This is a genomic window from Streptomyces sp. NPDC005728, from assembly GCF_040630895.1.
GTDB lineage: Bacteria > Actinomycetota > Actinomycetes > Streptomycetales > Streptomycetaceae > Streptomyces.
Genome location: NZ_JBEXYL010000005.1, coordinates 1 through 56,709, shown reverse-complemented (window position 1 = coordinate 56,709; position 56,709 = coordinate 1). Strand labels below are relative to the sequence as shown.

The window sequence follows — 56,709 nt, the reverse complement described above, 5'->3', positions numbered from 1 at the left end:
TCTCCGCGAACTCCTCGTCGGTCACGTCGCTGAAGTCCCGCCAGACGCGGTTCGCGGCGAACGGCGGTACGGCGACGTGGCCGAGCAGCACGGGGATGAAGCGCAGTCCGCGCTCGGCCGACGCGGTGGCCAGCGCCGCGTACTCGTCCATGGCGCGGCCGCAGCGCACGGAGGCCGGGCTGATCACGGCGATTCCGTTCAGGGAGGCGAGCAGTTCGGCGTCCAGGCGGTGGACGAACACCTCGCTCGGCTCGATGCTCCACTCGGCGAAGAAGGGTTTCAGTCCCTGCCCGACCAGCTCTTCGGCCAACCGTTCGGTCCAGGCGACATCGTCGGCCGCGTAGGAGAGGAACACGTCGTTCGACCGGTCGTTCAACGGCCTGGACCTCCTGGGCGTGGCCGCATGGGGCCGTACGGCTGCCGGGCCGAGCCGTCGGTTGTCGGAGGACCAGGCTAGGGGCGGAACTTCCCCTTCACACTGACTGTTGATTAAGTCGTACTAATCCGGTTCTGCGGATCGTCTGCGCCGGCGTCCGGGGCGTCCGGGGTGGTGTCCGCGGAAGCGGCTCGACCATCGGTGCGGTGAGCGCCCCCAACTCCGACCTGCCCCTCTCCTCCCAGTCCGGGCTCACCGTCCGCTCCGTCTCGGCCAGCAGGGCGAGGGCGCGCGGGCGCAGCTCGGGGTCCTTCGTCAGTCCGGCGGCCAGCGGCCGGCGCAGCGGCCCGGGGATCCCCGCCAGCGGCACCGGCGCCGTGGTGTGCCGGGCCATCAGGCTGAACAACTGCGGCAAGGGGTAAGGCGGTCGGCCGGTCAGGCAGAGGTACAGCAGGCACGCGGCGGCATAGACGTCGGCCTGGTGCGTCGGGATCCCGGTGCCCTTCCAGAGCTCCGGCGCGCGCAGTTCCGGGGCGCCGGTGGTCAGCGCCGCCAGCCCGAAGCCGGTGACCGTCACCGCCCCGTCGGCCCCCACCATCACCTTGCCTGCCCGCAGGTCGCCGTGCGCCGTCTCGTGTGCATGCGCTGCGGCCAGCGCCCGCAGGACGCAGCGGAAGACCACCGTCGCGGCGGGTCCGGACAGGGCTCCGTGCCGCTCCAGCAGGCGCGCCAGGGTGACGCCTTCGACCGCGTCGCTGACGAGCGCTCCGCCGACGGCCACGACCGACCGCCCGTACGCCGCCCGGAACCACGGCGCCTCGACGAACCGGTACGGCACGGCCGCCTCGGGCACCCGAAGCCCGGCCAGCCGCCCGACGTCCGCCCGGAACGCGGCCTGCCGCGGCCGGTGGATCAGCGGCCGGGCGGGCACGTACCGCACCACGGCCAGCCGCGCGGGCCGGTGGTCGGCACCGGCCACACCGGCGCCGACCACACCTGCGCCGGCCGGGAGCCCGGCCGCCGTGCCGTCGTCCCGCACGGGTTCGGGCGGCGGCCACGCCAGTGCGATCCGCCCGCACCGCCCCTGATGCAGCTCGCGCACCTCCGTCCACCGCGGCAGCCGCCACGGCCGGGTGACCCCCATCTCAGGCCCCCGCCGTGCCCGGTGGCCTGCGGATGACCCGGACCAGGCGGGCGACCTCGCGGTCGTAGTGGGGGGTGCCGGGCCGGGTGAGGTCGACCGGCTGGTGGATCGCGGCGAGCGGCGGGAGCGGGTCGTCCGTGGTCCGCCCCGGCACGAATCGCAGGTCACCCTGGTACTTGCGGTGGAGCAGCGCGGCGTACTCGTCCCGGACGCGGAGGTCGCTCATCGTGCCGGAGCCGAACATCAGCACGCCCCACCTGGCCTCGGAGAGCGCCCGTTCGGACTCCAGCAGCGGGATCAGGCCCGGCTCGACCCAGCGCACCAGGAACACGTCCAGCTCCGCCGCGCACAGCTGCCCGGCCAGCAGGGTGGCCGCGTCGGCGTCCCCGGCCGTGTACGACACGAAGACGTCGTACGGCCCCTGCCCCTCGGGCGGTTCAGGCGGCTCAAGCGGCTCGGACACTCTGCCTCCCCCACCGTCGTCGCCGGAGCCGGGGACCGGACCGGCACCCGTCCGCCGCTGACGGTACTCGTGAAATGCGAAGTACGTGCCCGCCACGGTGGCGATCAGACCGGCGATCGCGATCACCAGGTTGACCTCGTCGACCCCCGTCATGACCAGGAGTGTAGGGGCGATACCCCCCGGAGGGACGCGGTTTGCCCTCAGTGCACGCGGTTGGGCCAGTCGCCGCCCGCGATCAGGGTGCCGCGGGCGCGGAGCCGGGCGGCGACGGGGGGTGCGGCCACGTACACCCAGGCCCGCACGGTGGTGCCGTCGTCGCGTACGACGTCCCGGTCGACCCGCTCGTACAGGCTGCGCGGGTCGCCCGGGACATACTCCTCCAGCCGGTCCAGTTCGACGAGCAGCCGTGCGTACGCCTCGGGCAGCGCGGTGACGAGGGTGCCGCGGACGACTCCACCGTGTTCCTCGACGGCGTACGGATACCCGGGGCCGTCGTACAGCACCGCGTCCGCGAGTCGGCCGGGTTCCTCGGACCGCGTGCGGCCGCGCAGGAACAGGCCGTGGTTGGCCTCGCCGGGGCGAAGAGTGCCGTAGGCGAAGAACGGCAGCAGGTCTCGGGGGTCCGAAGCGATCACAGAAACGATTCTGTACCCCCTTCGTCTCCGCACACATCTCCATGAAGGCCCTATGGACATGACATGTCATGGCCTCTTAAATCTCAGTCGACATCAGCGCCACCCCCACGCCTCGAAGGCGCCTCCCCAAGGAGACAGATGAGCCGGATACGTCAGCACGTCCGAGGAACCCGTCGTCTCACCACCGCCGGCGTCGCCGTCACCAGCGCGACCCTGCTGGCCGTCGCGCTCTCCCCCGCCGCCCAGGCCGACGGCCGGCCGACCCGGGCCACCGCCGTCGCGAACGCGGCCTCGGCCCTCGTGGCACAGGCCGCGAGTCTGGGCCTGACCGCGGCCGAGGACACCAGCGTCCGGGACGTGGTCGTCGACAGAAACGGAACCCAGCACGTCCGCTACGACCGCACCTACCACCAACTCCCGGTGCTCGGCGGCGACTTCGTGGTCCACCTCGCTCCGAACGGCGCGTACCGCAGCGCCGACCGGGCGACCAGGAGCCGTATCGCGCTGTCCTCGATCGTCCCCAAGGTGTCGGGCCCCAAGGCCGCCGACCTCGCGGTGAACGCGCTGCGTGCCGCCAACCTCGGTGACGCGCTGAAGAATCTGAAGGCCAAGCCCGAACTGGTCGTCGACGCCCTGCACGGCGCCCCGAAGCTCGCCTGGCGGACCAACGCCGTCGGCCAGGACTCGCTCGGCAACCCGGTCGCCCGGACCGTGCTGACCGACGCCCGCACCGGCGCCCAGATCGACGCCTGGGACAGCATCGAGACGGCCACCGGTGACGGCAAGTCGCTGTACAGCGGGACGGTTCCGCTGGAGACCACCCAGTCGGGCTCGTCGTACCAGCTGAAGGACCCGACCCGCGGCAACACCTTCACCGGTGACGCGGAGAACAAGACCGACCTGTGCTTCTTCGGCATCTGCTTCAGCCGGGCCCCCGCGACCCTGTTCACGGACGCCGACAACCACTGGGGCACGGGCGCCACCTCCGACCGCTCCTCGGCCGCCGTCGACGCCCAGTACGGCACCAACGAGACCTGGGACTACTACAAGAACGTCCAGGGCCGCAACGGCATCGCGGGCGACGGCAAGGGCTCGTACAACCGCGTCCACTACGGCAGCAACTACAACAACGCCTTCTGGGACGACAGCTGCTTCTGCATGACGTACGGCGACGGCGACGGCACCACCTTCGGGCCGCTGGTCGCGCTGGACGTGGCCGGGCACGAGATGTCCCACGGCGTGACCTCGAAGACCGCCGCGCTGACCTACTCGGGCGAGTCCGGCGGGCTCAACGAGGCCACCTCGGACATCCTCGGCACGATGGTGGAGTGGTACGCCAACAACCCGTCCGATCCCGGTGACTACCTCATCGGCGAGAAGATCGTGAAGTCCGGCTTCGGCAAGCCCGCCCTGCGCTTCATGGACAAGCCGTCCAAGGACGGGAACTCCGCCGACTACTGGAGTTCGTCGGTCGGGAACCTCGACGTCCACTACTCCTCCGGCGTCGCCAACCACTTCGCGTACCTGCTCGCCGAGGGCAGCGGCGCGAAGACCATCAACGGGGTCAGCTACGACTCGCCGACGTACAACGGCTCGGCGGTCACCGGCATCGGCCGGGACAAGGTCGGCAAGATCTGGTACCGGGCGCTGACGGTGTACATGACCTCCTCCACCAACTACAAGGCCGCCCGGACAGCCACCCTGAACGCGGCCAAGGACCTCTACGGCGCGGGCAGCACGGAGTACAACGCGGTGGCCGCGGCGTGGAGCGCGGTCAACGTGACCTGATCGTCCACAAGGCCGGAAGGCCGGTGCCCGTCGGGGCACCGGCCTTCCGTGTGCGCTGCGGTCAGGCGGCCGGCTCCGGCTCCCGGACCGGGGACTCGGCGGGCTGCTCCGGCTTGTCGTCCCGCATCACCAGCGTGGCCAGGACCGCCGCCGCCAGGACACCGAGGGCGCTGAGCGCGAAGGTGGTGGACATCGAGGAGGTGAAGGCCTCGCGGGCGGTGCGCAGCAGGCCCGGACGGGCCGTGGCGACGGCTCCGGCGATGGACTGACGGGCCGGGGCGGGGGCGTCCGCGGGCATCCGGTCGGTGTAGCCGCTGGAGAGCAGCGAGCCGAGGATCGCGATGCCGAGGGCGGTGCCGGCCTGCTGGACGGTGTCGTTCAGGGCCGAGCCGACGCCCGCCTTGTCCGCCGGGATGGTGCCCATCAGCGCGCCGACCGCCGCCGGCATGGCCGCACCGGCACCGAGGCCGAGGAGTCCGAGGGCGATCGCCGGGACGGTGAAGCCGGAGCCGGCGTCGACCGTGGTGAGCAGGGCGAAGCAGGCGACCATCACCAGCATCCCGGACAGGATCACGAACCGGTTGCCGATCTTCGCGGCCACCTTCACGCCCGCCGTGTTGCCGATGATCGCGGTCACGGCCAGCGGCAGGAAGGCCAGTCCCGCCCTGATGGGCGAGTAGCCGAGGACGAACTGCAGGTACTGGGTAAGGACCAGCAGCAGGCCGCCGTTGCCGATCTGGACCAGGGCCAGGGAGAGCGAACCGCCGCTGAAGTTGCGGTGCTTGAAGAGGACCAGCGGGACCATCGGGGACTCGGTCACGTTCTCCCAGACCACGAAGGCGGCGAGCGCGACGACCGCGACGGTCAGGCTGACCAGGGAACGGCCGCCGAAGGCACCGTGCTGCGGGATCTCGATGATCCACCAGACCAGAGCGGTCATCCCGGCCGCGGACAGCACCGCGCCCAACGGGTCGGCCTTCTGCCACGGCGCCTTCGACTCCGGCATCAGGGTCACACCGGCGAGGACGGCCAGCGCGACCACGGGGACGTTGAGGAAGAAGATCGAGTGCCAGGAGAAGTGGTCGACCAGCACACCGCCCAGCACCGGGCTGCCGACCAGGCCGAGCATCGACACCGAGCCCCACGCCGCCATCGCCCTGCCGCGCTCCTCCTCGTCGAAGACGGTGATGAGGATGGAGAGGGTGGAGGGCATGATCAGCGCCCCGCCGACGCCCATCGCCACGCGCACGGCGATCACCTGGCCCGGATCGGCCGCGAAGGTGCCGGCCAGTGAGGCGGCGCCGAACAGCAGCAGGCCGATCAGCATCACCTTCCGGCGGCCGAAGCGGTCACCGAGGCTGCCGGAGGTGAGCAGCAGACCCGCGAAGACCAGGACGTAGGAGTCGAGGATCCACTGGACGTCCTGGGCGCTCGCGCCGAGGTCCTCGGTCATCACCGGCACCGCCACGGTGAGCGCCATGCTGTCGATCACCAGGACCAGCGTGCTCAGGCACAGCACGACGAGGATCCACCAGCGGCGGGGGTTGCGGCTTTCCATGGGGTTCCCTCTCCTCTTGCGTACACCGTTCCGGTGATGCGTACAGCGTTCCAAGCGATGCGCACACTGTACGCACATCGGAACAGTGTGCGCAAGCATTGAACTCTGTACGCTGGGTGCGAACGCCGTACGCACCCAGAGGAGCCCGCCATGGCCGCCGCCAGGAGCAAGCCGAATCCGATCCCCTCCGTATGGGCCCGGGAGCGGCGCGAACCCGAACAGCCCTCGCTCAGCCGGGCGGCGATCGTGCGCGAGGCGGTCGCGATGCTGGACGCGGACGGCGTCGAGGCGCTCAGCATGCGCAAGCTCGGCGCCCGCCTGAACGCCGGCGCGACCTCCCTGTACCGGCACGTGGCCACCAAGGACGAGCTGATGGAGCTGGCCGTGGACGAGGTCGCGGCCGAGGTCCGGGTACCGGCCACCGCGGACCCCGACTGGCGGGCCGCCGTCACCGAGGCCGCGCAGTCCTTCCGCACGACCGCCCTTCGGCACCCCTGGGTGTCCTCGGTGATGGGCCAGGCGGGCCTCGCCTACCTGGGCCCCAACCTGATGTCGTTCTCCGAGCGGCTCGCGTCGCTGTTCACCGCGGCCGGCTTCCCGGAGCCCGACCAGGCGATCAGCACCCTGCTGGCCTACGTGCTCGGCATGAGCACCACCGAGGCCGCCTGGCTCACCACGGTCGCCCGGTCCGGGCAGACGGAGGCCGAGTTCGTCGCCCGGCTGATGCCCGCCGCCCAGCAGGCCGCGGCCGACCACGCCCACCTCGCCGCCTCCTACGCCCCGTCCGCACCCCGGGACCCCGCCCAGGAGCGGGACGCCAAGTTCGCCTACGGACTGGACGTCGTCCTGGACGGCCTGTCCCTGCGACTGCCGCGTTAGCCCCGGAGGTTGCCGCACCACTCCCTCGCCCGTGCTCCGGCGACGGCTGCCGAGAACTGACGGGCCGTCGGGCCGCACGGGCCGACCTCGGCCGGTCACCCGTTCATCGGCCGCCCTGGTGCCATTCGTGTTCTTTTCGTACGTACCCTCGTGCACGCCCATGACCTGCCGGAACTCGGCCTCGCTAGGCCGTGTGGGGGCCGCGGGCGCCACCCGTTCACCACATTCCTGACGAAGTTTCAGGAAGCGGACCGGGCGGAGTGCCACTTACCTCGGAAGAGCAGGGGCGCGCCCCCTGTACGAGTCGGATGTACGAGTGGGACGAGTTCAGGGGAGCACCATGCGACGCACCGCCCGCCTGCTGACCGGTACCGCCCTCGCCGCGGCCGCGGCGGGCCTCGCCACGGCACCGGCCTACGGCGGCGAGACGGTGCGGACGGCGGGGCGCCCCCTCGGCTCCGCCGCCGGCAGTCTGCAGATGTTCCCGTCCACCACCGTGCCCGGCAGCCAGGTCACGGTGAACACGGCGGCGTGCGGGAACAGGGGCATGGCGGTCGGTGACGCGGGCGCGGTCGGCGCCGGGACCTTCACGCTGGCGCCCAGTGCGCACGAGGGCGAGGCGATCGGCCAGTTCCGGGTACCGCCGAGCGCGCAGCCGGGGACGTACGAGATCGTCGCGAAGTGCGCGGACGGCACCCTGCAGGTCACGGGCGACCTGGTGGTGGCGTTGGGCGCGGCGGCGCACGAGCAGGTGCAGCCGCGAGGAAGCGTGAAGACGGGGGTCGGCGGCGCACTCGGCTCCGACCCCGTGCAGACCACGGCGGGTGTGGCGGCTCTGGCCGTCGCCGCCGCGGGCGGTACCTGGCTCCTGCATCGCCGGGCGAGAGGCGACGGGATCTGACGGACACCCTCCGCTGTCCGTCCGCCGGTACCGCATGCCCCGCCCCCTCCGGGCCCGAAGCCCCTCGCGGCCCGGAGGGGGACGGGGGTCTGCTGCGGAGGTCCGCCTCCGGGAGGAGGGTTCGTATGCGCAGGATCGGGGACACCGCCATAGCCGCGGTCACCGTCGTCGCCCTCGGCTCGGGGGTGTGGCTGCTCGGCGGCGGGACCGGACCGCAGGCGCCGCCACAGCCGACGGCCGCCGAGGGCCGGCCCGACCCGGGCGAGGAGCGGCTCACGGCTCCCGCCCTTGAGCCGTCCCCGCCCACCCGCATCCGCATCCCCGCGATCCGGGTGAACGCCCCGCTGATGGGTCTCGCCCTCACCCGCGCCGGAAGCCTGGACGTGCCGCCCGCCGGCCAGAAGAACCTCGCCGGCTGGTACGAGGCCGGCACCACGCCCGGCGAGACGGGCACCGCGATCGTCGCGGGCCATGTCGACAACACCGAGGGCCCCGCCGTCTTCTACAACCTCGGCGCCCTCAAACGGGGCGCCGTCATCGAGGTGGACCGCAAGGACGGCGGCGTGGCCGTGTTCACCGTGGACGCGGTCGAGGTGTACGCGGCCCGGAACTTCCCCGACGAGAAGGTGTACGGCGCGGCCCGGCGGCCCGAGCTGCGCGTCATCACCTGCGGCGGCGGGTATTCGAGAGCCACCGGCTACCAGGGCAACGTGGTCGTCTTCGCCCATCTGACGGGCAGCCGCTGAGACGAGGCGAAGTCGCATCTCACAGTGGGTCCCGGCGCACACCCGGGACCCTCACACCCGATGACGGCTCCCGCTGAGGGCAGCGTTCCTCATGGGAAACAGGAGTGATGCGGCCGGGTAACGTCGGGGACGCACGCTGCGATACATGACCTCGAATACGCGTGTGGTGGTGATCGGCGCCGGCCTCGCGGGCGTACGGCTCGCCCGGCGGCTCGGCGAGCTGGGCACGCCCGCGCTGCTCGTCGGCGAGGAGGAGCACCGCCCGTACAACCGGGTCCTGCTCGCCGAGGTGCTGGCCGGACGGTACGCCCCGGAGGTGATCGCCCTCCCGGCACCCGGCGGCCTGGTGCGCGCCCGGGTCACGGGCATCGACCGGACGGCACGGCGGCTGGACTGCGCCGACGGTTCGTCGATCGCATACGACACCCTGGTGCTGGCCACCGGCTCCAACCCGGTGCTGCCGCCGCTGCGCGGCCTGTTCACCCCCGACCACCAACTTCCCGAGGGCGTCCACGCGTTCCGCACGATGGACGACTGCCTGGGCCTGTCCAAGGCGGTACGGCCGGGTGTACGGGCGGTCGTGATCGGCGGGGGGCTGCTCGGGGTCTCCGCGGCCCGCGCACTGGCCGTGCGCGGCGCGCAGGTGGTGCTCGCCCAGCAGGCCGAGCGGGTCATGGAACGCCAGCTCGACCCGAACGCCTCCCGGCTGGTGCTGCGGCACCTGAAGGACCTGGGGGTCGAGGTGCACACCGAGTGCCGGGTGCGGGACGTGCGCTCGGTCGGCGGCGCGGTCCGCTCGGTGGAAATGGCCGACGGCTACGCGCTCGACGCCGACCTCGTGGTCCTCGCCTGCGGGGTGCGACCGCGCACGGGTCTGGCCGAGCAGGCGGGACTCGCCGTCCACAAGGGCGTCCTCGTCGACGACGAGCTGCGCACCTCGGACCCGCACATCCACGCCATCGGCGACTGCGCCCAGCACGGCGGCACGGTCTACGGCCTCGCCGCCCCGGCCCTCGAACAGGCCGACACCCTCGCCGAGCTGCTCGCGGGCGACACGGCCGCCCGCTACGCCGGCACGCGTTCGCTGACCCGGCTGACGCTCACGGGTCCCGACTCCCCCTTCGACCTCGCCGCGTTCGGCGAGACCGAGGCCCGCCCCGGCGACGACGTCGTGCAGCTCACCGACGCCACCCGGGGCACCTACCGCAAGGTCGTCGTCCGCGACGACCGCCTGGTCGGCGGGGTCCTCGTCGGCGAACTCGGCACCGTCGGCGCGCTCGCCCGCGCCTGGGAGGGAGCAGAGCCGCTCCCCGACGACGGCCCCCTGCTCCACCTGCTCACCAACGATGGAGGCTCCTGAATGACCGCCACCCCGGGGGCCACCCCCACGATCGTGCTCGTCGGCCACGGCATGGTCGGCCAGCGCTTCCTCGAAGCACTCGCCGAGCGCGGGCTGACCGCCACGCACCGCGTGGTCGTGCTGTGCGAGGAGCCGCGTCCGGCGTACGACCGCGTCCAGCTGACCTCGTACTTCTCGGGGAGGACGCCCGAGGACCTCTCCATGACGGACATGGAGTTCATCAAGGACCACGGCATCGAGCTGTACATCGGCGACCCGGCGGAGAGCGTCGACCGCTCCGCCAGGACGGTGACGGCCCGCTCCGGACTGACCTTCGCGTACGACACCCTCGTACTCGCCACCGGGTCCTACCCCTTCGTGCCGCCCGTCCCCAACAAGGACGCCGAGGGCTGCTTCGTCTACCGCACGATCGAGGACCTGCTGGCGATCGAGGAGTACGCGAACAACGGGGCCCAGGTGGGCGCCGTGGTCGGCGGCGGTCTGCTCGGGCTCGAGGCGGCCGGCGCGCTGAAGGGTCTCGGACTCACCTCCCACGTCGTGGAGTTCGCGCCCCGGCTGATGCCCGTCCAGGTCGACGAGGGCGGCGGCGCCGCACTCCTGCGCACGATCGAGGGCATGGGCCTGACGGTCCACACCGGCGTGGGCACACAGGAGATCGTGACGGACTCCGCGGGTGCCGTCACCGGCATGAAGCTGTCCGACGGCTCCGAACTGGCCGTGGACATGGTGGTGTTCAGCGCCGGTGTCCGCCCGCGCGACCAGCTGGCCCGTGACGCGGGTCTGGCGGTCGGCGAGCGCGGCGGCATCACCGTCGACGAGCAGTGCCGTACGGTCACCGACCCGCACGTGTTCGCGATCGGCGAGTGCGCACTGGCCGCGGACGGCCGGGTCTACGGCCTGGTCGCGCCCGGCTACGAGCAGGCGGCGACCGCGGCGGCCACGATCGCCGACGACGAGGCGTCCTTCACCGGCGCGGACCTGTCCACCAAGCTGAAGCTGCTCGGGGTGGACGTGGCGTCGTTCGGCGACGCGCACGGCACCGCCGAGGACTGCCTGGACGTCGTCTACTCCGACTCCCGCGCGGGCCTGTACAAGAAGCTGGTCATCGGCCGGGACGGCACGCTGCTCGGCGGCGTCCTGGTCGGCGACGCGGAGGCGTACGGCACCCTGCGCGCGCTCACCGGCTCGGTGCCGCCCGTCGCGCCGGAGTCGCTGGTCCTGCCCGCCGGTGCCGGCTCGGGGGCCCAGCTCGGCCCGTCCGCCCTGCCGGACGAGGCGATCATCTGCTCCTGCCACAACGTCAGCAAGGGCATGATCCGCGGCGCGGTCACCGAGCACTCCTGCACGACCGTGCCCGAGGTGAAGAAGTGCACCAAGGCCGGTACCGGCTGCGGCAGTTGCGTGAAGGTGCTCGGCCAGCTGGTCACCGCCGAGCTGGAGGCGTCCGGCGTCGAGGTCGACAAGGGCCTGTGCGACTGCTTCGGGCAGACCCGCGAGGAGCTGTACGAGATCGTCCTCGCCCTGCGCATCACCTCGTACCGGGAGCTGCTGGACCGCCACGGCCGCGAGGGCGCCCGGGGCGGCGACGGCTGCGAGGTGTGCAAGCCGGCCGTGGCCTCGATCCTCGCCTCGCTCGCCCCGACGATCGGCGCGAGCGGCTACGTCCTGGACGGCGAGCAGGCGGCCCTCCAGGACACCAACGACCACTTCCTCGCCAACCTGCAGAAGAACGGCTCGTACTCGGTCGTGCCGCGCATCCCCGGCGGGGAGATCGCACCCGAGAAGCTGATCGTGATCGGTGAGATCGCCCGGGACTTCGGCCTCTACACGAAGATCACCGGCGGCCAGCGGATCGACATGTTCGGCGCCCGGGTGGAACAGCTCCCGCTGATCTGGGCACGGCTGGTGGATGCCGGCTTCGAGTCCGGGCACGCGTACGGCAAGTCGCTGCGCACGGTGAAGTCCTGTGTGGGCCAGACCTGGTGCCGCTACGGCGTCCAGGACTCGGTCCGCATGGCGATCGACCTGGAGCTGCGCTACCGCGGGCTCAGGTCCCCGCACAAGCTCAAGTCCGCCGTCTCCGGCTGCGCCCGCGAGTGCGCGGAGGCCCAGTCGAAGGACTTCGGCGTCATCGCCACCTCCAACGGCTGGAACCTGTACGTCGGCGGCAACGGCGGCGCGACCCCGCGCCACGCGGACCTCCTCGCCCAGGACCTCTCCGACGCCGAACTGGTCCGCCTGATCGACCGCTTCCTGATGTTCTACATCCGCACCGCGGACCGGCTGGAGCGCACCTCGACCTGGCTGGAGCGGATCCCGGGCGGCCTGGACCACGTACGGGACGTGGTGGTGGACGACTCGCTCGGCATCTGCGCGGAGCTGGAGGAACTGATGACGGCGCACGTCGCGTACTACCGGGACGAGTGGGCCGAGACCATCAACGACCCCGAGAAGCTGGCCCGGTTCGTGTCCTTCGTGAACGCGCCGGACACCCCGGACCCGGTCGTCGCCTTCGTCCCCGAGCGCGACCAGATGAAGCCCGACCTGCCGCTGCTCGCCATCGGCCGCCGTCCCCTGGAAGACGCACTGGAAGGAAGCGCCCAGCGATGACCCTGGCACCCGAGACGACCGACCTCAAGGTCCAGCTCCAGCTGGAGGAGGGCTGGTTCACGGTCTGCGACCTGCACCAGCTGGCCCCCGGCCGCGGCGTCGCCGCCCTGCTGCCGGACGGCCGCCAGGTGGCGCTGTTCCGGGACCGGGAGGACCGGCTCTACGGCGTCGACAACCGCGACCCGTTCACCGGCGCGGCGGTCCTCTCCCGCGGCCTGACCGGCACCCACCAGGGCCGCCCGTTCGTGGCGTCCCCGCTGCTCAAGCAGCGCTTCGACCTGGAGACCGGGCAGTGCCTGGAGGACGAGGCGGTACGGGTGGACACGTACGAGGTGCGGGCGCTGTAGCGCGCGAAGAGCAACAGATCTTGACCGATCGTTCCAGTGGATTCTAGGCTGCTCCCGTGGCCAGGACCAAGGAATTCGACCCGGACGCCGCGCTGCAGTCAGCCCTGGAGCTGTTCTGGCGGCGCGGCTACGAGGCGACGTCGATGGCCGACCTGGTCGAGCACCTGGGCATCGGCAGGGCGAGCCTGTACGCGACCTTCGGGAACAAGCACGACCTGTACCTGAAGGCGTTCGACCGGTACGAGCAGGCGGGGCTCACGCGGATCGTGCGCGAGCTGTCCCAGCCGGGCCCCGCACTGCCGGCCGTACGAGCGGTCGTACGCCGTTACGCGGACGAGGCGACCCAGGAGGAGCTGCGCCGCAGCGGCTGCCTGGTCACCAACACGGCGGCCGAGCTGGCCCCGCACGATCCGGCCTCCGCCCGGCGCGTCGAGCGCAACTGGGACCACCTGGAGACCGTCCTGCACACCACTCTGGTCCGCGCCCAGGCCCAGGGCGAGCTGCCGCCCGACCGCGATCCGCTCGCCCTGGCCCGCACCCTGCTGGTGCTGATGCAGGGCCTGCGGGTCGTCGGCAAGGCGTCGGCGGACCCGGCCCGCGTCCGGGACGCGGCGGAGCAGGCCCTGGCCCTGCTGGACTGAATCCACGCCCTCCCCTCGGAGGGCGCCTTTTCCCACCCTCATACTGAACCGATCGGTCAAGAAACAAAGGGAGATCATGACCACGCCGAGCACGAGCAACCGCTTCACCGGCCGGACGGCACTCGTCACCGGCGCCGGCTCCGGCATCGGACGCGCCGTGGCACTCGCCCTCGCCGCCGAGGGCGCCCAGGTGGTCGTGGCCGGGCGCCGGGCGGAGCCCCTGGACCAGACCGTCCGGCTGATCGAGGAGCAGGGCGGCAAGGCGCTCGCGGTGACCGCCGACGTCTCCCGTGCCGCCGACGCAGAGGCACTGGTCCGGGCCGCCGTCGAACTCCCCCGCCCTCGGCTTCGCTCGGGCGGGGGGACCCCCATCGGCTCGCTCGACGTGGCCGTCAACAACGCCGGCGTGTTCCGGGGCGGGCAGCCCCTCGCCGACCTGCCGGAAGAGGACTGGCACACCCAGCTCGCCATCAACGTCACCGGCGTCCACCTGGCCCTCCAGGCCCAGGTCCGCCGGATGCGCACCCAGCCGTCGGGCGGCGCGATCGTCAACGTGTCCTCCACGTTCGGCCGGCACGCCACCTCCGCCGGAGCCGCCGCCTACTCCGCGACCAAGGCCGCCGTCACCGCCCTCAGCCGGGGCGCCGCCCTGGACCACATCGGCGACGGCGTCCGTATCAACGTGGTCAGCCCCGGCGCCACCGCCACCTCCATGTCACTCCGCCCCGGCGAGACGGAGCAGGACCGGACCGGACGGGCAGCGGCCACGCTCCCGCTCGGCCGGATCTCCGCCACCGAGGAGATCGCCGCCGCGATCCTCTACCTGGCCTCGGACGACGCGGCCTCGGTCGTCGGCACCGACCTGGTGGTCGACAGCGGCGGCTCGCTGTGAACGGCCGCGCCTCTCGTACGCGGCGGTGCGTCACCCCTTCAGAGCGCTGGGGGCCACGCCGCTGAGCCGCGCGGAGACGTCCCAGAGCCGCTCCGCGGCCCGGTCGTCGAGGGTCCACGGCGCCCGCCAGGACCGTGCGGGCGCACCCCGCCACATCGCGAACGAGGGCCCGGTGAAGGAGTCCGGCCGTACGTCGGGGGCGGTCGCCGCGTACAGAGCGGGCAGGGCGCCCGCCTCCGCCGACTGGGCGAAGACCCGGTTGCCGATCTCCATGGCTCGCTCGGCACCTCTGCGCCCCTCGGCGCGCGGCCCGGCGGTCTGGAGGTTGGTGGCGGCGTACCCCGGGTGGGCGGCGGCCGCGACGAGGTCGGCACCCTGGGCGGCCAGCCTGCGCGCCAGCTCGTGGGTGAAGAGCAGGTTGGCGGTCTTGGACCGGGCATAGGCGATCCAACGCCGGTACGTGCGCTCGCTGTTGAGGTCGCGGAGGTCGATGTTGGCCAGGGCGTGCATCATGCTGGAGACGGTCACGACGCGGGCGCCCGGGGTGGCGAGCAGGGCGGGAAGCAGCAGCCCGGTCAGTGCGAAGTGCCCCAGATGATTGACCCCGAACTGCGTCTCGAACCCGTCCGCGGTCGTCCCGTACGGCGGCGCCATCACGCCCGCGTTGTTGACCAGCAGGTCGATGCGCTCGTACGGCAACCGGGCCGCGAAGTCCCGCACGGACGCCAGATCCCCGAGGTCCAGCCGCTCGACCTCCACCTCGGCCCCCGGCACCTCCGTCACGAGCCGGTCCCCGGCGTCATCCCCCCGCGCCTCGCTCCGGCACGCGAGCACGACCCGCGCCCCCTTGCGCGCAAGCTCCCGCGCGGTGACGTAACCGAGCCCGCTGTTGGCGCCGGTGACGACGGCCGTGCGGCCGCTCTGGTCGGGGATGTCGCTCACGTTCCAGCCAGACATGACCGAACTCCTTCCGACCTCGACTGTGCCGCCCTCAGATTAGACGGCCGACGGATGGCATCATCGAGTCCATGACCACACACCGAAAGGCCGATGCCGCGTAACCGGCCCGGCGTACTGCGCCGCACGCGACGAACCCCGGGCCCCCGCTTCTGGGAGGAGCCCCCTCCGGCCCGCATACGCGGCCTGTCCGCCCGTACCAGCCTCGCCGTCCACCGCGCGGAGCGCCTCTCCCCCGGCTTCTGGTACCCGCGCGGCACGACCGACACCGCCCTGCGGCGCTACCGGGCGTTCCTCCACCCGCCGGGAAACCGCCCCCGCTACCCCCGCGCGTCCTACTGCGCCGCATGCCCCGGCTGCAGCCTCGACGACGTACGCGAGGCCCGGGACGCCTTGGCGGACATCCTGCCCCGGCTCCCTCCCCGCGCGCGGGCCGAACTACGGCGCGCGGTCGCACCGCTGGACCGCCGTTATCTGCGCCTCACCCTTCCCGACCCGCTCGCCGCGCGGGCAGCGCCCTGGTGGCACCGGCGTCTCGCGAAGGGCGTGGAGGGGTGGTGAACCTGCAGGGCGAGGCGCCTGAGGCCGGGCAGGAAATTTCCCGGCGGACGGCACAACTTTTCCCGCTGAGGGTGCATCCAACAGAGCGACCTACATCCACCCATTCGCCCGATGGAGGCGGATGCGCCATGTCTCTGCACACTCGGCTCTTCTCCCGGCGCGGCCTGGCCGCCGGCCTGACCGCCGTCGCGGCAACCCTCGCGACAGCGGGCGTCGCATGGAGCGCGACGACGTCGACGTCAGCGGCGACGGCAACGACGGCTCGGGCTCCGGCCGGTCCTCGCACCTGCGCCTTGAACGACCTTTATCTCTCCATGGGCCGCAAGGAGGGCGCGGCCGGATCGCTCTACTGGTCCGTCCAGTTCACCAACACCAGCACCACCCGGTGCGCCCTGCGCGGCTATCCGGGCGTCAGCGCCCTGGACACCGCGCACCGGCAGATCGGACCGGCCGCCGGCCGTTCCGGCCGGTCGTACTCCACCGTCACGCTCCCCCCCGGGCACTCCGCGTCCGCGGTCGTCCGCACCACCAACGGCCCGATCGGCGGCCCCTGCCTGCGCACCGGCTCCTATCTGAGGATCTACCCGCCGGCCTCGCACAGCGCCACCCTCGTCCCCGCACGCTGGACGACGTGTTCCCACACCTTCCAGGTGGGCCCGATCAACACGGAGGGCACCTTCTGACCCATCCCCTCGGAGCACGCCGGAGGGGCGACACCCCCGCACAGGGTGTCGCCCCTCCTCTTTCGTGCGCCGGAGCCGTCGTCGATCGGTCTGAGGGTCGGGGACCGACGACGGCTCCGGGGCCGGGGGAAGGTCAGCGGTGGTCGCTGCCCTCCGAGTTGGTGGCCGCGCGGCCCGCTTCCAGGCGGGCGACCGGGATGCGGAACGGGGAGCAGGAGACGTAGTCCAGGCCGACCTCGTGGAAGAAGTGGACCGACTCGGGGTCGCCGCCGTGCTCGCCGCAGACGCCCAGCTTGAGGTCGGGGCGGGTGGCACGGCCGGCCTGTGCGGCCAGCTTCACCAGGGAACCGACGCCGTCCTTGTCGATCGTCTCGAACGGGCTGACGCCGAAGATGCCCTTCTCCAGGTAGGCCGTGAAGAACGAGGCCTCCACGTCGTCGCGGCTGAAGCCCCAGACCGTCTGCGTCAGGTCGTTCGTGCCGAAGGAGAAGAACTCCGCCGCCTCCGCGATCTGGCCGGCCGTGAGGGCCGCTCGCGGCAGCTCGATCATCGTGCCGATCGCCAGCTTGAGCTTCGTACCCGTCGCCGCCTCGATCTCCGCGATGACCTGGTCGGCCTCCTCGCGGACGATCTCCAGCTCCTGGACCGTTCCCACGAGCGGGATCATGATCTCGGCGCGCGGGTCGGCCTTGCCGTTCTTGCGCTCGGCCGCGGCCTCGGCGATGGCGCGGACCTGCATGGTGAACAGGCCGGGGATGACCAGGCCGAGGCGGACGCCGCGCAGGCCCAGCATCGGGTTCTGCTCGTGCAGGCGGTGCACCGCCTGGAGCAGGCGCAGCTCGTTCTCGTGCGGCTCCTGGCGGGACTCGGCGAGCGCCACGCGCACGGACAGTTCCGTGATGTCGGGCAGGAACTCGTGCAGCGGCGGGTCGAGGAGGCGGATCGTGACCGGAAGGCCGTCCATCGCCTCGAAGAGTTCGACGAAGTCCTTCTTCTGCAGCGGCAGGAGCTGCCGCAGGGACTCCTCGCGCTCCTCCTCGGTGTCGGCGAGGATCAGGCGCTCCACCAGCTCGCGGCGGTCACCGAGGAACATGTGCTCGGTGCGGCACAGGCCGATGCCCTGGGCGCCGAAGCGGCGCGCGCGCAGCGCGTCCTCGGCGTTGTCCGCGTTGGCGCGCACCCGCAGGCGGCGCTTGCGGTCGGCGAAGGCCATCATGCGGTGGACCGCCTCGACCAGCTCGTCGGCGTCGTCGGCACCCGGGTGCATCCGGCCCTCGAAGTACTCCACCACGGGGGACGGGACCACCGGGACCTCGCCCAGGTACACCTTGCCGCTGGAGCCGTCGATGGAGATGACGTCGCCCTCTTCCACGACGTGGCCGCCCGGCACCGTCATCCGGCGGCGCTTGGTGTCGACCTCCAGCTCCTCGGCGCCGCAGACACAGGTCTTGCCCATGCCGCGCGCGACCACGGCCGCGTGGGAGGTCTTGCCGCCACGCGAGGTCAGGATGCCCTCGGCCGCGATCATGCCGTCCAGGTCGTCGGGGTTGGTCTCCCGGCGGACCAGGATGACCTTCTCGCCCGAGCGGGACCACTTCACGGCGGTGTACGAGTCGAAGACCGCCTTGCCGACCGCGGCACCCGGCGAGGCCGCGATGCCCCGGCCGACCTGCTCGGTCTTTGCGTCCTCGTCGAAGCGCGGGAACATCAGCTGCGCCAGCTGGGCGCCGGTGACGCGCTGGAGGGCTTCCGTCTCGTCGATCAGGCCTTGGTCGACGAGCTGGGTGGCGATGCGGAAGGCCGCGCCCGCCGTGCGCTTGCCGACGCGCGTCTGGAGCATCCAGAGCTGGCCGCGCTCGATGGTGAACTCGATGTCGCAGAGATCCTTGTAGTGGTTCTCCAGGGTCTCCATGATCTGCATCAGCTGGTCGTACGACTTCTTGTCGATCGACTCCAGCTCCGCGAGCGGGACCGTGTTGCGGATGCCCGCGACCACGTCCTCGCCCTGCGCGTTCTGCAGGTAGTCGCCGTAGACGCCTTGGTGGCCCGAGGCGGGGTCACGCGTGAACGCCACGCCCGTGCCCGAGTCCGGCCCCAGGTTGCCGAACACCATCGAGCAGATGTTCACCGCGGTGCCCAGATCGCCGGGGATGCGCTCCTGGCGGCGGTAGAGCTTGGCGCGGTCGGTGTTCCAGGAGTCGAAGACCGCCTTGATGGCGAGGTCCATCTGCTCGCGCGGGTCCTGCGGGAAGTCCCGGCCGGCCTCCGTCTTGACGATCCTCTTGAACTTGGTGACCAGCTTCTTCAGGTCGGCCGCTTCGAGGTCCGTGTCGACGGTGACCTTCTTGGCCTCCTTGGCCGCGTCGAGGGCCTCCTCGAACAGCTCGCCGTCGACACCGAGAACGGTCTTGCCGAACATCTGGATGAGGCGGCGGTAGGAGTCCCAGGCGAACCGGTCGTCGCCGGCCTGCTTGGCCAGGCCCTGCACCGACTTGTCGGAGAGGCCGATGTTCAGGACCGTGTCCATCATGCCGGGCATGGAGAACTTGGCACCGGAGCGGACCGACACGAGGAGAGGGTTGTCGGCCTGGCCGAGCTTCTTGCCCATCTTCTGCTCGAGGGCGTCGAGGTGCGCACTCACCTCGTCACGCAGTGCCACCGGCTCTTCGCCACTGTCGAGGTAGACCTTGCAGGCCTCGGTGGTGATGGTGAAGCCGGGAGGGACCGGAAGGCCCAGGTTGGTCATCTCGGCGAGGTTGGCACCCTTGCCGCCGAGGAGGTCCTTGAGGTCCTTGTTGCCCTCGGTGAAGTCGTAGACGAACTTCGCTACGTGGGGTTCTTTGTTTTCCGACACGGGTCTCGACTCCTTGAGGCCGCGGTGGCTGCCCTGACGGCGAGGAACATACCCAGATCGAAGGCGTCTGGGTACGTCCACTTGTGCGTCATGGGCCTGTAACCAGTCGTCCGCCAGCGGATCGAAAGTCAAAGCTTGACAAGAGAAGAGAGGGAGATGTTTTCACTTCTTGAAGACAACAGGCCCCCCAGGCATGCTTTCCCGCTCAGGTGAGCAGCCCCCCAGCACGTTTGAGTTCGATCGATGAACGATCAAGGGGTGGCACCGAGTGCCACCCCTTGGAGAAGTGCAGCCGCTCATGAATCGCTCATCTGAGCGCAGCCCTTATCAAGGGTGGCGAGAATCACGCTGCCACAGCGAGCCGGATTTCACCATGCGGACCAGGGCGCGAGACGGAAACGCGCCCGTCACACGCCCAACGCGCTGAGCCGCTCCTCCACCCGCTCCGGCGCGTACAGGTGCTCCACGACCAGCGCACCGGCCCCCACCAGCCCGGCCCGCTCGCCCAGCCGTGACGTCACGACGTCCAGATGGGCCGTGGAGCGGGGCAGCGCCCGCTGGTAGAGCAGTTCCCGGACGCCGGTGAGGAAGGGTGTTCCGGCCAGATCTCCGGCGATCATCAGGACACCCGGGTTGAGCAGGGTCACGACCGTCGCCAGCACGTCCCCGACCCGGCGCCCGGCCTCCCGGGCCAGCGCGGCCGCCTCCGGGTGCCCGGAGGCCAGCAGGTCCCGCACATCCGAGCCGGAGGAGGCCGGCACCCCGGACTCCGCCAGCCGCCGGGCCACGGCGCCACCGCTGGCGACGGCGGCGAGACAGCCGTACGACCCGCACCGGCACAGCGCCTCGGCGCCCACCCTGATGTGCCCGATGTCGCCCGCGCCGCCGTCGACGCCCCGGAAGATCGAGCCGTCGACCACGACCCCGGCGCCGATGCCCGTGGACACCTTGACCAGCACGAACGCCGAGCACTCGGGGTGTCCGGTGCGCTGTTCTCCGTAGGCCATGAGGTTGGCATCGTTGTCCACCAGGACCGGGACCGGGCCGGCGCCGGTGTGCTCGGTGAAGGCGCGGGAGAGGCGGCCCCTTATGTCGTAGCCGTCCCAGCCGGGCATGATCGGCGGCTGCACCACCCGGCCGGTCTCGCTGTCCACCGGTCCGGGCACCGCGAGCCCGATGCCGCACACCTCCTCCGCCCGATGTCCGGCCTTGGTCAGCAGCTCGGCGAACCAGCGGCCGAGTTCGCCCAGTACGGCCTCGGGGCCGTCCTCGACGACCAGGGTGCCGGAGTGTTCGGCCAGGATCTCGCCGGTCAGGGTGAGGACGGCCGCCCGGGCGTGCCGGGTGTCCAGGTCGGCGGCGAGGACGACCGCGTGGGAGTCGTCGAACTCCAGGGTGATGGAGGGGCGGCCGCCGAGCGGCGAGTCGACCGGGCCACCGGCGCCCTCGCGCAGCCAGCCGGCCCGGAACAGCCGGTCGAGGCGCTGGCCGACGGTGGCCCGGGACAGCCCGGTGGCCTGCTGGAGCGCGCCACGCGTCACGGCTCGCCCGCTGCGGACCAGTTCGAGCAGATCGCCGGCGCTGGCCTGACTGCCGCCCTTGGTGGCCTTGCCGGTCCTGCCGGGCCGTCCGGTCATGCGCACCCCCTTGTGTTTCTCAAGCCTGCATTACATATTGAGTTTTGCGTGTTAAATAGACGTAACCCTACGGTAGCTACTGCCAAACCCGGTCGGCCGGACGTCTTCGGGGAGCCCCGAGTGGATCGCACTGCCCAGCTCACTGCCCGTGTCCCGAAGCGCGAGATCGCATACGATCCGCCGGCCTCGGACACATCCCTGCACGTCAGGGCAGCTCGGGTGCTGGAGGCGAACTGGACCGGCGCGTCGACGGTTCCCTCCCGGAGCCTGTATCCGCACCAGTGGTCGTGGGACTCGGCATTCATCGCGATCGGGCTGCGGCACCTCTCGCCACTGCGGGCCCAGACGGAGCTGGAGACGCTGCTGGCGGCCCAGTGGGGCGACGGGCGCGTCCCGCACATCGTGTTCAACCCCTCCGTACCGCTCGACGCCTACTTCCCGAGCCCCGACTTCTGGCGCTCCTCGACCGCGGGGCGCACCGCGGGCGCCCCGCGCACCGTACAGACGTCCGGCATCGTGCAGCCACCGGTGCACGCGCTGGCGGCCTGGCTGGTGCACCGCGCCGACCCGGGCCTGTCGCGGGCGCGCGGCTTCCTCGCCGGCATGTACCCGCGGCTGGCCGCCTGGCACCGGTACCTGCTGCACCGGCGGGACCTGGGCGGGGGTGGCCTGGTGTCCGTCGTGCACCCCTGGGAACAGGGTATGGACAACAGCCCCTGCTGGGACGCCCCGCTCTCCCGCATCACGCCGGCCCCGGCCCGCTCCTTCCGCCGCGCCGACCTCGACCACGGGGCTGCCGAGGACCGGCCGACGGATCTGGACTACGGGCGGTACGTGCGGCTGGCCACGGACTACCGGGATGCCGGTTACCAGGACGGGGCGGGCGGGTTCGCCGTCGAGGACCCGGCGTTCAACGCCCTGCTGATCGCCTCCGAGCACGCGCTGGCCCGGATCGCCGAGGAGCTGGGCGCGCCCGGCACCGCCCGCCGTGCGCGCGCCGAACGGCTGACGGCGGCCCTGGTCGACCGGCTGTGGGACCCGGCGGGCGGGATGTTCCGCTGCCGGGACCTGCGGGGCGGGGAGCTGGTTCCCGGGCGCAGTGTCTCCGGCCTGATCCCGCTGCTGCTGCCGGAGCTGCCCCGGGAGGTCGCCGCCGCGCTCGTCCGCACGCTGCGCGGCCCGCACTTCGGGCTGGGCGACAGCACGGCGCTGGTGCCGAGCTACGACCTGCTCGGCGAGGCCTTCGACCCGCACAGGTACTGGCGGGGACCGGCGTGGTTCAACACGAACTGGCTGCTGGAGCGGGGGCTGCGAGCGCACGGCGACCACGAGCGGGCGGACGCGTTGCGGGAGGCGGTGCTGAGCCTCGCCGCGGCCACCGGCTTCGCCGAGTACGTCGACCCGTACACCGGCGAGGCCTGCGGCGCGACCGGCTTCGGCTGGACCGCCGCGCTCGCGCTCGACCTGTTCCACCAGCCCGGGGGACATCGCGTGTCCCGCACGGGCACCGGCACGTTCGACAGGAGTGACAAGGGAGGGGACCGGGCATGACCGACCGGCATCATCTGCTCGTGCACGGGGCGACGTTCGCCGCCGTGAGCGACCGGGGCGACATCAGCGGGGTGCGGGGCTCCGGCTCCCCGGACGGGTTATTCGTACGGGACGCCCGGCATCTCAGCCGCTGGCAGCTCACCGTCGACGGGGCGGTGCCCGAAGTGCTCACGCCGGTCACGGACGGCGACGCGGCCCGCTGTGTACTGGTGCCGCGCGGCGGCCGGCAGGAGCCGCCCGCGCACACCCTCTTCCGTGAACAGGCCGTCGGCGACAGCTCGTTCGTCGAGTCGCTGCGGGTGACCAGCAACCGCCCGGCACCCACCACCGTCCGCCTCGCCATCACCGCCGACGCCGACTTCACCGACCAGTTCGAGCTGCGCTCCGACCACCGCACCTACGTCAAGGCCGGCGCCGTACGCTCCCGCCACGTCCTGGACGACGGCATCGAGTTCACCTACCGCCGGGCCGAGTGGCGGTCCTGTACGACGATCACGGCCGACCCCGCTCCGGACACCGTCGAGGAGACCGGCACGGGCGCGCGGCGCCTGGTGTGGACCCTGGACCTGGAACCCCACGGCACGACCGAGCTGGTGCTGCGGGTGATGGCCCGCCCGCACGGCGACAGGCGGGCCCTGCGCGTGCCGCGCTCGCCGGCCGCGGTGAACGAGCAGCTCCTGGAGCTCGAGGGCAGGTTCCTGGAGGGCGTGGCCTTCCCGACCGGCTGGCCGGAGCTGGCGGCGGCCTGCGCCCGCGGCCTGTCCGACCTGGCCGCGCTCCAGGTCGCGGCGACCGGGCCGGACGGCGAGGAGCTGCGCGTCCCGGCGGCGGGCGCCCCCTGGTTCCTCACCCTGCTCGGCCGGGACGCCCTGCTCACCGCCCTGTTCGCGCTGCCGTACCGGCCCCAGCTGGCCGCGGCCACGCTCCCCGCGCTGGCCGCGACCCAGGCGAACGGGACGGGTGTGTCCTCGGTCGCGCAGCCCGGCAAGGTCGTGCACGAGGTGCGGCACGGCGAGCTGGCGCACTTCGGGCAGGTGCCGTTCGGGCGGTACTACGGCTCGGTCGACGCGACCCCGCTGTTCCTGATCCTGCTCGGCGCCTACGTGGAGCGGACCGGGGACGCCGTCCTGGCCCGCCGACTGGAACCGCACGCCCGCGCGGCGATCGGCTGGATGCTGGACCACGGCGGGCTGACCTCGCGCGGCTATCTCGTCTACCGCGCCGACGAGGGCGGACTGGCCAACCAGAACTGGAAGGACTCCCCCGGCGCGATCTGCTGGTCCGACGGCACCCGGCCCACCGGGGCGGTGATGGCGGCGGGCGCGCAGGGCTACGCGTACGACGCGCTGCGCCGCACGGCGTGGGTGGCGCGCACGGTGTGGGCCGACGAGACGTACGCCTCCCTGCTGGAACAGGCGGCGGCCGACCTCCGGGACCGCTTCCAGCGGGACTTCTGGATGCGGGAACAGTCCTTCCCGGCACTCGCGCTGGACGGGGAGGGCCGCCAGGTCGACGCGCTGGCGTCCGACGCCGGGCACCTGCTGTGGTCCGGTCTCCTGGACAAGGAGTACGGCGAGGTGGTGGGCCGGCGCCTCGTGGAACCGGACTTCTTCTCCGGCTGGGGCGTGCGCACCCTCGCCTCCGGGCAGCCGGCGTATCACCCGCTCTCCTACCACCGGGGCTCGGTGTGGCCGCACGACAACGCGCTGATCACGCTGGGCCTGGCCCGCTACGGCCTGCACGACGAGGCCCGTACGGTGGCGCACGCCCTGGTCGACGCGGCGACGGCCGCCGGTCACCGGCTTCCGGAGGTGCTGGCGGGCTACGGCCGTGACACCCACCCCGAGCCGGTCCCCTATCCGCACGCCTGCATCCGCGAATCCCGCTCGGCAGCGGCGCCGCTCGCGCTGCTCACCGCGGTGGGCGGGGCCTAGGAGGGGACCTTGACCGGGCGTTTGCCCGGTGTTTGCCGAGGTCAGTGAACGGCGGACGCGGGCGAGCCGTACGAGATGACGGCGGGCCGGGCGGGTCCAGGAGCGGGCCCGCCCTTGCCTCCCCAGCGTGGCCCGCCGCCTCGTCACGGGTCTCGCACGGAAGGACCTCCGGGTTGCCTCAGCACACGAGCACGCGCCAGTCACCGGGTACGGCCGGGGGGACCGAGGACGTCCTGGAAGAAGTCGAGGCGGCGGTCTCCGAGAAGAGCACCGGCTCTGCGGAACACGCCACGACGGCGGAGGCTCCGGAGCCGGCCACCACCGGGGAGGCTCCCGAACCGGCCACCACCGCGGACGTCCAGGAGCCGGACGCCGAAGAGGCGGCCGCGGCCGACACCGACGAAACCCCCGCACTCTCCGCCTCCCGCCCCACCCGCCTTTCCTGGAGCGCCTGGTCCGCCCGGATGCTCCGATGGCGGGAAGCGCACCCGACCGCCGCCCAGGCCCTCTCCGTCACCCTCACCGTGCTCGCCGCCGTGCTGGTCGTCGTCGCGCTCGTGCTGCCGAACACCGTCGTCGGACTCGGGCCCGCGAAGTTCACGCGGATTCCGGCGGAGGCGGTCATCGGGGCCGCGGTGATGCTGGCGCTGCCGCGCCGGCCGCGGGTGGTGCTGGCCGCGGTGTGCGGGGTCGCGCTGGCCGCGCTGACCGTGCTGAACCTGCTCGACATGGGGTTCAACCAGTACCTCGGCCGCGGCTTCAACCCCGTCCTCGACTGGAGCCTGCTGAGTGACGCGCAGTCGTACCTGGTGGACTCGCTGGGCCGTACGACCACGCTCCTCGCCACGGCCGGGGTGATCGCCCTGGTCCTGCTGCTGTTCGTGCTGCTCGCGCTGTCGACGGTCCGGCTGAGCAACCTGCTCGCCCGGCACACCGGCACCGCGACCCGCGGCACTCTGATCGCCGGCGTCGTCTGGATCACCTGTTCCTCCCTCGGTCTGCAGATATCCGGCGTGCCGATCGCCTCCGACCGCGCCACCAGCGCGCTGCAGTGGCAGGCCCGGCAGATGCGGAACACCCTGCGGGACGAGGCCGCGTTCAAGAAGGTGGCCAAGGTGGACGCCTTCGGCAACACGCCCGGCTCCCAGCTCGTGCCCGACCTGCGCGGCAAGGACATGATCTTCACGTTCATCGAGAGCTACGGCCGTAGTGCCGTGGAGGACCCGATCATGGCGCCCGGCGTCGACAAGACCCTGGACGAGCGCACCCAGGCGCTGGAGAAGGCCGGCTACCACGCCAGGAGCGGCTGGCTGACCTCGGCGACCTACGGCGGCAGCAGCTGGCTCGGCCACTCCACCACCATGTCGGGGCTGTGGGTCAACAACCAGCAGCGCTACCGCACCGTCATGGCGAGCGACCACCTCAGCCTCACCAAGGCGTTCAAGAAGACCGGGGCCTGGGACACGGTCGGCGTGATGCCGGGTGTGCAGAAGGGGTGGCCGGAGCAGAGCTTCTACGGCCTGGACCAGGTCTACAACGCCTTCGAACTCGGCTACAAGGGACCGAAGTTCAGCTGGTCGACCATGCCGGACCAGTACGCGCTGGAGCAGTTCCAGCAGCGGGTGCACGGCAGGAAGCACGACAAGCCGATGATGTCGGAGATCATCCTGACCTCCAGCCACCAGCCCTGGGCGCCGATCCCGAAGATGGTCGGCTGGGACCAGCTGGGTGACGGCTCGATCTTCAAGGGCATCCAGGCGGAGGGCAACAAGCCGGCTGACGTCATCGCCGACACCACCAAGTCCCGCCAGGAGTACGGCAAGTCGATCCAGTACTCGGTGACCGCGCTGACCGAGTGGCTGGAGCGCTACGGCACCGACGACACGGTGCTCGTCTTCCTCGGCGACCACCAGCCGATCGCCCGCGTCAGTGGCAATCACGCCAGCCGTGACGTACCGATCTCGATCGTCGCCAAGGACCCGAAGGTCCTCGACCGGATCGCCGGCTGGGGGTGGACGGACGGCCTGCGTCCCGCGCACAACGCGCCGGTGTGGAAGATGAGCGCGTTCCGGGACCGCTTCCTGACGGCGTACGGGTCCACCCCGCACCCGAAGAAGGGCTGATCAGCCGCCGGAGGTGTCCAGCTCCGCGTCCTCGCCGATGCCCGCGCAGTCGTAGGGGTCCTTCAGCCAGCCGTCCGGCAGCACCACCCGGTTGTTGCCGGACGTACGGCCGCGCGGACCGTCGGCGCCGGCCGGCCAGGCCTGGTCGAGGTCCAGCTCGTCGAGACCGGCGCGGAGTTCCTCGAGCGAGGACGTGATCGCGAGCCGCTTGCGCATCTCGGAGCCGACCGCGAAGCCCTTGAGGTACCAGGCGACGTGCTTGCGGAAGTCGATGACGCCCCGCGACTCGTCGCCGATCCACTCGCCGAGGAGGGTGGCGTGGCGGACCATGACGTCGGCGGCCTCGCGGAGGGTGGGCCTCCGGAAGTCCTCACGGCCTTCGAAGGCCGCCACCAGGTCCGCGAACAGCCACGGACGGCCCAGGCAGCCGCGGCCCACGACCACCCCGTCGCATCCGGTCTCCCGCACCATCCGCAGCGCGTCCTCGGCCGACCAGATGTCGCCGTTGCCGAGCACCGGGATCTCCGGGACGTGCTCCTTCAGACGGGCGATGGCTTCCCAGTCGGCGGTGCCGCCGTAGTGCTGGGCGGCCGTGCGACCGTGCAGCGCGATCGCCGTGACGCCCTCCTCGACGGCGATGCGGCCGGCGTCGAGGTAGGTGATGTGGTCGTCGTCGATGCCCTTGCGCATCTTCATGGTCACCGGGAGGTCGCCGGCGCCGGAGACCGCCTCGCGCAGGATGGCCCGCAGCAGGTTGCGCTTGTAGGGCAGGGCGGAGCCGCCGCCCTTCCTCGTCACCTTGGGGACGGGACAGCCGAAGTTCAGGTCGATGTGGTCGGCGAGGCCCTCCTCCGCGATCATGCGGACGGCCTTGCCGACGGTCGCCGGGTCGACGCCGTACAGCTGGATCGAGCGCGGCGTCTCGGTCGCGTCGAAGTGGATCAGCTGCATGGTCTTCTCGTTGCGCTCGACCAGCGCCCGGGTCGTGATCATCTCGCTCACGAACAGGCCCTTGCCGCCGCTGAACTCCCGGCACAGGGTGCGGAAGGGCGCGTTGGTGATCCCCGCCATGGGTGCGAGCACGACGGGCGGCACCACGGCGTGCGGGCCGATGGAGAGCGGGTGGGTCATCGCGGGACTCCGGGACGGATGTACGGCACAGGGCAAGCACCCATTGTCCCTCACTCCCGCGACAGCTCGGCGCAGTACCGTCACCATGAACATGTAACGCTCATTAGTTAGACGCACTATTGAAATCGACGTACGATGAGACCCATGCCCGAGCTGAGCCACCCCCGACGCCTGCTCGTGCTGGCGATCTGCTGCATGAGCCTGCTCATCGTGAGCCTCGACAACACCGTCCTGAACGTGGCGCTGCCCTCGATGCAGCGCGACCTGCACGCCACCACCTCCGGCCTGCAGTGGACGATCGACGCCTACACGCTGGTGCTGGCCTCGCTGCTGATGCTCGCGGGCTCCACGGCCGACCGTCTGGGACGCCGGAAGGTCTTCATAGCGGGCCTGGTCGTCTTCTCGATCGGCTCGCTGCTGTGCTCGCTCGCGCCGAACCTGGAGCTGCTGGTCGTCTTCCGCATGGTCCAGGCGGTAGGCGGCTCGATGCTCAACCCGGTCGCCATGTCGATCATCACCAACACCTTCACCGACGTGCGCGAGCGCGCCCGCGCGATCGGCGTGTGGGGCGCGGTGGTCGGCATCTCCATGGCGGCCGGACCGCTGGTCGGCGGCCTGCTGGTGGAGTCGGTCGGCTGGCGCTCGATCTTCTGGATCAACCTCCCGGTCGGCCTCGCGGCCGTGCTGCTCACCCTGCGCTTCGTCCCCGAGTCCCGCGCGCCGCGGGCCCGCCGCCCCGACCCGGTCGGCCAGGTGCTGGTGATCGCCCTGTTCGGCTCGCTGACGTACGCGATCATCGAGGCGCCGGACTCGGGCCCCGGCACGGTGCTGCCCTTCGCCGTGGTGGCCTGCGCCGCCCTGCTGGGGCTGGTCCGCTACGAGCTTCGGCGCGACGACCCCCTGATCGACCTGCGCTTCTTCCGTTCCGCGCCACTCAGCGGCGCGACCCTGATAGCGATCAGCGCGTTCGGGGCGCTGGGCGGCTTCCTGTTCCTGTCCACGCTGTACCTGCAGAACGTGCGCGGCCTCGACGCGCTGCACGCGGGCCTGTGGATGTTGCCGCTGGCCGCGCCGACGTTCCTGTGCGCGCCGCTGTCCGGACGGCTGGTGGGCAGCCGGGGGCCGCGGCTCCCCCTGCTGGTGGCCGGCACCGCGATGACCGCGAGCGGGGCCCTGTTCGCCGCCTTCGAGGCAGAGACCTCGAACGCCATGCTGTTCGCCGGGTACGTGCTGTTCGGCATCGGCTTCGGCTTCGTCAACGCGCCGATCACGAACACGGCGGTGTCGGGGATGCCGCGGGCTCAGGCCGGGGTCGCGGCCGCGGTCGCCTCCACGAGCAGGCAGCTGGGGCAGACCCTCGGCGTCGCGGTGGTCGGTGCCGTCCTGACGTCCGGCATCGGTTCGTCCTCGTACCGGGACGCCTTCGTGTCGGCGGCCGGCCCCGGCTGGTGGATCCTCACCGCCTGCGGCCTGGCCGTCCTCACTCTGGGCCTGCTCACGAGCGGCCGCTGGGCGCGCCGTACGGCCGAACGCGCGGCGGAGCGGCTGGAGACGGCGGAGGTGCGTCAGACAGTCGGGGTCGCCGGGCGGGGGCAGCCGCAGACATGATGCCCCCGGCACGGTCGCGTGCCGAGGGCATCGGGTGCAGGGCCGTGGTCCCCGGGCTCAGCCTGCGTGAACCAGGGTCTCCTCGCTGCCGAGGTGGGCGGCGCGCGTGTCCATGTACATGGTGGTCTCGCCGTCGGACCAGCGGATGACGAGGTCGTCGGTGCGGCCGTTTCCGGTGAAGTCGCCGGTCGTCATGACCGTGTCGTGCTTCCAGAGCCCGTTGGGGTTCAGGATGCGCTGCTCGGTGCCGAGGCCGGACGTGGTGGTGCCGACGTAGTTGTCGAGCTCGCCGTCGGTCCAGCGCACCATGAGGTCCCACTTCGCGTTGCCGGAGTACTCGCCGGCGGTGAGGAGTGTGGCGTCCTTCCAGGTGCCGTTGGGCTTCTTGAGCTGGTGCTCCTGGCCGAACGTACCGGCGCTGACCCCGGTGTAGAGGGTCAGTTCACCGTCGCTCCAGCGCACGATCAGGTCGGTGACGTACGTCGAGGCGTTGAACCGGCCCGCGGCGATCTGGACCGCGTCCTTCCAGGTCTCGTTGGGCTTGATCATCTGGGTGCCGGCCCCGTTGAGGCCCTTGCTGCCGACGTCCCCGTACAGCGTCACCTCGCCGTCCACCCAGCGGACCATCAGATCGAACTGGTTCGAGCCGGTGAAGTCGCCGGCGGTGATGGTCTTGGCGTCCTTCCAGGTGGAGTTCTTGGGGAGCAGTTGCCGCTCGCTGGTGAAGTGGCCGCTTCCGTCGCTGTTGTACTGCGTGACCTCGCCGTCGGACCACACCACGACCATGTCGCTGTGGCCCTTGCCGTTGAAGTCACCCGACGCCATCAGGTTGACGTGCTTCCAGGTCGGGCCCGATCCCATGGTGTAGGGCAACTGCGGCTGCGCGTAGGCGCCGTAATCGGGAATGTCGATGCCCTTCTGGGCATCGGCGTAGAGCCGGAAGAAGCGGTCACCGTGCAGCGGGCTGTACGTGATCTCGTTGTACCGCGGATCCGACCCGGACACATCCGGTCCGCCCTGGTTGAAGCCGCCCACATTGCCGATGATCGTGCCGGTGTCGCCGGAGGCGTCCATCTTGGAGAAGAACGGGCCGCCGGAGACCCCGCCCCACATGCCGGCGCAGAAGATCTGCATCTGGTAGTAGCCCGACAGCGCGGTGGTGTAGATGTTGGGGCAGCGGACCGGGGTGTCCTGCGGGTTGTGCGCGATCCCGGGGTGGCCGATGACGGTCACCTTGTTGGCATAGCCGGGCGTGCGGGCCAGGGTGTTGGCGCCCACGAGGTCCTGGACGTTCTTACCGCCGTTCGGCTTCAGCCTCGCGAAGGCGTAGTCCAGGTCGGAGGACTTCTCCTTCTCCCACGTCGCCCTCTTGTCACGGAACCACTTGTCGACCGCCCAGACCCCGTTCGGCTGCTGCGCAGCGGTCTTGGTGTGGTCGTACATGGGCACGAACATGGACTTCGAGCCGATGCAGTGCGCCGCGGTGAGGATCAGGTTGTGCCCCCCGCTGCGCACCACACTTGCCGTGCAGCGGTGGCCCTTTATGCCCTTGTTCGTGCTGAAGATCGTGCCGACGGACTTGATGCCCTTGAAGTGCTGGGAGGTGATGCCGCTCGCCGAGTGCTGCTGCCCCAGCGACGTCAGGCCCTTCGGCGGGACCGTACCGCCCGCGGGGTCGGTGGCCGCGGCCACGCGCTCGGGAGTCCAGAAGCGCATGGCGGCCTCGGACGTCCAGTTGTCGTCGGGCGCCGGCACCTGGGTGTCCGCAGCTGACGGTCTCGCCGAGGGGTCGGCCGAGAGGGCGGGCGTGGGACTGGCCGGCGGCTTCGGTGCGGGGCTGTTGCTCTGCGGGAGTCCCGACGCGGTCGGCGCGGGTCCGCCGGGGGCAGGGGTCGCGGTGCCGGCCTGGGCCGCTGCGACGTTGCCCAGCAGCACCACGGCGCTCAGCGCCGCGACAGCCCCGAGACGTATTCGTGTATCGAGCAATTCAGATTTCTCCAAGAGGCAGGCCGGACGGCACGAGGCCCCCAAGGGCAGGCTCCTGCCACCCGACGGCAGACGAGCCACTGCTGAGGAGTCCGACGCGTGATCTTCCGCCGTCGGCCTGCGCGCGCTCACAGCGCACGACAGCGCACCCTCGATGTTTCCCCCGTGCCGCCGTACGGCGGCTGTCAACCGACCGTGGTCAGCGGTCGCATCCGTCATGATCGCACGGCCGGTGTGCGAACGCGCACCGCTGATTCACGTGTGTCTCAGTGCAGTTGGGGTGCTCCCAGTTTCGGGTCGTCGGCGCCGCACACCTGCGCCCGCACATGCTTCCCCTTCGCGTCGGTCAGCTGCAGGCGGGAGCCGTAGTCTTCCCGGGCGCGGTGCGGTGGCGTCACGAAGACGCTGGGGTCGTACTCGGCCGCGATCTCACAGTCCCCGGGCGGAGAGCCGATCGGGTCGTAGAAGACCGGGAACTCGATGCTGTGGCCGGGGTTCAGCTCCAGGTGGACCGGCGTGGACGTCTTCGGCTTCGAAAAGGCTTCCGCCCCCTTGCCGACCCGGAAATCGAGCTCGGGATAGCCGTCGAAGGCACAGGACTTCGATCCCTTGTGCGTGGCGCTGAGCGTAGCGGCCGGTGTGTGGTGCGGTTTGCCCGGGAGAAGGGTCATCTTCCAGCTCAGCTCGGGCGTTCCGCACGAGGCGATCCGGGTGTCCGAGGAACTGTCGGCCTGGCCGCAGGCCGTGGCGCCCAGCAGCAGCACCAGGCCGAGCGCGGAGACCGCCACTGTCCGCCTTGACATGAAATCTCCCCCTGGGTGAAGCCACTCCTGCGGCGCCGAGTGCCACCGCTCCGCCATACCGCACAGCTAGATGCAGGCAGGCACGGCGAGGTTCCACAGGAGGAGACCGGCGAGATGATCAGCTCGCTCGCGCGATCTCGTACAGCTTCTCCAGACGCCGCCTGGTCTCCTCGTTCTTCGGCGTGTAGGTGACCATCCGGGCGCCCGGCCCAGGGTTCAGCCACAAGTCCGTGTGCTCCAGGGTCAGATGGCCCACGTACGGGTTGAGGAACTCCTTGATCTTGGTGCGGCTGCCCACCACCTCGTAGCGCTCCCAGTTCTCGCGGAACTCCGGGGACTCCGTCTCCAGGCGCTTGAGGAGCATCTTCCAGGCGGGCTCGCCGAGGTGGCCGGCCATGGAGGCGCGCAGCCGGGCGGCCATCAGACGCTGGGTGTCCTCCAGGTGCACGATGGCCGCGCGCCAGTCGCTGTCGGTGTACACGAGGAGCATGCAGTTGCGGTCCTCCGGCGGGACCGCGTCCAGGTCGCCCAGGAGGCGGGCGTAGGTGCGGTTGTAGGCGAGGATGTCGTACCGGCTGTTCTGGATGCAGGCCGGGACGGGCTCCAGTTGGCGCAGCAGCTCGCGCTGGGCCTCGGTGACGCCCGAGCAGCTCGCGGCCGGTGTCGGATCGGTGGCCCCGGCCAGCTGGAAGAGGTGGGCGCGCTCGCTGGCGTCCAGCATCAGCGTGCGGGCCAGGGCGTCCACGACCTGGACGGAGACCTGGATGTTCCGGGCCTGCTCGAGCCAGGTGTACCAGGTGACGCCGACCGCGGAGAGCTGGGCGACCTCCTCCCGGCGCAGGCCCGGGGTGCGGCGCCGGACGCCGCGCTCCAGCCCCACCTGCTCGGGCGCGATCCGTTCGCGCCGGCTGCGCAGGAAGGCAGCCAGCTCGTGCCGCCGAATCTCCGAGCCTCGCATCGCCGGGGCGGCGGTCTCCTGGGCCATGATGCTCATGCGTCCAGGGTGCCGCCCGGCGGAGGGTGTTTCCAGGTGGTTCTTGTACCAGGACAAGAAGACTCTGGTACCAGTCTGAGGGCGGACGCAGGCTCGGAGGCATGACCGAGACCGTCACCACTTCCGCCGTCCGTGCCCGGACGGCTTCGCCCGTGCTGAGTGGGCCGGGGCTGTTCACCGTTCTGCTGGCCGCGGCGCTGCCGCTGGTCGACTTCTTCATCGTCAATGTCGCCCTGCCCGCCATCGGTGCCGATCTCGCCACCGGTGAGTCCGTTCTCGAATTGGTCGTGGCCGGGTACGGGGTCGCGTACGCCGTGCTCCTCGTGCTCGGCGGGCGGCTCGGGGACCTGTTCGGGCGGCGGCGGCTGTTCCTCGGCGGTATGGCCGCCTTCGGACTGACCTCGCTGGCCTGCGGGCTGGCGCCGGGTGCCTGGAGCCTCGTCGCGGCGCGGGTCGCGCAGGGGGCGTCGGCCGCGGCCATGCTGCCGCAGGTGCTCGCCACCATCCAGGCCGCCACGAGCGGCGGCCGCCGGGCCCGGGCCATGAGCCTGTACGGCGCCACGGCCGGACTGGCCATGGTGGCCGGGCAGATTCTGGGCGGGGTGCTGGTCGCCGCCGACCTCGCCGGGACCGGGTGGCGGGCGATCTTCCTCGTCAATGTGCCGGTCGTGCTGGTGGGGCTGGTGCTCGCCGTGCGGTTCGTGCCGGAGACCCGGTCGCAGCACCCGGAGCCGGTCGACGTGCCCGGCACCGTGCTGCTCGCGGTGTCCCTGCTGACGCTGCTCGTCCCGCTGACCGAGGGCCGGGCGGCGGGCTGGCCGCTGTGGACGTGGCTGTCGCTCGCCGCGTTCCCGCTCGCCGCGGCCGCGTTCTACGCGGTGGAGCGGCGGGCGGACCGGCAGGGACGAACCCCGCTGCTGCCGCCGAGCCTGTTCGCGCTGGCGTCCCTGCGGCGCGGGCTGGTGCTGATGCTGCCGTTCTCGATCGGCTTCAGCGGGTTCATGTTCGTCATCGCGCTGGCCCTCCAGCAGGGGGCCGGACTCGGACCGGTGCAGGCGGGGCTCGCGCTCGCGCCGATGGCCGTGGCGTTCCTGTTCGTCTCCCTGGCCGGCCCGCGGCTCATCGCCCGGTACGGCACCCGGGTGGTCACGGCCGGCTCCGTCGTGCAGGGCGTGGGCGTGCTGCTGATCGTCCTCGCCGTCTGGCGCGACTGGCCGCATCTGGGCTTCGTCTCGCTGCTGCCGGGCGCGGCCGTCGCCGGGGCCGGGCAGGCGCTCCAGCTCCCCAACGTGTTCAGGATCGTGCTGTCCGAGGTGCCGGCGGCCCGGGCGGGCGTCGGCAGCGGTGTGATGGTCACCACCCAGCAGTCCGCTCTGGCGCTGGGCGTGGCCACCCTCGGCACCCTCTTCCTCACCCTCGTACCGCATCACGGCATGCGGGACGCGCTGGTCATCACCCTGCTGGTACAGCTGGCCGGGATCGCCCTGACCGGCCTGCTCAGCCTGCGGCTGCCCCGCACGGATGGCTGAGCCCAGGGCACAGCTTGGACAACTCGCCGTGAATGACCCCCTCTTGATGTTGAACCTGCTGCACACTCCTTGCCGTCGAGGTGTGCCGGACGCGGGGAGGCGTCATGCCGCAGGACAACAGCACGAGCAAGGTCAGCCGCTGGGACCAGCACGGCCGAGAGCACGTGGTCCGGGTGCAGCGCACGGGTGTGCAGCGCACGATCAGATGCGACACCTGCGGCTGGCGCAAGGGCGCACAGTTCCTGCCCTGGCTGAAGGCGGAGGAGCACCTGGCCGAGGCCCATCAGGCGACGGTGGACCCGGCGGCCGACCGGCAGCCGTCGCGCTGAGCGGTCCGGCGTCCGCCGGGTGCCGGCGATGAGTTCCGCCGACGGCAGGAGTCGTAGGCAGGACCACGACGGCTGACCGGAGGACCGAGGACCATGACCGCACTGCACGACACCCTGATCCGGTACGTGGACGACGGGACGGTGCCCGGCGCGGTGGCCCTGGTCGCCCGCGGGGACGACGTCGAGGCGGTGGCCGTCGGCCACGCGGATGCCGGCGGCTCGGCCCCGATGGCCCGGGACTCGCTCTTCCGGATCGCCTCGATCACCAAGCCGGTGACCGCGGCGGCGGTGCTGATGCTGGTGGAGGACGGCCGGATCGGCCTCGACGACCCGGTGGACGAGTGGCTGCCGGAGCTGGCGAAGCCGATGGTGGTCCGCACGCCGGGCGGTCCGCTGGACGACCTGGTGCCGGCGGCCCGCCCGATCACGGTCGAGGACCTGCTCAGCTCGCGTGCCGGCTGGGGCTTCCCGTCGGACTTCTCCCTCCCGGCGGTCCAGGCGCTGTTCGAGGTGCAGAAGGACGGCCGCGCCCCGCAGGAGTACCCGGAGCCCGACGTGTGGCTGCGGGCACTGGCGCGGGTGCCGCTGCTGTACCAGCCGGGCGAGGCGTGGCTGTACCAGACCTGCTCGGACCTGCAGGGCGTCCTGGTGGCGCGGGCGTCGGGACGTACGCTCCCGGAGTTCCTGGCGGAGCGCGTCTGCGCACCGCTGGGCATGACGGACACGGCGTTCGAGGTGCCGGCGGAGAAGCAGGACCGGTTCACCACCTCCTACCGGCCCGGCGCCGGCCACGCCCTGGAGGTCGCGGACACCCCGGACGGCGCGTGGAGCCGGATCCCCGCCTTCCCGTCCGGCGGCGGGGGCCTCGTCTCGACGGCCGACGACTACCTGGCCTTCGCCCGTATGCTGCTGGCCGCCGGTGAAGGCAACGGCCGGCGCCTGCTGTCGCCCACCTCGGTGAGCCGGATGACCGGCAACCACCTCAGCGCCCGCCAGCGGGAGATGAGCCGTCTCTTCCTGGAGGGCCAGGGCTGGGGGTACGGGGGCCAGGTCGACGTCACTCCTGCCGAGCCCTGGAACGTGCCCGGCCGCTACGGCTGGGTCGGCGGCACCGGCACCACGGCCCACCTCGTCCCGGCGACCGGCACGGTGACGATCCTGCTCACGCAGGTCGCCATGACCGATCCGGCGCCGACCCCGCTGATGCGGGACTTCTGGCGGGTCACCGTGTAGGCGAGCCGAGCCCCCGTACCAGCAGGTCCACGACCGCCTCGAACTCCTCCTGGATGCCGGGCCGCTGCCACTCCCGGGCGTAGCAGGGGTCGTGGAAGCGGCCGGTGGCCTGGAAGACGGCGCGGGCGGCGGCGGCCGGGTCGGGTGCGGTGAAGGCACCCGAGCCGGTGCCCGCCTCGATGATCCGCGTCAGCTGTGCGGTCAGATCGGCGAGGTGCTCGCCGACCGCCGTGCCGCTCTCGTCGGTCAGCACCGTGTAGGTGGCGAACAGCTCGGGGTCGTCGCCCGCCTTGTGTCGCTTGGCCTCGAACAGGGCCGCCAGCCAGGCCCGCAGCCGCTCCTCGGGGGTGCCGTCCCCGGCGACGATGACGGCGAGTTTCTCCGCCGTCCGGTCCAGCCACCGCTTGGTGACCGCCTCGCGCAGCGCCGCCTTGGTGCGGAAGTGCCGGTAGACGCTGCCGTGGCTGACGCCGAGCGCGCGGGCCACGTCGACCACGGTGGCCTTGGCCGGGCCGTGGCGGCGCAACACCTCCTCGGTCGCTTCGAGGATGCGCTCGGCGGTCAGGGTCTCGGTGGGCGGTGCCATGCCCTAGACCGTACCCGGCGTCATGGTCAGCGCTCGCTGTCGAGGTGGGCCATCGCAGCGGCCGGATAGCGGTCGCCGGCCGCGGCGTCCGCCGGCACGGCCTGCTCGATCGCTGCCAGGTCGGCCGCGTCCAGGGTCACGTCCAGCGCGCCCAGCGACTCGCTCAGCCGCTCGCGGGTGCGCGCGCCGATGAGCGGCACGATGTCCTCGCCGCGGGAGAGCACCCAGGCGATGGCGATCTGCGCGACGCTGACGCCCTTCTCCTCGGCGATCTTGCGGAGCGCGTCGACGAGGTCGAGGTTGCGCTGGAGGTTGTCGCCCTGGAAGCGGGGCGTGTAGGCGCGGAAGTCGTTCGCGGCGAGCTGCCGGTCGCGGGCGAAGTGCCCGGAGATCAGGCCGCGGGAGAGGACTCCGTACGCGGTGACGGAGATGCCCAGCTCGCGGGTGGTCGGCAGGATCGACTCCTCGATGCCGCGCGAGATGAGCGAGTACTCGATCTGCAGGTCCGCGATCGGCGCGACGGCGGCGGCCCGCCGGATGGTCTCGGCGCCGACCTCGCTCAGGCCGACGTGCCGGACGTACCCCTTCTCGATCAGTTCGGCGATCGCGCCGACGGTCTCCTCGACCGGCACGTCCGGGTCGAGGCGGGCGATCCGGTAGACGTCGATGTGGTCGACGCCGAGGCGCTGCAGGGAGTAGGCGGCGAAGTTCTTCACGGCGGCGGGGCGGCCGTCGTAGCCGGTCCAGCCGCCGTCGGGGTCGCGCAGGGCGCCGAACTTCACGCTGACCAGCGCCTGTTCGCGGCGGGCGGAGGGCACGGCGCGCAGGGCCTCGCCGATCAGCATCTCGTTGTGGCCCATGGCGTAGAAGTCGCCGGTGTCCAGCAGGGTCACGCCCGCTTCCAGGGCGGCGTGGATGGTCGCGACGGACTCCGCGCGGTCGGCGTCGCCGTACAGCGCGGACATGCCCATGCAGCCGAGGCCGAGGGCGGAGACCTGGGGGCCGGTGGTTCCGAGGGTTCGGGTTCGCATCGTCATGTCCTTCACCCTGCCACAAACAGCTGACAGATTTCAATATCTGTCATTCCATAGTTGTCAGCCACTCCTTTCGTCACCGGTTGGTCCAGACCTATTGACGAGAGGTCTGGACCACATGCACTGTCATGGCAACCGCACTGTCATGCCTACGACACCTCACCGCACCCCCACCGGGAGGCTCCGCATGCTCCGCCGCACGCTCAGGCTGCTCACCGCCGCGCTCACCACGGCCGTCCTCGCCCCGCTCGCCCTCGCCGCCGCCCCCACCGCCTCGGCCGCCGACACCTGCGCCGTGAAGTCACGGCCGGCCGGCAAGGTGCTCCAGGGCTACTGGGAGAACTGGGACGGCTCGGCCAACGGCGTCCACCCGCCCTTCGGCTGGACCCCCATCACCGACTCCCGCATCGCCGCGCACGGCTACAACGTGATCAACGCGGCCTTCCCGGTCATCCGCTCGGACGGCACGGCGCTGTGGGAGGACGGCATGGACAGCGGCGTGAAGGTGGCCACGCCCGCCGAGATGTGCGCGGCCAAGGCGTCCGGCCAGACGATCCTGCTGTCCATCGGCGGCGCGGCGGCCGGCATCGACCTCTCCTCCAGCACGGTCGCCGACCGCTTCGTGGCGACCATCGTCCCGATCCTGAAGAAGTACAACTTCGACGGCATCGACATCGACATCGAGACGGGCCTGGTCGGCAGCGGCACCATCGGCCAACTCTCCGCGTCCCAGGCCAACCTGATCCGCATCATCGACGGCATCCTCGCCCGGATGCCGTCCAACTTCGGCCTCACGATGGCCCCGGAGACCGCGTACGTCACCGGCGGCAGCATCACCTACGGCTCGATCTGGGGCGCGTACCTGCCGATCATCAAGAAGTACGCGGACAACGGCCGGCTGTGGTGGCTGAACATGCAGTACTACAACGGCAGCATGTACGGATGTTCCGGCGACTCCTACGCGGCGGGCACCGTCGCCGGCTTCACCGCCCAAACCGACTGCCTGAACAAGGGCCTGGTGGTGCAGGGCACGACCGTCAAGGTCCCCTACGACAAGCAGGTACCCGGGCTGCCGGCCCAGTCGGGCGCGGGCGGCGGCTACATGTCCCCGTCCCTGGTCTCCCAGGCCTGGAAGCACTACGGCAGCTCGCTCAAGGGCCTGATGACCTGGTCGATCAACTGGGACGGCTCGAAGAACTGGAGCTTCGGCGACAACGTCAAGGCACTGCAGGGCCGTTGAACCGTCGCCCCCCGAGCGGGATCCCCGGGCTGTGACCGGCAGCCCGGGGAGAGGCCGCTCCGTTGGACACGGTTCGGCGGGGCTCGGAGAATGGGAAGGGCCGGCGAGCAGTCTCACAGGCGGCGCCTGCCGTCGGCCCTGCGGTGCACTCGCGCCGCCGGAGGAGGCCGCCATGAGCATCCGTATCGCCACCTTCAACATGGAGAACGTCTTCCGCCGGCCCACGGCCTTCCGCCTCTCGAACCCGGCCGAGCGCGAGAAAGTCCTCGCCGACTTCGCCAGGTTGGTCACTCTCCTCGACCTGCCGGTGTATCGGGACGCGGACAAGGCGGAGATCGCCGGGCTCATCCAGAAGTACCGGGCATACGCCATCGACCCGAAGAACCCGCCGCCGATCTTCGTGAACCAGTCCCGCCCGGGCGCAGGTTCCGGGCTGTTCCGGACGCACGGCTCGGGGAAGGACATCACCGTCGAGGTCACCGCCAAGGGCCGTGCCGGGTGGTCCGGTTGGGCCGAACTGGGGCAGGACGACCTGGATCTGGACGTGGTGCGCAACACCGGCCGGGTGGTCTCGGAGGTCGACGCCGACATCCTGCTCACCGTGGAGGTCGAGGACCGGCTCACCCTGGAGCGCTTCAACACGCAGATCCTGGCCGGGGCGCTCGGCAGGCGGCCGTACCCCTACAACCTGCTGATCGACGGCAACGACCCCCGGGGCATCGACATCGGGGTCCTCAGCCGGCACCCGATCGCCTCCGTCCGGACCCACATCTTCGACACCGATCCGGAACACCCCGAGGACCGAGTCTTCAGCCGCGACTGCCCCGAGTTCGAGATCCAGCTCGACGGATCACCCCTCGTGATCCTCGGCAACCACCTCAAGAGCAAGTTCCAGGACAATCCGGAGCTGCGGCTGGCCCAGGCGAGGCGGGTCGCGGAGATCTACCAGGCGGCGCTGGAGCGCACCCCGCACGTCATGGTCGCCGGAGACCTCAACGACGACCCGAACAGCGCGCCGGCCGTGGAGCTGGGGGAAACCGGTCTGCGGGACGTGATGAGCCACCACTCCTATCGCGGAGTGCCCGGCACCCACGGTGACTGCAGCAGGGAGGACGACAAGATCGACTACCTGCTGCTCCCGCCGGCGCTGTGGCCGGAGGTGCAGCACGTCGGTCTGGAGACCCGCGGAATCTTCGCGAAGGGCATCAAGTCCTTCGACACCGTGACGTCGAAGGGCAACGCGGCTTCCGACCACGCGGCGCTGTACGTGGACCTGGACCTGTAGACGACCTGGACCGGTGAACCAGAACGCCCACCCTCCAGCCGACCGAGTCGGGTGGTGGGTGGGCGAACGACGGGGCCCGGGGGTGGAGCCCCCGGGCGGCGGCCGCAGCAGACCTCAGCAGCCCAGCAGACGGCTGGCCAGGTACCCCTCGATCTGGTCGAGAGACACCCGCTCCTGCTTCATCGAGTCCCGCTCGCGCACGGTCACCGCGTTGTCCTCGAGCGTGTCGAAGTCGACGGTCACGCAGTACGGCGTACCGATCTCGTCCTGACGGCGGTAGCGGCGGCCGATGGCACCGGCGTCGTCGAACTCGATGTTCCAGTTCTGCCGCAGCGCCTGGGCGAGACCCTTGGCCTTGGGCGACAGCTCCGGGTTCCGCGACAGGGGCAGCACCGCGACCTTCACGGGAGCCAGACGCGGGTCGAGGCGCAGGACCGTCCGCTTCTCCATCTTGCCCTTGGCGTTCGGCGCCTCGTCCTCGACGTAGGCGTCGAGGAGGAAGGCCAGCATGGTGCGGCCGACACCGGCCGCGGGCTCGATGACGTACGGCGTCCAGCGCTCGCCGGCCTCCTGGTCGAAGTAGGAGAGGTCCTGGCCGGAGGCCTTGGAGTGGGCGCCGAGGTCGTAGTCGGTCCGGTTGGCGACACCCTCCAGCTCGCCCCACTCGCTGCCGCCGAACTGGAAGCGGTACTCGATGTCGGCAGTGCGCTTGGAGTAGTGGGAGAGCTTCTCCTTCGGGTGCTCGAACCAGCGCATGTTCTCTTCACGCAGGCCCAGGCCGGTGTACCAGTTCCAGCGCTGCTCCATCCAGTACTCCTGCCACTTCTCGTCCTCGCCCGGCTTGACGAAGAACTCCATCTCCATCTGCTCGAACTCGCGGGTGCGGAAGATGAAGTTGCCGGGCGTGATCTCGTTGCGGAAGGACTTGCCCATCTGCGCGATGCCGAACGGCGGCTTGCGGCGCGAGGTGGTCTGCACCTGGGCGAAGTTCGTGAAGATGCCCTGGGCGGTCTCGGGGCGCAGGTAGGCGACGGAGCCGGAGTCCTGGGTCGGGCCGAGGTGGGTGGAGAGCAGACCCGAGAACTGCTTGGGCTCGGTGAACTGGCCCTTGTTACCGCAGTTCGGGCAGTTGATGTCGGCCAGGCCGTTCTCCGGGGCGCGGCCCTTCTTCTCCTCGTACGCCTCTTCCAGGTGGTCGGCGCGGAACCGCTTGTGACACGAGGTGCACTCGGTCAGCGGGTCCGTGAAGGTGGCGACGTGGCCGGAGGCGACCCAGACCTCGGAGGCCAGGATGACGGACGAGTCGATACCGACGACGTCCTCGCGCGACGTCACCATGTAGCGCCACCACTGACGCTTGATGTTCTCCTTGAGCTCGACACCCAGCGGTCCGTAGTCCCAGGCGGCACGCTGTCCGCCGTAGATCTCACTGCACGGGAAAACGAAGCCACGGCGCTTGCTCAGGCTGACGATGGTGTCGATCTTGTCGGCGGCCACGGTGCTCTCTTCATTAACGACGACGGGCGTTGAAGCGAGATGCTTCCAGCGAATGATTCAGGTTACCGGCGCAGGCTCCCCCTCGGCCAAATCGGCCCCCCTGTTCCACGGCCCCCACCAGCCTTGTTGACAACGGTTTCCATGTTTGTTGAAAATGACTGTCATGAACGTACGACGACGCCTCATATCGGGGTCCGCGGTCGCGGTCGCCACCGCGCTGGGCCTCGGAGCCCTCTCCGCCTGCTCCACCGACAGCGCGGCCGCGGCGAACACCGGGAAGTTCGACGTCGTCGCGTCGTTCTATCCGATGACGTTCCTCGCCGAGCAGATCGGCGGCAGCCACGTCCACGTCACCAGTCTGACCACCCCCGGCCAGGAACCGCACGACCTGGAGATCAGCCCGCAGCAGATCGCGCGGCTGGAGGAGTCCGACGCGGTCCTGTACCTGAAGAACCTCCAGCCCTCCGTCGACAACGCGGTGGCCCAGTCCCCGGTGAAGACGAAGATCGACGCGGCCTCCCTGACCACGCTGGAGGAGCACGGCAACGAGGTCGGCGGCCACGCGGCCGCGCACGACACGCACGAGGGCGAGGAGTCCGGCGGCAAGGACCCGCACATCTGGCTCGACCCGGTGCGTTACGCCCAGGTCGCCGAGGGCGTCGGCAAGGCCTTCGAGAAGGCCGACCCCGACCACGCGGCCGACTACAGGAAGAACACCGCGGCCCTGGTGAAGCGGCTGGACGACCTGAACACGCAGTTCAGGAGCGGACTCGCGAACACGAGGACCAAGGTCTTCATCACCACGCACGCCGCCTTCGGCTACCTCGCCGAGCGCTACGGCCTCACCGAGGAGGCCATCAACGGCCTCGACCCCGAGTCCGAGCCCAGCGCCGTCCGCGTGAAGGACCTGGAGAAGCTGGCCGAGGCCGACGGCGTCACCACCGTCTTCTACGAGACGCTCGTCAGCGACAAGACCGCGAAGACCGTCGCGAACGACGCGGGCCTGAAGACGGATGTCCTCGACCCGATCGAGGGCATCACCAAGAAGTCCCGCGGCACCGACTACTTCGCGGTCCAGGAAGCCAACCTCAAGGCGCTCCAGCAGGCCCTGGGCGCCAAGTGACCGGCAGGGAGGACGACAGCATGGGCCACCCCGTCATAGCGATGCGCGCAGTGACCGCGGAACTCGGCTCGCGCCCCGTGCTGCGCGGCATCGACCTCTCCGTGCACAGCGGCGAGGTCGTCGCGCTGCTCGGCGCGAACGGCTCCGGCAAGTCGACGGCGGTGCGCAGCATCATCGGCCAGGTGCCGGTGAGCGGCGGCACGATCGAGCTGTTCGGCACCCCGCGCCGCGGCTTCCGCGACTGGGCCCGCGTCGGGTACGTACCGCAGCGCACCACGGCCGCGGGCGGCGTCCCCGCCACGGTGACCGAGATCGTCTCCTCGGGCCGCCTGTCGCGCACCCGCTTCGGCGTCTTCCGCAGGGCGGACCGCGAGGCCGTGCACCGGGCCCTGGAGCTGGTCGGCATGGCGGACCGCGCCAAGGACTCGGTGACCGCGCTCTCCGGCGGCCAGCACCAGCGGGTGCTGATCGCCCGCGCCCTGGTCTCCGAACCCGAGCTGCTGATCATGGACGAGCCGATGGCGGGCGTCGACCTGGCCAGCCAGGAGGTGCTCGCGCACACCCTCCGGGAGCAGGTCGCGGCCGGTACGACGGTCCTGCTCGTGCTGCACGAACTGGGCCCGCTGGAGCCCCTGATCGACCGGGCGGTCGTCCTGCGCGACGGCTGCGTGCTGCACGACGGCCCGCCACCGAAGGCCCTCGGCCAGCACGCGCTGCCCGGCCACGACCACGTACACCCGCACGCACCCGCGGGCGCCGAACCGATCCGCACGGGACTGCTGAGCTGATGGACTTCCTGAACTACGCCTTCATGCAGCGGGCGCTCGTCGCGGCCGTCCTGGTCGGCATCACCGCGCCCGCGATCGGCATCTACCTCGTCCAGCGCCGCCAGCCCCTGATGGGCGACGGCATCGGGCACGTGGCGATGACCGGCGTCGGCCTCGGCTTCCTGCTGAATGCCTCGCCGGTGTGGATGGCCACGGCCGTCTCCGTGCTCGGCTCGGTCCTGATGGAACTGATCCGCTGGTACGGCAGGACGCGTGGCGACATCGCCCTCGCGATGCTCTTCTACGGCGGCATGGCCGGCGGCGTCATGTTCGTGAACATCGCGCCGGGCGGCTCCAACGCCAACCTGATGTCATACCTGTTCGGCTCGCTGTCGACGGTCGCCCCCTCGGACGTGACCGCGATCATGATCCTCGCCGCGTTCGTCATGCTCGTGACCCTCGGGCTGCGCCGCCAGCTGTTCGCGGTCAGCCAGGACGAGGAGTTCGCGCGGGTCACCGGGCTGCCCGTGCGTGCCCTGAACCTGCTCACCGCCGTCACAGCGGCGGTCACGGTGACCGTCGCCATGCGCGTGGTCGGTCTGATCCTGGTCTCCGCGCTCATGGTCGTACCGGTCGCCGCCGCGCAGCAGCTCACCCGCAGCTTCGCCGCGACCTTCGCGATCGCCGTCGCCCTCGGTGTCACCGTGTCGATCAGCGGCACGATCACCTCGTTCTACCAGGACGTCCCGCCGGGTGCGACGATCGTCCTGCTGACCATCGGCGCGTTCGTCGTCCTCACCGCCCTGGCCACCCCGCTGGCCCGCCGACGCGCCCGCGCGGCCGCCGCGGCACAACCCGCGGCCGATCCCGCGGAATGCTCGATTCCGGCCGCCCGGGAGGCCGCGGGCGAGGTCGGCGTCTGACCGCGCCCAGCCCGGGCTGGCACAATGGCCCGGGCAGAGGCAAGAGGTGAGGAGGCAACCGGTGACGACCGCTGGACCGCCCGTGAAGGGCCGCTCCACCCGGCAGCGTGCAGCCGTGGCGGCGGCCCTCGACGAGGTCGACGAGTTCCGCAGCGCGCAGGACCTGCACGACATGCTCAAGCACAAGGGCGACTCGGTCGGCCTGACCACGGTCTACCGCACCCTCCAGTCCCTCGCCGACGCCGGCGAGGTCGACGTCCTGCGCACCTCCGACGGCGAGTCCGTCTACCGCCGCTGCTCCACCGGCGAACACCACCACCACCTCGTCTGCCGCTCCTGCGGCAAGGCGGTCGAGGTCGAGGGTCCGGCGGTGGAGAAGTGGGCGGAGGCGATCGCCGTCGAGCACGGGTACGTCAACGTGGCGCACACCGTGGAGATCTTCGGAACGTGTGCGGAGTGCGCCGCGAAGCGTTGATCAGGCGCGGCCGAAGCAGCGCTCCAGTTCGTCGAGGTCGTAGAACTTGCTGCCCCGGGTGATCGGACGGCAGCCCGTTCTGAAGGCCGTCTCCTTCTCGTTGTAGAGCATGCGCACCAGGTAGCGGTCGCCCTTCTGGAAGACGTCCCACTGGATGTTCGCGCCCAGGGGCGCCACCGAGGCCCCCCGCCAGGGGTTGTCGGCGTAGGTGTACGGCCGGTCCGGCGTCGTCGGCTCCGTGCTGCCGGGCAGGCCCATCAGCGCGGCCAGCGGGATGATCTCCTCGGCGTGGGTGAAGCGCAGTTCGGCGCCGAGGCCGCCGGTGCCGTCCCGCTCGGCCTCGGCCCGCTCGAAGAAGTCGTCGAGCAGGACGCCGGCCATCTTGTAGGTGATGTCGCTGTCGGCGAAGCCGGGTCCCTTCTCGTAGAAGTCCTCGACGTCGCTCAGGTACCCGAACCAGGCGGCGTCGGAGCGCGAGACGTATCGCTCCATGCCCCAGCCCGCCCCGTCGGGGCTCTCCTCGCTCATGGCGGGGGCGATGGCGTACAGGTTGTAGACGGCCTGCGCGGCCGGGACCTGGTCGGCGATCTGCTCGACGAAGGCGTCCTTGAAGAGCCCCCGCAGCACGCTGCGCGCGGCCCGGTGTGTCCGCGGCTGGTCCGTGATCGACTTCAGCGTGCCGGCGAGACGCTGGTCGTTGGCTATGTAGTCGCGGTACGCCGCGCCGCCCGCCGCCTTGTGGAAGTACAGCAGGTCCTTGTCGATACGGGCGGGCCCGATCAGCGGCTTCAGCGCCGGGTCGGCGTCGGCGAGGGCGTCCGTGAACGCGGTGCCGCTGTCGACGGCCCGGCCCTGACCTGAGCTGACCACGTCGATCTTCTCGCCGTCCGCGGCGATCTTCCCGAACAGGGACGGCAGCCGCTGCTCCATGCGCACGGCCGCGTCCTTCAGCTCCTGCTTGCCGCGCCCGCTGAGGTTGCCGTAGCCGACCTGCGCCATGGCGGCCTGCAGGGCGCGGACCTTAGGCCCGAACTCCTTGCCCTTGCGGGTCAGCTGCCCCTCGGCCTCGGCCTTGTCCCACAGCGCGAGGATCAGGTCGCCGTCCTCGCTGTCGGTCGCCGCACGGGAGCCGTGCCGGGAGACGTTCTCGGTGAAGACGGGGGTGAAGCCGGCCGGCGGCTGCTGGTAGCCGTGCGGGTTCTGCTGGGGCGCGTACGGCGCCTTCGTGCCGTAGCTCTCGCGGTGCGCGGGCCCGTCGGCCGCGTGCGCGGGCAGCGCGGTGAGCAGCAGGGCGCCGAGGGCGAGGACGGGAGTGAGACGTCTCATGAGTCCCGCATCCTCGGCGGCCCGCATGAACCCCCCGTGACTACGAGGTGGACTCACCCTTCATGGCGGCCTCCATGGCCAGCAGGTCCTCGTTCGGGACGGCCCCGCCGAAGCGCCGGTCGCGGGAGGCGAACTCGATGCAGGCCCGCCACAGGTCGCGCCGGTCGAAATCGGGCCACAGCACGTCCTGGAAGACCATTTCGGCGTACGCGCTCTGCCAGAGCAGGTAGTTGGAGGTGCGCTGCTCGCCGCTGGGGCGCAGGAACAGGTCGACGTCCGGCATGTCCGGGTAGTACAGGTATTTCGCGAGGGTCTTCTCGTTGACCTTCGACGGGTCGAGGCGGCCCGCCTTCACGTCCTCGGCCAGCGCCTGGGCGGCGTCGGCGATCTCGGCGCGGCCGCCGTAGTTCATGCAGAAGTACAGGGTGAGCTTGTCGTTGTCCTTGGTCTGCTCCTGGGAGATCTCCAGCTCCTTGGCGACCGACTTCCACAGCTTGGGCATCCGGCCCACCCAGCGCACCCGGATGCCGAGTTCGTCGAGCTGGTCACGGGTCTTGCGGATGAAGTCGCGGTTGAAGTTCATCAGGAAGCGGACCTCGTCGGGCGAGCGCTTCCAGTTCTCGGTGGAGAAGGCGTACAGGGAGATGTTGCGGACGCCGATCTCGATCGATCCCTGGAGCACGTCGAGCACCCGCTCGGCGCCGACCTTGTGCCCCTCCGTGCGCGGCAGGCCACGGTCCTTGGCCCAGCGGCCGTTGCCGTCCATGACGATCGCCACGTGGTTCGGTACCAGCTCACCCGGGAGCTTCGGTGCACGGGCGCCGGACGGGTGCGGCTCCGGCGACTTGTACTCGCGGCGCTGGCGCCCCAGGATCCCGCGTACAACCATGTGCTTCTCGTCTCCCTATGACGACTTCTACGGCTTCTACGACTTCTCGACGTAGCGGAGGGAGCGCAGCCCGCGCTCCAGGTGCCAGTGCAGGTAGGCGGACACCAGCCCGCTGCCCTCCCGGACGTGGCGCGCCTCGCACGCGTCCGCCGTCTCCCAGTCTCCCGTAAGCAGAGCACCGAGGAGTACCAGGGTCTGCGGGGAGGGTACGACGCTGCCCGGCACCCGGCAGTCGACGCAGACGCTGCCGCCGGAGGCGACCGAGAAGAACCGGTTCGGCCCGGGCATGCCGCATTTCGCGCAGTCGCCGAAGCTGGGGGCGTAGCCGTTGATGGCGAGGGAGCGCAGCAGGAAGGCGTCGAGGACGAGGTGGGGGGCGTGCTCGCCCCGGGCGAGCGTCCGCAGCGCCCCGACGAGCAGCAGATACTGCTGCACCGCGGGCTCGCCCTCATGATCCGTGAACCGCTCGGCGGTCTCCAGCATGGCCGTACCGGCGGTGTAGCGCGCGTAGTCGGTCACGATGCCGCCACCGTACGCGGCGATGGTCTCGCTCTGCGTGCACAGCGGCAGCCCGCGCCCGACCAGCTCACTGCCCCGCGCGAAGAACTGCACGTCGACGTGGGAGAACGGCTCCAGCCGGGCCCCGAACTTCGACTTGGTCCGCCGCACCCCCCGGGCCACGGCACGCACCCGGCCGTGCCCGCGTGTGAGCAGCGTGATGATGCGGTCCGCTTCCCCGAGTTTCTGGGTCCGCAGGACGACGCCGTCGTCCCGGAAGAGACTCACAGCCGGCCCCCGCTTCCCGCCGGCCGGGGGTCCGAGGGCCGTCCCCCGGGGCAGCACGGCACGATCCGGTCCGCTTCACCCGGCTTCTGGGTGCGCGGCTCGATGCCGTCGTCGCGGAGCAGACTCATGGCTCCATTCTGCCCGCCCGTCCCGCGTCCGAGGGCCGCGGGCGGCTCTTCAAGGCACCTCGCCCCTGCTGCGCGCGTTGGCGTGGGCCGTCGCCGCGCTCAGCCGCTCGGCCTGGGTGGCCCGGCGGACGGCCTCCGGTCTCGCGTCCCACTCCCGTCCGCCGCCGTACGGGCGCAACTGCACGTACGGCCCTTCGTGCCCCATGACGATGCCGAGGCGTCCGGTACGGGTGTCGACGGCACAGGAGCCGACCGGGAGTTTCATCGCGTCCACCTCCCGTGGCTCCCCTGCCACCGGCAAATTCACGCTTCGCATGCCACTGGTGGCCCAGCGTGCCTACACTCAGCCGGAGTCTGTCCTCTCGACGTGCGGTGCCGCCCGTCGGTGAGTGATGCCGCGCAGCCGTGCCCAACTGCGTCAACTCGCGCCCCGCTCCGGCCATTTCACCCCGCCATTGGTCCGACCTGTGGCGGCTAGGCCATTCGTGTGCGATCTCTTGACCGCCCCCACGGGCCCTCCTATGGTCACGCTGACCGAATCGGACGTAGGACGTCGTACCTCCCCCTTTCCTCGCATCCCCTCCCCCCGACCTCGCTGGAGGAACCGTGCGCGACGACGTGACCCACGACGTGCCGGCACCGCGCCGCCGGTCGTTCCTGAAGTACACGGGGGCGCTGGGCGCGGCCGCCGCCCTTCCGCCGGCGCTGGCGGCCTGTTCCGCCGGTCCGGAGTCCACGAACGACACCGGGAGCGGGGGCAGCGGCAAGGACCGCACGCTGACCGCGGTGATCGGGTACGGCAACGACGGCAGCTGGGATCCGACCCAGACCGCGTCCGCGTTCGCCATGGCCGCCAACAACCACGTCTACGAGGGCCTGCTCGACACCGACCCGATCACGCGCAAGCCGTACCCGGCGCTCGCCACCGAGGTGCCGAAGGACGCGAACGCCACGACCTGGCGGTTCACCCTGCGGTCCGGCGCGACCTTCCACGACGGAAAGCCGGTCACCGCCGACGACGTCGTCTTCGTCTTCGACCGGATCCTCGACCCGCAGACCCAGACCCTCGCCAAGGGCTTCTTCGTGAGCTGGCTGCAGGAGGCGCGGAAGGTCGACGCGCGGACCGTCGAGCTGGTCCTGAAGTTCCCCTTCCCGGACGGGCTCGCCCGGCTCACGCTGGCCAAGGTCATGCCGAAGCACGTGTTCTCCCGGCCCGGCGCCTGGGACGACGCGATCAAGGGGCTCGCGGTGGGCTCGGGGCCGTACCGGCAGACGGCGCACCACCCGAAGTCGAACACCACCTTCGAGGCGTTCGCCGCCTACAACGGCCCGCGTAAGCCGGCGTTCAAGCGGATGAACTGGCTGACGATCGTGGACGCGGCTCCGCGCGTGGCGAAGATCTCCGGGTCCGGCGCGGGCGCGCAGATCGCCGACAACATCCCCTACGCCAACATCGCGCGGCTGGAGCAGGGCGGGCTGACGGTCGCGGGCGGCGCCGGGATGAACAACCTGTTCCTGATGTTCAACACCAAGCACAAGCCCTTCGACGACGTGCGGGTACGGCAGGCTCTGCACTACGCGATCGACACCGAGAAGATGGTGCAGGTCGCGCTGAAGGGGCACGGGAAGCCGGCGTCCTCGTTCCTGAACGAGGGAAATCCCAGCTACCGGCGGGCCAAGTCCGTCTACGACCACGACCCGGAGAAGGCGAAGGCGCTGCTGAAGGCCGCCGGGGTCACGGGGCTGAAGATCGAGATCCTCTCGGTGAACGTCAGCTGGATCGTGGACTGTCTGCCGACCATCAAGTCCTCCTGGGACGCGATCGGCGTGGAGACGACCCTGGCACCGCAGGAGACCACGGCCGTGTTCACCAAGATGGACCAGAAGCAGGACTACCAGGTGGTGGCGGCGGCCTCCAATCCGAACCAGTTCGGTCTCGACGCCGACCTGATCATGCACTACAACTACGGCCCCCAGAACCTGTGGATGCAGTACACCCGGTGGGTGGACCACCCCGTCGCCAGGCAGCTGTTCAAGGACATGGACCGGGCGACCCGGGAGCCGGACCCGGCGAAGAAGAAGGCGATGGTCCAGGACTACGTCGACGTCGTCGCCGAGCAGGCCGTGCTCTACCCGGTCGTCCACAACGAGCTGATGACCGCCTGGGACCCGCGCCGGCTCACCGGGATAAGGCCGCAGCCCTACCCGGGGATCAACCTCCTGCAAGCCCAGTGGACCTGACGGCATGACGGCCGTCGTACGGATCCTGCTGCGCCGCATCGCCCTGCTCGTGCCGCTGCTGCTCGGGATCGTGCTGTTCGTGTTCCTGGTGATGCGGTTCTCGGACGTCGACCCGGCGTCCGCGTTCTTCCAGGGCGCGAACCCCACCCCGCAGCAGCTGCACGACTTCCGGCAGAGCAACGGCCTGCTGGATCCGCTCCCGGTGCGCTACGTCCACTTCGTCGGCGACCTCCTCCACGGCGACCTCGGCACCAGCGTCCTGACCCGGGCCCCGGTCGTCGACCAGGTCACCACCGCGCTGCCGCTCACCCTCCAGCTGACCTTTCTCGGCCTCGGCGTCGCGGTGGTGCTGGCGCTGGCCGGGGGCGTCACGGCGGCCGTCTACCGGGACCGGCTGCCGGACCAGGTCATCCGGGTCGTCTCCCTCGTCGGGGTGGCCGCACCCGGGTTCTGGCTGGCCCTGCTGATGATCCAGTACCTGGCGGTGGACCGGGGCTGGTTCCCGACCGGCGGCTACATCAACCCGGCCGACTCCTTCACCGGCTGGCTGAAGACGATGGCCCTGCCCGCGTTCGCGCTGTCGCTGCCGGTGGCCGCCCAGCTGACCCGGATCGTGCGGACGTCGGTGGTGGAGGAGCTGGACAAGGACTACGTGCGCACCGCGATCGGCAGCGGGCTGCCGCCCCGGGTGGTCGTCGGCCGGAACGTGCTGCGCAACGCGCTGGTCAACCCGCTGACCGTGCTCGGCCTGCGCGTCGGCTATCTGCTCGGCGGTGCCGTAGTCATCGAGACGATCTTCTCGCTGCCCGGCATGGGCAAGCTGATGATCGACGCCGTGCAGAACGGCGACCCGGCCGTCGTCCAGGGGGTCGTGCTCACCACGGCGACCGGGTTCGTCGTCGTCAACCTCGTCATCGACATCCTCTACCTGCTCGTCAACCCACGTCTGAGGGCGGCCTGATGGTCTCGCGCGCGGATCTCACCGAGCGGCTCTCCCGGCCCGGCGTCCGGCTCCGCGGCTGGCGCCGGCTGCCGCTGCTGTCGAAGGCCGCCGTCTGCTTCCTGGCCCTGGTCGTCCTGGTCGCCGTACTCGCCCCGGTGCTCGCCCCGCACGACCCGCTGGACCAGCAGGACCCGGTCGACGGCACCGGACACCCCTCCGCCGCGCACTGGATGGGCCAGGACAGCCTCGGCCGGGACATCCTGAGCCGGCTGATGTACGGCGCCCGCTGGTCGTTGGCGATCGGGCTGGGCGCGACCGCGCTGGCGCTGGTCGTGGGTGCGGTCATCGGGGCGCTGGCGGCCACCTCCCGCAAGGGCGTCGACGAGACGCTGATGCGCTGCCTGGACGTGGTGATGGCGTTCCCGGGCATCGCGCTGGCGGCCGTCCTGGTCGCCGTCTTCGGCGGCGGCATCGGCGTCCTGATCTGCGCGATCGCGTTCCTGTTCACGCCACCGGTCGCACGGGTGGTGCGCGCGAACGTCCTCGACCAGTACGGCGAGGACTATGTGACGGCGGAACGCGTGATCGGCGCCCGCACCCCGCACATCGTGCTGCGGCACGTGGCCGTCAACTGCGCCGCCCCGGTGCTGGTGTTCTGCACGGTCCAGGTCGCCGAGGCCATCGTCTTCGAGGCGTCGCTGTCCTTCATCGGCGCGGGCGTGCGGCCCCCGGACCCGTCCTGGGGCAGCGTCATCGCCGACGGCAAGAACATGGTGCTGACCGGCGGCTGGTGGGCGACCGTCTTCCCCGGCCTGCTGATCCTGCTCACCGTGCTGTGCCTGAACATCCTCTCCGAGGGCGTCTCGGACGCCTGGGCGGCCCCGGCGCCCCGGGAGGTGGCGGCTCCCGAGGACCACCTGGAGACACCGGAACCCGGCACGGGCGAGGTGCTCCCGCTCCCCGGCCTGGCCGACGCCGCCCGGCGCCTGCGCGCACGAGCCCGCCCTCGCCCCGCCCCCGGCGGTCAGCCGGTCCTCGCCGTGGAGAATCTCGCCATCGGCTTCCCGGGCCGGCACCGGGGCGTGGACATCGTGGCCGGGGTCAGCTTCGAGGTGCATCCCGGCGAGGTGCTGGGGCTGGTGGGCGAGTCGGGCTGCGGCAAGTCGCTGACCGTGCTCACCGTCATGGGCCTGCAGCCCAAGGAGGCCCGGGTACGCGGCCAGGTGCGTTTCCGGCAGCGGGACCTGCTCGCCGAACCGATGCGGGTACGACGGAGGCTGCTCGGCCACGAGATGGCGATGGTCTACCAGGACGCGCTGTCCTCACTGAACCCGGCGATGACCATCCGCGCCCAGCTCAAGCAGCTCGTGCGCCGCGGCGGCCGCCGCGCCCCGCACGAACTCCTCTCGCTGGTCGGTCTCGACCCCGAGCGCACCCTGCGCAGCTACCCGCACGAACTCTCCGGCGGCCAGCGCCAGCGCGTCCTGATCGCCATGGCCCTCTCCCGCGACCCCGCCCTGATCGTGGCCGACGAGCCGACCACCGCCCTGGACGTCACCGTGCAGGCCCAGGTCATGGAGCTGCTGCTGCGGCTGCGCGAGGAGCTGGGCTTCGCGCTGATCCTGGTCTCGCACGACCTGGCGCTGGTCACCGACGTCACCGACCGGGTGGTGGTGATGTACGGCGGGCAGATCGTGGAGACCGGCGTGACCGCCGACCTGGTGGAGGCCCCTGCCCACCACTACACGCGCGGGCTGCTCGGCAGCGTGCTCTCACTGGAGTCGGCCGAGGAGCGGATGACACAGATCAAGGGCGTCGTCCCCTCCCCCGCCGACTTCCCGGCGGGCTGCCGCTTCGCCGACCGCTGCCCGCTGGCCACCGAGGTCTGCCACACCACCGCGCCCGTCCTCGCGGGCACGCCCACGCACACGACCGCCTGCCACCACCCGGCGGTGGCTCTCACGTCGGCGGAGAGCGAGGAGGCCCTGCAGTGACCGCTGTCGTGGAAGTCCGAGGCGCCCATGTCGTCCACAAGGCCCGCAGCGGCGGCCTGTTCGCCCGCGACCGGGTGTACGCCCTGACCGACGCCGACTTCACCGTGGCGTCGGGCGAGACCGTCGGCGTGGTCGGCGAGTCGGGCTGCGGCAAGTCGACACTCGCCAAGGTGCTGGTGGGCATCCAGCGGCCGACCTCCGGGACGGTGTCGTACCGGGGCCGCGACCTGTGGTCGATGCCGCCCGCCGAACGCCGGGCCACGGTCGGCGCGGGCACCGGCATGATCTTCCAGGACCCGTCGACGGCCCTGAACCGACGGCTGACGGTGCGCCGTGTCCTGCGCGACCCGCTGGACGTCCACGGGCGCGGGACGCGGGCCGAACGGGAGGACCGGGTACGGGAGTTGATGGCCCTGGTGGGTCTCCCCAGGGCCCTGGCCGACGCACTGCCCGGGCAACTCTCCGGCGGCCAACGCCAGCGCGTGGCCATCGCCCGCGCCCTCGCCCTGGACCCCGGCCTGGTGGTGGCGGACGAACCGACGAGCGCCCTGGACGTCTCGGTCCGGGCCCAGATCCTCAACCTCCTCCTGGACCTGAAGGAACGCCTGGGCCTCGCCCTGGTGTTCGTCTCCCACGACATCCAGACGGTACGGCGGATGAGCGACCGGGTGATCACCATGTACCTGGGCCGGATCGTGGAGGAGACCCCGGCCGCCCGGGTCACCGACCAGGCCCGGCACCCGTACACCCGCGCCCTGTTCTCCGCGACCCCCGGCCTGCTGGACCCCATCGACCCGATCCCGCTGACCGGCCCGGTGCCCTCGGCGACCCGCCCGCCGAGCGGCTGCCCGTTCCGCACCCGCTGCTGGAAGGCCGACGAGGTGTGCGCCGGGGTGATGCCAGACTTCTCGGCCGCGTCACAACCCGCACATCGCTACCGCTGCCACCATCCTGTGGAGGAGGACCAGTCGACCCGCGACCTGGCAACCCAGAGCCTGCCCAGGAGCATTGAATGACTCTTTCCGCCCCGCTGACCGGTGTCGTACCGCCCGTCTGCACGCCCCTGACACCGGAACGCGAGGTGGACGTCCCCTCGCTGCTCCGCCTGGTCGACCACCTGGTCGAGGCCGGAGTGCACGGACTCTTCCTGCTCGGCTCGACCTCCGAGGCGGCCTTCCTGACGGACCGGCAGCGCCGACTGGTGGTGGAGACGGTCGTGGGCCATGTCGGCGCACAGCTGCCCGTCCTGGCCGGGGCCATCGACATGACCACCCCACGCGTCCTGGACCATGTCCGGGCCGTGACTGCGGCGGGCGCGCAGGCCGTCGTCGTGACCGCCCCTTTCTACGCCCGCACCCACCCCTCCGAGATCGTGCACCACTACCGCCGGATCGCGGCCGCGAGCCCGGTCCCCGTGATCGCCTACGACATCCCCGTCGCCGTGCACACCAAGCTCCCCGCCCACCTGGTCCTCGGTCTCGCCGCCGACGGTGTGCTGGCGGGCCTGAAGGACTCCAGCGGGGACCTGGCCGGCTTCCGTGAGGTCGTCACCGGGGCGCGCGCACTCGCCCGGTTCAGCGTTCTGACCGGCTCCGAGCTGGTCGTCGACTCCGCGCTGGCGCTCGGCGCGGACGGCGCGGTGCCGGGTCTCGCGAACGTCGACCCTCACGGCTACGTCCGCCTGTACCGCCTGTGCCGGGCGGGCGACCGGGACGGTGCCCGGGCCGAGCAGGAGCGGCTGTGCGAGCTGTTCGGGATGGTGGGGGTTGGGGACCCTGCCCGGATGGGCGGCAGCTCCTCGGCCCTCGGCGCGTTCAAGGCTGCGCTGCATCTGCGGGGGATCATCGACTGCCCGGTGACGGCGGAGCCGCAGGTGCCGTTGTCGGGGGACGAGGTGGCGAGGGTCGGGAAGTTCCTGGCGGGGGCCGGGCTGCTCTAAGGCTGGGTGGGCCCGGTTCCCTTCAGGGCTTCGATGAAGGGGGTGAAGGCTGCGGTGGGGAAGGTGAGGGTTGCTCTGGCTGGGGCCTTGGAGTCGCGGAGGGATATGTGGGTGTGCCGGTGGGCGACTTCGACGCAGGCGTCCCCTTGACCGCCGCCTGAGAAGGAGGACTTCTTCCAGGTGTCGGGGGTCAGCATGCTCACAGCTCCTTCGCCAGCCGGTGGATGAAGTCACGCGAACGGTCTGGGTCGAGTGATACCGCTTCCACCCTACGGAAGAGCGTTCGATATCGGTTGAGCTGTGCTTCGGCATCGATGAAGACCGGGCCGCTGGGGCCATCACGGACAACCGTGTCCAGCTTGGGCACGGGGCCACCCGCATACACCATGGCACTGCCCGCCCCGCCGAAGTCGTCCAGGTCGAAGGGGATTGCGCGCACGGTGACGTGGTCGGCCTCGGAGAGTTCCAGAACGCGGGTGAGCTGAGCCCGTGCCGTAGACCGATCGCCGACCCTGATGCGCAGCGCCCCCTCATGGATCACCGCCTCGTACGGGACCGGGTCCGGGCGCTCGATGATGACCCTGCGCTTCATCCGGTGATCGACCCATCGCTCGACATCACTCTGCGGAAACTCCGGGTTCACGTACGAGAAGAGGGACCGAGCGTAATCCTTGGTCTGAAGAAGGCCCGGGACGTGCAGGAACTCCACGTCCCACCGAAAGTCGGCGTGATGCTCCAGCTCGGGCAGATCCATGAATGGTGTAGGCAGCTGGCCTCGGTACTCCTCCCACCAGCCCTGTGTCCGGTCGGTGGCGATCGCAGCCAGGCCATCAATGAACTCTGCCTCCACGCAGGCGTAGTTGGCCGCCATACGACGCAGACGCTGCTCGCTCACTCCTGAGGTGCCGGACTCGATCTGGCTGATCTGAACGGAGTTCACGCCGAGCAGTGCCGCCGCTTCACGGGAGCTGAGGCCTGCCGCCTCGCGGAGCCTGCGCAGCTCCACGGCCAGCCGCATCTGTCGCGCTGTGGGCTCGCGCTTCGTTCCCATCAACCGCTCCTTGGTTCAACGCGCCTGTCCATGCACCTCGTTCGGGGGTCAGATTACGGGATCACCTTGCTGACCCTTAATTCTAAGGTCTACCGTCGGTGACGCGACGCACACGCAGCGGAAGTGCACCGTGTCGTCCTGCCATGACGGCTGCGGCAATGCCACCGCCCGCGAAATCCCCTCGCTCTGAACGGAGTTGACCCATGCCCGAAACCTGGGACTACACCCT

General features: G+C 71.1%; 51 protein-coding genes (1 of these 51 only partly in view). 29 read left to right on the top strand and 22 right to left on the bottom strand.

Features of this window, described 5'->3' with window-relative positions:
• The 4 genes from ABZ471_RS05780 to ABZ471_RS05765 form a co-directional block, all read right to left on the bottom strand.
• A protein-coding gene (locus ABZ471_RS05780) for a TIR domain-containing protein (protein ID WP_359062816.1) crosses the window boundary here: on the bottom strand, positions 1–376 show its start. It extends 1,055 nt beyond the left edge of the window; 376 of the gene's 1,431 nt are visible here — the first part of the coding sequence; the start codon lies at positions 374–376; its stop codon lies beyond the left edge, outside the window.
• A gap of 97 nt (positions 377–473) precedes the next feature.
• The gene (locus tag ABZ471_RS05775; protein WP_359062814.1) at positions 474–1,520 is read right to left on the bottom strand and encodes a hypothetical protein; all 1,047 of its coding nucleotides are present in this window, start codon (positions 1,518–1,520) and stop codon (positions 474–476) included.
• A 1-nt stretch (position 1,521) separates the two neighbouring features.
• Complete coding sequence (locus ABZ471_RS05770; protein WP_359062812.1) at positions 1,522–2,136, bottom strand: toll/interleukin-1 receptor domain-containing protein; 615 nt, start codon at positions 2,134–2,136, stop codon at positions 1,522–1,524.
• A 47-nt stretch (positions 2,137–2,183) separates the two neighbouring features.
• Positions 2,184–2,618, bottom strand: coding sequence for a gamma-glutamylcyclotransferase family protein (locus ABZ471_RS05765; RefSeq protein ID WP_359062810.1), 435 nt, complete (start codon positions 2,616–2,618; stop codon positions 2,184–2,186).
• A gap of 138 nt (positions 2,619–2,756) precedes the next feature.
• On the opposite strand from ABZ471_RS05765, the gene ABZ471_RS05760 reads away from it, so the two are divergent.
• Positions 2,757–4,406, top strand: a complete 1,650-nt coding sequence (locus ABZ471_RS05760) for a M4 family metallopeptidase (protein ID WP_359062808.1) — start codon at positions 2,757–2,759, stop codon at positions 4,404–4,406.
• Between the two features lie 61 nt (positions 4,407–4,467).
• Here ABZ471_RS05760 and ABZ471_RS05755 read toward each other — a convergent pair whose 3' ends face one another.
• Positions 4,468–5,964, bottom strand: coding sequence for an MFS transporter (locus ABZ471_RS05755; RefSeq protein WP_359062806.1), 1,497 nt, complete (start codon positions 5,962–5,964; stop codon positions 4,468–4,470).
• Between the two features lie 150 nt (positions 5,965–6,114).
• Between ABZ471_RS05755 and ABZ471_RS05750 the strand changes: the two genes are divergently transcribed.
• From ABZ471_RS05750 to ABZ471_RS05715, 8 genes are all read left to right on the top strand, one after another.
• A complete protein-coding gene (locus ABZ471_RS05750; protein WP_359062804.1) occupies positions 6,115–6,843 on the top strand; it encodes a TetR/AcrR family transcriptional regulator C-terminal domain-containing protein in 729 nt (242 codons plus the stop codon).
• A gap of 340 nt (positions 6,844–7,183) precedes the next feature.
• Positions 7,184–7,744 (top strand): hypothetical protein, encoded by a 561-nt coding sequence (locus ABZ471_RS05745; protein ID WP_359062802.1) that lies wholly within the window; start codon positions 7,184–7,186, stop codon positions 7,742–7,744.
• 125 nt (positions 7,745–7,869) lie between these two features.
• The gene (locus ABZ471_RS05740) at positions 7,870–8,490 is read left to right on the top strand and encodes a class F sortase (protein WP_359062800.1); all 621 of its coding nucleotides are present in this window, start codon (positions 7,870–7,872) and stop codon (positions 8,488–8,490) included.
• 145 nt (positions 8,491–8,635) lie between these two features.
• Positions 8,636–9,850, top strand: coding sequence for an FAD-dependent oxidoreductase (locus ABZ471_RS05735; RefSeq protein ID WP_359062798.1), 1,215 nt, complete (start codon positions 8,636–8,638; stop codon positions 9,848–9,850).
• Positions 9,851–12,460 (top strand): nitrite reductase large subunit NirB, encoded by a 2,610-nt coding sequence (gene nirB, locus ABZ471_RS05730; RefSeq protein WP_359062796.1) that lies wholly within the window; start codon positions 9,851–9,853, stop codon positions 12,458–12,460.
• A complete protein-coding gene (gene nirD / locus ABZ471_RS05725; RefSeq protein WP_359062794.1) occupies positions 12,457–12,807 on the top strand; it encodes a nitrite reductase small subunit NirD in 351 nt (116 codons plus the stop codon). Before nirB ends, nirD begins: the two co-directional genes overlap by 4 nt.
• A gap of 56 nt (positions 12,808–12,863) precedes the next feature.
• Entirely contained in the window at positions 12,864–13,448 is a 585-nt protein-coding gene (locus ABZ471_RS05720) for a TetR/AcrR family transcriptional regulator (protein ID WP_359062792.1), read from the top strand.
• A gap of 76 nt (positions 13,449–13,524) precedes the next feature.
• On the top strand, positions 13,525–14,340 hold the full coding sequence (locus ABZ471_RS05715; protein WP_359062790.1) for an SDR family oxidoreductase: 816 nt from the start codon (positions 13,525–13,527) through the stop codon (positions 14,338–14,340).
• Between the two features lie 30 nt (positions 14,341–14,370).
• On the opposite strand, the gene ABZ471_RS05710 is transcribed toward ABZ471_RS05715, so the two are convergent.
• On the bottom strand, positions 14,371–15,297 hold the full coding sequence (locus tag ABZ471_RS05710) for an oxidoreductase (protein WP_359062788.1): 927 nt from the start codon (positions 15,295–15,297) through the stop codon (positions 14,371–14,373).
• Between the two features lie 93 nt (positions 15,298–15,390).
• Between ABZ471_RS05710 and ABZ471_RS05705 the strand changes: the two genes are divergently transcribed.
• Positions 15,391–15,858: a hypothetical protein gene (locus tag ABZ471_RS05705; RefSeq protein WP_359062786.1), complete on the top strand. Its 468-nt coding sequence runs from the start codon at positions 15,391–15,393 to the stop codon at positions 15,856–15,858.
• A gap of 128 nt (positions 15,859–15,986) precedes the next feature.
• The gene (locus ABZ471_RS05700; protein WP_359062784.1) at positions 15,987–16,541 is read left to right on the top strand and encodes a DUF4232 domain-containing protein; all 555 of its coding nucleotides are present in this window, start codon (positions 15,987–15,989) and stop codon (positions 16,539–16,541) included.
• A 133-nt stretch (positions 16,542–16,674) separates the two neighbouring features.
• Here ABZ471_RS05700 and ppdK read toward each other — a convergent pair whose 3' ends face one another.
• Together ppdK and ABZ471_RS05690 are read right to left on the bottom strand one after the other, a co-directional pair.
• A complete protein-coding gene (gene ppdK, locus ABZ471_RS05695; RefSeq protein ID WP_359062782.1) occupies positions 16,675–19,395 on the bottom strand; it encodes a pyruvate, phosphate dikinase in 2,721 nt (906 codons plus the stop codon).
• A gap of 407 nt (positions 19,396–19,802) precedes the next feature.
• Complete coding sequence (locus tag ABZ471_RS05690) at positions 19,803–21,032, bottom strand: ROK family protein (protein ID WP_359062780.1); 1,230 nt, start codon at positions 21,030–21,032, stop codon at positions 19,803–19,805.
• Between the two features lie 120 nt (positions 21,033–21,152).
• Here ABZ471_RS05690 and ABZ471_RS05685 point away from each other — a divergent pair, with 120 nt between their 5' ends.
• The 3 genes from ABZ471_RS05685 (at position 21,153) to ABZ471_RS05675 (ending at position 26,640) form a co-directional block, all read left to right on the top strand.
• Positions 21,153–22,583 carry a hypothetical protein gene (locus ABZ471_RS05685; RefSeq protein ID WP_359062778.1) on the top strand — a complete coding sequence of 477 codons (1,431 nt, stop codon included), beginning with the start codon at positions 21,153–21,155 and terminating at the stop codon, positions 22,581–22,583.
• Positions 22,580–24,517: a glycogen debranching N-terminal domain-containing protein gene (locus ABZ471_RS05680; RefSeq protein ID WP_359062776.1), complete on the top strand. Its 1,938-nt coding sequence runs from the start codon at positions 22,580–22,582 to the stop codon at positions 24,515–24,517. Before ABZ471_RS05685 ends, ABZ471_RS05680 begins: the two co-directional genes overlap by 4 nt.
• A 173-nt stretch (positions 24,518–24,690) precedes the next feature.
• On the top strand, positions 24,691–26,640 hold the full coding sequence (locus tag ABZ471_RS05675; RefSeq protein WP_359062774.1) for a CDP-alcohol phosphatidyltransferase: 1,950 nt from the start codon (positions 24,691–24,693) through the stop codon (positions 26,638–26,640).
• On the opposite strand, the gene dusB is transcribed toward ABZ471_RS05675, so the two are convergent.
• Positions 26,641–27,771, bottom strand: coding sequence for a tRNA dihydrouridine synthase DusB (gene dusB / locus ABZ471_RS05670; protein ID WP_359062772.1), 1,131 nt, complete (start codon positions 27,769–27,771; stop codon positions 26,641–26,643). It abuts the gene before it with no gap.
• Between the two features lie 144 nt (positions 27,772–27,915).
• Between dusB and ABZ471_RS05665 the strand changes: the two genes are divergently transcribed.
• Positions 27,916–29,379: an MFS transporter gene (locus tag ABZ471_RS05665; protein WP_359062770.1), complete on the top strand. Its 1,464-nt coding sequence runs from the start codon at positions 27,916–27,918 to the stop codon at positions 29,377–29,379.
• Between the two features lie 57 nt (positions 29,380–29,436).
• Here ABZ471_RS05665 and ABZ471_RS05660 read toward each other — a convergent pair whose 3' ends face one another.
• The 3 genes from ABZ471_RS05660 to ABZ471_RS05650 all read right to left on the bottom strand — a co-directional run bounded on the left by ABZ471_RS05660 (position 29,437) and on the right by ABZ471_RS05650 (position 33,162).
• A complete protein-coding gene (locus tag ABZ471_RS05660) occupies positions 29,437–31,365 on the bottom strand; it encodes an FG-GAP-like repeat-containing protein (RefSeq protein WP_359062768.1) in 1,929 nt (642 codons plus the stop codon).
• A 266-nt stretch (positions 31,366–31,631) separates the two neighbouring features.
• The gene (locus tag ABZ471_RS05655) at positions 31,632–32,168 is read right to left on the bottom strand and encodes a DUF4232 domain-containing protein (protein WP_359062766.1); all 537 of its coding nucleotides are present in this window, start codon (positions 32,166–32,168) and stop codon (positions 31,632–31,634) included.
• Between the two features lie 118 nt (positions 32,169–32,286).
• A complete protein-coding gene (locus tag ABZ471_RS05650; protein WP_359062764.1) occupies positions 32,287–33,162 on the bottom strand; it encodes a helix-turn-helix transcriptional regulator in 876 nt (291 codons plus the stop codon).
• Positions 33,163–33,263: 101 nt separating this feature from the next.
• Here ABZ471_RS05650 and ABZ471_RS05645 point away from each other — a divergent pair, with 101 nt between their 5' ends.
• From ABZ471_RS05645 to ABZ471_RS05635, 3 genes are all read left to right on the top strand, one after another.
• Complete coding sequence (locus tag ABZ471_RS05645) at positions 33,264–34,691, top strand: MFS transporter (RefSeq protein WP_359062762.1); 1,428 nt, start codon at positions 33,264–33,266, stop codon at positions 34,689–34,691.
• A gap of 104 nt (positions 34,692–34,795) precedes the next feature.
• Positions 34,796–35,020 carry a hypothetical protein gene (locus ABZ471_RS05640; protein WP_359062760.1) on the top strand — a complete coding sequence of 75 codons (225 nt, stop codon included), beginning with the start codon at positions 34,796–34,798 and terminating at the stop codon, positions 35,018–35,020.
• Between the two features lie 93 nt (positions 35,021–35,113).
• Entirely contained in the window at positions 35,114–36,253 is a 1,140-nt protein-coding gene (locus ABZ471_RS05635; protein ID WP_359062758.1) for a serine hydrolase domain-containing protein, read from the top strand.
• On the opposite strand, the gene ABZ471_RS05630 is transcribed toward ABZ471_RS05635, so the two are convergent.
• Positions 36,243–36,839, bottom strand: coding sequence for a TetR family transcriptional regulator (locus ABZ471_RS05630; RefSeq protein ID WP_359062757.1), 597 nt, complete (start codon positions 36,837–36,839; stop codon positions 36,243–36,245). The genes ABZ471_RS05635 and ABZ471_RS05630 overlap by 11 nt on opposite strands.
• A 26-nt stretch (positions 36,840–36,865) precedes the next feature.
• The gene (locus ABZ471_RS05625; protein WP_359062755.1) at positions 36,866–37,876 is read right to left on the bottom strand and encodes an aldo/keto reductase; all 1,011 of its coding nucleotides are present in this window, start codon (positions 37,874–37,876) and stop codon (positions 36,866–36,868) included.
• A 184-nt stretch (positions 37,877–38,060) separates the two neighbouring features.
• Here ABZ471_RS05625 and ABZ471_RS05620 point away from each other — a divergent pair, with 184 nt between their 5' ends.
• Positions 38,061–39,113, top strand: a complete 1,053-nt coding sequence (locus tag ABZ471_RS05620; RefSeq protein WP_359062753.1) for a chitinase — start codon at positions 38,061–38,063, stop codon at positions 39,111–39,113.
• Between the two features lie 172 nt (positions 39,114–39,285).
• A complete protein-coding gene (locus ABZ471_RS05615) occupies positions 39,286–40,398 on the top strand; it encodes an endonuclease/exonuclease/phosphatase family protein (protein ID WP_359062751.1) in 1,113 nt (370 codons plus the stop codon).
• Positions 40,399–40,512: 114 nt separating this feature from the next.
• On the opposite strand, the gene ABZ471_RS05610 is transcribed toward ABZ471_RS05615, so the two are convergent.
• Positions 40,513–41,895, bottom strand: a complete 1,383-nt coding sequence (locus ABZ471_RS05610) for a glycine--tRNA ligase (protein WP_359062749.1) — start codon at positions 41,893–41,895, stop codon at positions 40,513–40,515.
• A 163-nt stretch (positions 41,896–42,058) separates the two neighbouring features.
• On the opposite strand from ABZ471_RS05610, the gene ABZ471_RS05605 reads away from it, so the two are divergent.
• The 4 genes from ABZ471_RS05605 to ABZ471_RS05590 all read left to right on the top strand — a co-directional run bounded on the left by ABZ471_RS05605 (position 42,059) and on the right by ABZ471_RS05590 (position 45,183).
• Positions 42,059–43,018, top strand: coding sequence for a metal ABC transporter substrate-binding protein (locus tag ABZ471_RS05605; RefSeq protein ID WP_359062747.1), 960 nt, complete (start codon positions 42,059–42,061; stop codon positions 43,016–43,018).
• A gap of 20 nt (positions 43,019–43,038) precedes the next feature.
• Complete coding sequence (locus tag ABZ471_RS05600; protein WP_359062745.1) at positions 43,039–43,806, top strand: ATP-binding cassette domain-containing protein; 768 nt, start codon at positions 43,039–43,041, stop codon at positions 43,804–43,806.
• Positions 43,806–44,708, top strand: coding sequence for a metal ABC transporter permease (locus tag ABZ471_RS05595; protein ID WP_359062743.1), 903 nt, complete (start codon positions 43,806–43,808; stop codon positions 44,706–44,708). Before ABZ471_RS05600 ends, ABZ471_RS05595 begins: the two co-directional genes overlap by 1 nt.
• 61 nt (positions 44,709–44,769) lie before the next feature.
• Entirely contained in the window at positions 44,770–45,183 is a 414-nt protein-coding gene (locus tag ABZ471_RS05590; RefSeq protein ID WP_359062741.1) for a transcriptional repressor, read from the top strand.
• Here the strand turns inward: ABZ471_RS05590 and ABZ471_RS05585 are convergent, their stop codons facing one another.
• Genes ABZ471_RS05585 through ABZ471_RS05565 form a run of 5 tightly spaced genes read right to left on the bottom strand, consistent with a single transcriptional unit; the run spans position 45,184 to position 48,577 of the window.
• Positions 45,184–46,509 carry a histidine-type phosphatase gene (locus ABZ471_RS05585; RefSeq protein ID WP_359062739.1) on the bottom strand — a complete coding sequence of 442 codons (1,326 nt, stop codon included), beginning with the start codon at positions 46,507–46,509 and terminating at the stop codon, positions 45,184–45,186.
• 40 nt (positions 46,510–46,549) lie between these two features.
• Positions 46,550–47,398, bottom strand: a complete 849-nt coding sequence (locus ABZ471_RS05580; protein WP_359062738.1) for an isoprenyl transferase — start codon at positions 47,396–47,398, stop codon at positions 46,550–46,552.
• Between the two features lie 36 nt (positions 47,399–47,434).
• A complete protein-coding gene (gene recO / locus ABZ471_RS05575; RefSeq protein ID WP_359062736.1) occupies positions 47,435–48,184 on the bottom strand; it encodes a DNA repair protein RecO in 750 nt (249 codons plus the stop codon).
• A complete protein-coding gene (locus ABZ471_RS05570; protein WP_359062734.1) occupies positions 48,181–48,312 on the bottom strand; it encodes a hypothetical protein in 132 nt (43 codons plus the stop codon). The genes recO and ABZ471_RS05570 overlap by 4 nt, the downstream gene beginning before the upstream one ends.
• A 49-nt stretch (positions 48,313–48,361) precedes the next feature.
• Positions 48,362–48,577 (bottom strand): hypothetical protein, encoded by a 216-nt coding sequence (locus tag ABZ471_RS05565; protein WP_145883224.1) that lies wholly within the window; start codon positions 48,575–48,577, stop codon positions 48,362–48,364.
• Between the two features lie 341 nt (positions 48,578–48,918).
• Between ABZ471_RS05565 and ABZ471_RS05560 the strand changes: the two genes are divergently transcribed.
• From ABZ471_RS05560 to ABZ471_RS05540, 5 genes are read left to right on the top strand one after another with little or no spacing between them, the layout of a single operon-like run.
• Positions 48,919–50,553, top strand: a complete 1,635-nt coding sequence (locus tag ABZ471_RS05560; protein ID WP_359062731.1) for an ABC transporter substrate-binding protein — start codon at positions 48,919–48,921, stop codon at positions 50,551–50,553.
• A 4-nt stretch (positions 50,554–50,557) separates the two neighbouring features.
• Entirely contained in the window at positions 50,558–51,514 is a 957-nt protein-coding gene (locus tag ABZ471_RS05555) for an ABC transporter permease (protein WP_359062729.1), read from the top strand.
• Entirely contained in the window at positions 51,514–53,490 is a 1,977-nt protein-coding gene (locus tag ABZ471_RS05550; RefSeq protein WP_359062727.1) for a dipeptide/oligopeptide/nickel ABC transporter permease/ATP-binding protein, read from the top strand. The genes ABZ471_RS05555 and ABZ471_RS05550 overlap by 1 nt, the downstream gene beginning before the upstream one ends.
• Positions 53,487–54,506, top strand: a complete 1,020-nt coding sequence (locus ABZ471_RS05545) for an ABC transporter ATP-binding protein (RefSeq protein WP_359062725.1) — start codon at positions 53,487–53,489, stop codon at positions 54,504–54,506. Before ABZ471_RS05550 ends, ABZ471_RS05545 begins: the two co-directional genes overlap by 4 nt.
• Entirely contained in the window at positions 54,503–55,429 is a 927-nt protein-coding gene (locus ABZ471_RS05540) for a dihydrodipicolinate synthase family protein (protein WP_359062723.1), read from the top strand. Before ABZ471_RS05545 ends, ABZ471_RS05540 begins: the two co-directional genes overlap by 4 nt.
• On the opposite strand, the gene ABZ471_RS05535 is transcribed toward ABZ471_RS05540, so the two are convergent.
• Together ABZ471_RS05535 and ABZ471_RS05530 are read right to left on the bottom strand one after the other, a co-directional pair.
• A complete protein-coding gene (locus tag ABZ471_RS05535; RefSeq protein ID WP_359062721.1) occupies positions 55,426–55,626 on the bottom strand; it encodes a DUF397 domain-containing protein in 201 nt (66 codons plus the stop codon). The two genes, ABZ471_RS05540 and ABZ471_RS05535, sit on opposite strands and share 4 nt — an antisense overlap.
• A 2-nt stretch (positions 55,627–55,628) precedes the next feature.
• The gene (locus ABZ471_RS05530) at positions 55,629–56,480 is read right to left on the bottom strand and encodes a helix-turn-helix transcriptional regulator (RefSeq protein WP_359062719.1); all 852 of its coding nucleotides are present in this window, start codon (positions 56,478–56,480) and stop codon (positions 55,629–55,631) included.
• Between the last annotated feature and the right edge of the window lie 229 nt (positions 56,481–56,709).

Bases quoted from the DNA above. Each gene is read 5' to 3' on its own strand.
- ABZ471_RS05775 (WP_359062814.1), bottom strand. From the start codon at position 1,520: ATGGGGGTCACCCGGCCGTGGCGGCTGCCGCGGTGGACGGAGGTGCGC.
- ABZ471_RS05770 (WP_359062812.1), bottom strand. From the start codon at position 2,136: ATGACGGGGGTCGACGAGGTCAACCTGGTGATCGCGATCGCCGGTCTG.
- ABZ471_RS05760 (WP_359062808.1), top strand. From the start codon at position 2,757: ATGAGCCGGATACGTCAGCACGTCCGAGGAACCCGTCGTCTCACCACC.
- ABZ471_RS05755 (WP_359062806.1), bottom strand. From the start codon at position 5,964: ATGGAAAGCCGCAACCCCCGCCGCTGGTGGATCCTCGTCGTGCTGTGC.
- ABZ471_RS05750 (WP_359062804.1), top strand. From the start codon at position 6,115: ATGGCCGCCGCCAGGAGCAAGCCGAATCCGATCCCCTCCGTATGGGCC.
- ABZ471_RS05745 (WP_359062802.1), top strand. From the start codon at position 7,184: ATGCGACGCACCGCCCGCCTGCTGACCGGTACCGCCCTCGCCGCGGCC.
- ABZ471_RS05740 (WP_359062800.1), top strand. From the start codon at position 7,870: ATGCGCAGGATCGGGGACACCGCCATAGCCGCGGTCACCGTCGTCGCC.
- ABZ471_RS05735 (WP_359062798.1), top strand. From the start codon at position 8,636: ATGACCTCGAATACGCGTGTGGTGGTGATCGGCGCCGGCCTCGCGGGC.
- nirB (WP_359062796.1), top strand. From the start codon at position 9,851: ATGACCGCCACCCCGGGGGCCACCCCCACGATCGTGCTCGTCGGCCAC.
- nirD (WP_359062794.1), top strand. From the start codon at position 12,457: ATGACCCTGGCACCCGAGACGACCGACCTCAAGGTCCAGCTCCAGCTG.
- ABZ471_RS05715 (WP_359062790.1), top strand. From the start codon at position 13,525: ATGACCACGCCGAGCACGAGCAACCGCTTCACCGGCCGGACGGCACTC.
- ABZ471_RS05710 (WP_359062788.1), bottom strand. From the start codon at position 15,297: ATGTCTGGCTGGAACGTGAGCGACATCCCCGACCAGAGCGGCCGCACG.
- ABZ471_RS05705 (WP_359062786.1), top strand. From the start codon at position 15,391: ATGCCGCGTAACCGGCCCGGCGTACTGCGCCGCACGCGACGAACCCCG.
- ABZ471_RS05700 (WP_359062784.1), top strand. From the start codon at position 15,987: ATGTCTCTGCACACTCGGCTCTTCTCCCGGCGCGGCCTGGCCGCCGGC.
- ABZ471_RS05690 (WP_359062780.1), bottom strand. From the start codon at position 21,032: ATGACCGGACGGCCCGGCAGGACCGGCAAGGCCACCAAGGGCGGCAGT.
- ABZ471_RS05680 (WP_359062776.1), top strand. From the start codon at position 22,580: ATGACCGACCGGCATCATCTGCTCGTGCACGGGGCGACGTTCGCCGCC.
- dusB (WP_359062772.1), bottom strand. From the start codon at position 27,771: ATGACCCACCCGCTCTCCATCGGCCCGCACGCCGTGGTGCCGCCCGTC.
- ABZ471_RS05665 (WP_359062770.1), top strand. From the start codon at position 27,916: ATGCCCGAGCTGAGCCACCCCCGACGCCTGCTCGTGCTGGCGATCTGC.
- ABZ471_RS05655 (WP_359062766.1), bottom strand. From the start codon at position 32,168: ATGTCAAGGCGGACAGTGGCGGTCTCCGCGCTCGGCCTGGTGCTGCTG.
- ABZ471_RS05650 (WP_359062764.1), bottom strand. From the start codon at position 33,162: ATGAGCATCATGGCCCAGGAGACCGCCGCCCCGGCGATGCGAGGCTCG.
- ABZ471_RS05645 (WP_359062762.1), top strand. From the start codon at position 33,264: ATGACCGAGACCGTCACCACTTCCGCCGTCCGTGCCCGGACGGCTTCG.
- ABZ471_RS05640 (WP_359062760.1), top strand. From the start codon at position 34,796: ATGCCGCAGGACAACAGCACGAGCAAGGTCAGCCGCTGGGACCAGCAC.
- ABZ471_RS05635 (WP_359062758.1), top strand. From the start codon at position 35,114: ATGACCGCACTGCACGACACCCTGATCCGGTACGTGGACGACGGGACG.
- ABZ471_RS05630 (WP_359062757.1), bottom strand. From the start codon at position 36,839: ATGGCACCGCCCACCGAGACCCTGACCGCCGAGCGCATCCTCGAAGCG.
- ABZ471_RS05625 (WP_359062755.1), bottom strand. From the start codon at position 37,876: ATGACGATGCGAACCCGAACCCTCGGAACCACCGGCCCCCAGGTCTCC.
- ABZ471_RS05620 (WP_359062753.1), top strand. From the start codon at position 38,061: ATGCTCCGCCGCACGCTCAGGCTGCTCACCGCCGCGCTCACCACGGCC.
- ABZ471_RS05615 (WP_359062751.1), top strand. From the start codon at position 39,286: ATGAGCATCCGTATCGCCACCTTCAACATGGAGAACGTCTTCCGCCGG.
- ABZ471_RS05605 (WP_359062747.1), top strand. From the start codon at position 42,059: ATGAACGTACGACGACGCCTCATATCGGGGTCCGCGGTCGCGGTCGCC.
- ABZ471_RS05600 (WP_359062745.1), top strand. From the start codon at position 43,039: ATGGGCCACCCCGTCATAGCGATGCGCGCAGTGACCGCGGAACTCGGC.
- ABZ471_RS05595 (WP_359062743.1), top strand. From the start codon at position 43,806: ATGGACTTCCTGAACTACGCCTTCATGCAGCGGGCGCTCGTCGCGGCC.
- ABZ471_RS05585 (WP_359062739.1), bottom strand. From the start codon at position 46,509: ATGAGACGTCTCACTCCCGTCCTCGCCCTCGGCGCCCTGCTGCTCACC.
- ABZ471_RS05580 (WP_359062738.1), bottom strand. From the start codon at position 47,398: ATGGTTGTACGCGGGATCCTGGGGCGCCAGCGCCGCGAGTACAAGTCG.
- ABZ471_RS05570 (WP_359062734.1), bottom strand. From the start codon at position 48,312: ATGAGTCTGCTCCGCGACGACGGCATCGAGCCGCGCACCCAGAAGCCG.
- ABZ471_RS05565 (WP_145883224.1), bottom strand. From the start codon at position 48,577: ATGAAACTCCCGGTCGGCTCCTGTGCCGTCGACACCCGTACCGGACGC.
- ABZ471_RS05555 (WP_359062729.1), top strand. From the start codon at position 50,558: ATGACGGCCGTCGTACGGATCCTGCTGCGCCGCATCGCCCTGCTCGTG.
- ABZ471_RS05550 (WP_359062727.1), top strand. From the start codon at position 51,514: ATGGTCTCGCGCGCGGATCTCACCGAGCGGCTCTCCCGGCCCGGCGTC.
- ABZ471_RS05540 (WP_359062723.1), top strand. From the start codon at position 54,503: ATGACTCTTTCCGCCCCGCTGACCGGTGTCGTACCGCCCGTCTGCACG.
- ABZ471_RS05535 (WP_359062721.1), bottom strand. From the start codon at position 55,626: ATGCTGACCCCCGACACCTGGAAGAAGTCCTCCTTCTCAGGCGGCGGT.
- ABZ471_RS05530 (WP_359062719.1), bottom strand. From the start codon at position 56,480: ATGGGAACGAAGCGCGAGCCCACAGCGCGACAGATGCGGCTGGCCGTG.